The organism is Streptomyces sp. NPDC104202 (genome assembly GCF_055584185.1).
In genome coordinates this window covers 1-57,014 of sequence record NZ_JBVJMN010000050.1, presented here as the reverse complement: position 1 = coordinate 57,014, position 57,014 = coordinate 1, and the positions used below count along the sequence as shown (strand labels likewise).

Genomic DNA, 57,014 nt, shown 5'->3' with positions numbered 1-57,014 from the left:
ATTCCGCTCGACGTGCGTGCACGATCCCCGTGGTGCTCCTTCTCCCAAGGGGGCCAGGCGGCCATGCCGTCGGGCCGTGGATGGCCCGCGTTCCTGGCCTCCTCGACGTAGCGCGGCGGAAGGAAGGGGGCGTGCACGTCCACGAGGGCTGAGGGTGGTCCACGGCGGGTCCTCTCCCCTGGAGCCGTTCAGGCGTGGTCCGGGCCGGGACCACTTCGGTGCCGCCGCACCAGATGCGGCCGATGCGGCGCGTGGCGCGCACGGGCCAGCGGGTCGCCGTCGACCAGGAGCAAGTCGGCCCGCAGCCCTGGTACGACGGCCCCTCGGTCCTTGAGGCCGAAGTGGCGGGCGCCGGCAGCGTGGTGGCCGAGTTCAGTGCCTCGGCGGTGGTCAGCCCGGCGTCGACGAGCAGTTCGAGCACATCGGCCGGCCCGGAGGCCGAGGGGCTTCCGGGCCGGCCGGGGGCCGTCAGGAGGTGGTCAGCTGCTGGATTGCCACCGTGCCGCAGGTGTACTGGACGACATCGGCGCCGTTCGCCGTGGAGGCGCCGCTGACGTCCAGGCACTTGCCGCTGTGGCGGGCCAGCAGGGTGAGGAAGCCGTCGGCCGATCTGTGCACCGACCACTGCTGGTTACGGCCGCCGTTGCAGCCGTACTGGAAGACGATCGCGCCGTCGGCGGTGGACTCGTTGGTGACGTCCAGGCACTTGCCGCTGTGGCGGGCGACCACGTTGACGTATCCACCCCCCGCAGGACGCATGGACCACTGCTGATTGGTCGCACCACCGCAGGTGTACTGGACGATCTGGGCGCCGTCCGCGGTGGAGGCGCCGGTCACGTCCAGGCACTTGCCGCTGTGCCGCATGCGCAGGGGCGTCCAGGCGTCCGCGGCGACGGAGCGGAAGGTCCAGGACTGGTTGGACCCGGTCGTCGGACGGTAGACGCCCACGGGCGCGCCGTCGCTCTCGGACTGGCCGCTGACGTCCAGGAGCTTGCCGCTCGCGCTGTTGACGACCGTGTAGTGCCCCTCTCCCGTGGTGGACAGCATCCAGCTCTGCTCGGCGGAGGTGCCCGAGGCGACCAGGGCGAGGGCGTCGCCCTGGGCCGCGAGCGCCTTGCCGTTGGCGACGTTCGTGATGCGGTAGGTCGCGGTGTTGCCCCAGTCGGCCGCGGCGAGCTTGGTGAACCGCCACTGCTGCGCCGCCGTGCCGGGGCTGGAGGTGCGCTGGACCAGCGTGCTCTGGCCGTTGCTCGTCGCGACGGCCAGGGCCCTGCCGCTGTTGTCGTTGAGCAGCTGACGCGCGGCGCCGGTGGGAGCCGTCGTGTCGGAGACGTTCACGCCCGTCGCGCCGGACAGGACGAAGGTGGTGACGGAGCCCGCGCCCACGGTCGCGGTGAGCGTCTTGCCGGCAGGGGTGAGGTCGTTCTCGCGCTGCAGGTTCTTGGTGCCGTCGGTGGTGTAGCGCTGGACGGCCCCCGTGCCCACGTTCTGGAATCCGGCGAGGTTCAGGGTGAGCCGCTGGGGCGCGCCGGTGGGATTGGTGTGGACCACGACCGCACCCTGGCCGGCCGGTCGAAGGGCGGCGAAGGTGTCGGCGTTGTCGGTGTTGATGACGCGGGCGCCCGGACGGACGAACCGGGTGTAGTTCGCCATCGCCCAGTACTTCTTGTTCTTGCGCAGCGGCTCGGTGGCCGCGTCCGCGGGGGTGAAGTCGGTCTGGATGAGGCCCCAGTTGGAGTTCTCGTGCACCGGAGTCATGTTCTCGTAGTCCTCGACCGCCTGCCACAGGACCCAGGCGCGGGGCTCCAGTTCGCGGAAGTCCTCGTTGAGGTGCTGGGTGAGGTCGAGGGCGGGGCTCATGTCGGTGAAGCTCTGTCCGACGCTTCCGCCGAGGTCCACCTCGGACATCCACAGCGGGGTGGCCGCCCCCTTGGCGATGTCACGGGCGCCGGTACGGCCGTTGGTGCCGTAGGTGTGGGTGTTGAGCCTGCCGATCGCGGCCTTGACCGCGGGGTCGTAGGTGTCCCAGTTGTCGCGGAAGACGTCGGGGTTGGTCTCGTCCATGGCCGCGAGGGGCGTGGTGATGCCGTCGGCGTTCAGCCGGGCCCGCATGGTGGTGAGCATGCGGGCCTGGGAGGCGGGGTCCCAGTGCGAGCCCTCCTGCCTTCCGCCGGCGTGCCAGTAGTCGGTGCCCGGTTCGTTGATCGGGGAAAGGGAGTCGAAGGTGACGCCGGTGGCGCCCTGCACCCGCTGGAGGGCCCCGGAGAGGTACGCGGCGAACCGGTCGTACTGGTCGGAGCGGAGGTTGTCCTGCCAGCCGTTGGTCGCGCCCGAGACCAGGCCGCTGTTGGTCATGAAGTACGGGGCGGAATTGGAGAAGGCCTCGAAGGTGGTGGCGCCGCGCGTCTTGGCGGCGGTGAGCCACCAGCGCTGGTTGGCGTCGGCGTTCGGGTTCCAGTGGGTGGGGTTGTTCGGGTCCCACCAGTCGGGAGCCTCCGGGCCGGGCCGGTTCCACCAACCGGGGACGGCCGCGCCGGGCCGCATGTAGGGGGTGGTCTCGGGGCTGTCGCCGCCCCCGATGTTGTAGCGGGCGATGGTGAAGCCGAGGCCGTCGGCTCCGTAGAGGGCGTCCGCGAGCGCGTTGCGCTGGGCGTCGGGCCAGCCGCCGGTCACGTTGGCGAACCAGGCGAGGGCGGTGCCCCAGCCCTGGAACGACTGCTGCTGGTAGCTGGGGTCGGGACGAACGGTCACCGCCTGCTCGGTGCTCTCGGCCGCCGCGGGGGTGGGGGGCGTGAGACAGGTCGCGAGGAGCGCGGTCACGGCAGCGGCGCCCAGGAGCGCGCCGCTCTTGTGTACGCGGTTCGGGGGTCGTTCACGGGTGGAGGGCATCGTGGATCTCCCTGAGTTGACGTTGATCGCCGAGGGGGCCGCACGGCCGGGTGATACGGGCGGGCGGTCATGGGTGGGGCAGACCCCGACGGGGGCGGGGCCTGCCCCGCGCGGTACGGGCGGCGGTCAGACAGCCGTGCGGAGCCACTTCTGATGGGCGGCGTCGGTGTTGCAGCTCCACTGGATGAGCGGCGTGCCATCGCTCGTGGACGTGTGGGTCACGTCCAGGCACTTGCCGCTCTGGACGGCGGCCAGCTGCACTGTGCTGCCGGCGCCGATCACGTTCCACTGCTGGGCGGCCGTGCCGTCACAGGCGTACTGGACGATCGCGGCGCCGTCGGCGGTCGACCCGCCCTGCGCGGCCAGGCACTTGCCGCTGTACCGGGCCACGATCTGCACGCGGCCGTTGCCGGCGGGCTTGAGCCAGAACTCCTGGTTGACGCTGCGGGTGCCGCAGGTCCACTGGATGAGGGCGGCGCCGTCCGCGGTGGAGCGGTCGGCCACGTCCGCGCACTTGCCGCTGTGCGAGGCGGTCAGCGTCTCCCACGTTCCGAGACCCTGCACCGTCCCGGCAGCCGTGTCGATGGCGAGCCGCGGGTAGTAGTCCATGGTCATGGTGGTCTTGGTGGGGAACTTCAGCGGGAGCCAGACGTACCGGGAGTCCTGCACCATGCCGCCCATGGAGTTGCCCCAGCGGTCGCCCATGTAGAGGTAGCTCGTCCCACTGGTGCCCTGCACCGGCAGGACGTACGCGGTCTGCGAACCGTAGGTGTTCCAGTCACCGACGTCCTTCAGGCCGCTCCAGGTGCCGGTGATGCTGGTGGCGGTGGCGTACTTCTGCTGGTTGGGTGCCCAGCCGGTGGCCCAGGAGGTGAGCAGGAAGTAGACGCCGTTGCGCTTGAACATCGCGGGGGCCTCCCGCGACTGGCCCGCCCACAGCTTCTGCACCTGGGTGGCGACGTTGGTGTAGTCGGCGGTGAGGCGGTAGACGTGCAGGTCCGCGTTCTCGTTGGCCGCGGAGATCATGTAACCCGTACCGTCGGTGTCCACGAACGTGGTGATGTCCCGCGACATGTGACCCAGCGGACGGAAGCTGCCCCGCCAGGTGTAGTTCCCGTCCACGGTCGAGGAGACCGCCACCGCGGCCCGTGCCTCGGAGTAGTCCGTGGCGCTCCCTTCCTTGTGCATCCACATCACGAACTGCCCGGTCGAGGCGTTGTACATGACCTTCGGCCGCTCGATGTTCGCGCCCTGCAGCTCCGGATCCGTCGCCTGGCTCAGCACGTGGTTGCGGAACTCCCACGTCTTCAGATCGGTGGAACGGTAAGCCGACACGAACCGGAAGCTGTTGTCGGCGTTGCGGTCCTCACCGAACCAGTAGTAGTAAGCGCCCACCTTCACGACCCCACCACCGTGGGCGTGGACGGGATCGCCCGCCGGATCGGTGAACTGGGTGGCGTTGTCGACGGTCACCGACGCGGCATGAGCCGTGCCCATGGCACCGAAGAAGGACAGGAGAACGGCGCAGAGTGCGGTGAGCACGGTGGCCGTCCCCGAGGATGTGCGTCGCATGATCGCGTACCTCGTGGTTTGAGGGGAGGGAAAATGTCTGGTGTGGCGGATGGGGCATCCGTAGGCGTACCTGCGGTGCGGAGCGCCTACGGATGCGGGGAGCGCGCCGGCGAGATCGCGTGCCGGGCGGAAGGCGGCCGCCGGGTGAGATCCGACACCGCCGACGGAAGGTGACCGCTGCGTTACAGCGAGGTGTCACCTTGCCGTGTTCACGTTAACTTGAGTGCTCGGGACGAGAGTTTGGGGAGGGCGGCGAGGACTGTCAAGGATTCGGACAAGACTCGACGAAGTTGACCGATCGAGTATGTTTACGCCAACATTGCGAGAAGCGGCCTCCCGTGTGGGTGGCCTTCGACGTCTCTCGGCGGGGGTTCGCGGACATGGCCACGAACAGAGAACCCCATCGCACGGTCGGTACCCACGCCGGCCGCTCGGCGGGGACCGCCGCGAGGAACCCGCGCGCCGCAGACTCGGCGGCCTCCCCCGGGTGACCACGGAATACACGGTGGGCAGGCCATCGGGCGACTGTTCGCAGTTGGGTTCGGTCCATGCGTCCGGTGCGGACCGGACGAGCACGGCACCGGCGCCCCCGGGGTTCAGAAGTCGACACCGACGCGAGACGAGACCTGCCAGCCCTCTCACGAGGGGTCGGAAGGGCATGCGCCGCGTCGTCTCCGACCTCGCCGGTCAAGGGGGTGGCGAAGACATCGGCGCCGGCACCCTCCTCCACCGTCAACAACCCGCCGAACGCCAGCGAAGCGGGGCGGATCAGTCGGTGCCGAAGGACGGCGAGGATGGCCCCCAAGGTCACGTCCTTCACTCCGAGGCCGGCGGTGAGCCCCTTCGGGAAGCGAACGGGAAGCTCGGGGAGTGATCCGGAGTCCGGATGGCGGCCCTCGCCGCTCCCGGCCGCGCCATGACCCCCGGCCGGCCCCGACGCCCCTGCGTCAGGGCCTCGAGGCGCTCGGCGCGTGCCGCCCCCGCAGCTCGCCCTGGATCGAAAGCCGTACGCATGGACCTCGACGCAAGGCGGTGACATCCACCCTCGCGGTGGGCGTGAGCGCGCCTCGACCGCGTCCGGGCGTCGAAACCCGAGGTCTGCGCGCTCTTCTCCCGCCCGCGACCTTGTCGCCCTCGGCCTGTCCGACCCTCCTGTCGGCCCTTTTCCGTAGCGCCCGGTCGAGACGACTCCCCCGGCGCCCCGCCTTCCTCCCCGGGCCGACCCTTCCCCGGGCGTGCGGTCTCAGCACCCCTGTCCGCGCGCGCCCGGAGGCGCCGTGCTGCTCCGTTCGACGAGGGTGGTCGCCACGAGCCGTACCCCCGTCACCGTCTCGCCCGCCAGTTCCTGCAGGACGGCGTCGACACACAGGGCTCCGACCTGCGCGAAGTCCTGGTGGACCGTGGTCAGGGGCGGAATGAAGGAGGCCGCCTCGGGGATGTCGTCGAAGCCGACGACGCTGACGTCCTCGGGGACGCGCACGCCGCGTTCGTGGAAGGCACGCAGCACACCGAGCGCCATCTGGTCGTTGGCCACGAAGACCGCCGTGCAGGAATCCTCGTCGGCGATCCTCAGCCCCGCTTCGTAACCCGACTCCGGAGTCCAGTCACCGTGCAGGACGGGAGGCACCACGCGCCCTTCCTCGCGCAGCGCCGCTTCCCACGCCTCGGCACGACGGCCCGCGGCAAAGGACTCCTCGGGCCCCGCGACGTGCCAGACCGTGGAGTGCCCGAGGCCGAGCAGGTGCCGCACCGCGGAGCGGGCGCCCTGCCGCTGGTCCGTGTCGACCACCGGGAAGCGCCCCGTGGCGTCCGAGTCCACCACGACCGCCTTGACGTGGGGCGGCAGAGTGAGGGCGGCGGCATCCAGGAGGTGCACCTCCATGATCAACACGACCGCGTCGACGGCCAGTTCGTCGAGGCGGGTGAAGGCCCCCTTGACGTTCTCCTGCGTGGGCGCGTCGAGCGGGATGAGGGTGACCGCATAGCCGGCGCGGGACGCCGAGCTCGCGACGGCGTCCAGGGTCCGGACGTTGCCCGTAGTGGCGAGCCCTCTGATGATGACCCCTATGGCTCGGAAGTCACCCCGCTTGAGGGCACGAGCCGCGCTGTTGGGGCGATACCCCAGCTCCTTCATCGCGTCGAGGACCCTCTTGCGTGTCGCCTCGACGACGGCCGCGTCCCCATTGGATACACGGGACACCGTCTGCGAGGAGACCCCTGCCCGCTGGGCGACGTCCGCCATGGAGACACGGCGCGGCCTGCCCCTCGCTCCCCGTCGGCCGTCGTTCGCGGCCACCGACCGACCGGTCGCGTTCTGCTCGGTCACCCGATTCCCTCCCCTTCACTGCCAGTTCGTGCTTGACGCCCCCCAGCGGGAATGTCACCATCAGCTTACCGATGATTGCGTAAACATTTCGTATCGACCAGCCCCTTTCACAGGGTCGATTCTCGGCCTCAGGCCCTTTTACCTCGCTCCCCGTCTCCCGACCGGTCGGTCACCGACGCTAGGACCAAGCCATGACGCTCCTGTCGACGTCAGCACGGGCGGTGCCACCGCCCCGCCGCGGATCCCGTTTCCGCCTCCAGAAGGAGGCCTGGGTGGGATGGGGTTTCGCAGGCCCGTTCGTAGGGGTCTTCGGTCTCGTGTTCCTCGCGCCGATCGGATACGCCCTCTACCTGAGCCTGTTCCAGGACCGGCTCGTCGGCGGGACCGTGTTCGTCGGCCTCGACAACTACGGAGAGGCGCTCACCGACCCCCGGTTCTGGGACGGACTGCTGCGCGTCGGGCTCTTTCTGCTGGTCCAGGTACCGGTCATGCTCGGCATCGCCCTCCTGGCCGCCCTGGCCATCGACAGCGGCCGGCTCTACGGCAAGACCTTCTTCCGGGTCGCGATCTTCCTGCCGTACGCCGTCCCCGCCGTCGTCGCCGGGTTGATCTGGGGCTTCATGTACGGCACGCAGTTCGGCTTGGTCGGGAACGTCAACGACGCCTTCGGGACCTCACTGCCCGATCCGCTCTCACCGTCCCTGGTCCTGGCCTCCATAGGCAACATCGTGACCTGGGAGTTCGTCGGCTACAACATGCTGATCTTCTACTCCGCGCTCAAGGTCGTGCCCCGCTCGCTCTACGAAGCCGCGGCCATCGACGGCGCGGGAGAGTGGCGGGTGGTGCGCTCGGTCAAGCTCCCGGCCATCCGCAGCGCGCTGGTCATCGCCACGATCTTCTCGATCATCGGCAGCTTCCAGCTCTTCAACGAGCCCAGCATCCTGCAGAAGCTCGCCCCCAACGCCATCACCAGCGACTTCACCCCCAACCTCTACACCTACTCGCTGTCCTTCTCGGGCCAGCAGCACAACTACGCGGCGACCGTGGCGATCGTGATGGGCGTCATCACCGCGATCATCGCCTACGCGGTCCAGCTGCGCGGCATGCGGAAGGGCTGAGCCGATGACCACCTCCCTGACCATGACGGCGGACACCGAAGCCGCCGAGCCCGGCCGGCCCACCGCGGCCGCCTCCCGGCCCGCCGCGCCCCAGCGCCGCAGGCGGCGCCCGCACACCCCGCTGAACCCCCGCCCCAGCATCCCGATGACGCTCGTCACCGGTCTGGTCCTCGTCTACACCCTGCTGCCGCTCGCCTGGCTATTGATCAACGCGACCAAGGACCAGAAGGGCCTACTGGACTCCTTCGGCCTGTGGTTCGCCGATGACACCCACTTCTGGGACAACATCGGCCGCACCCTGACCTACGACGACGGCGTCTTCGTCCGCTGGCTGCTCAATACCCTCCTGTACGTCGCCGCCGGCGCGGGCGGCGCCACGACCCTGGCCGTCCTAGGCGGCTACGCCCTGGCCAAGTACGAGTTCCCCGGCCGCAAGGCCGTCTTCGCGGTCGTCATCGGCGCCGTGGCCGTGCCCGGCACCGCGCTCGCCGTCCCCACCTTCCTGATGTTCAGCTCCATGGGACTGACCAACACCCCCTGGGCCGTCATCATCCCCTCCCTGATCTCCCCCTTCGGCCTCTACCTCATGTGGGTCTTCGCCGCCGAGGCCGTGCCCACCGAACTCCTGGAGGCCGCCCGCATCGACGGCTCGGGCGAGCTGCGCACCTTCTTCACCATCGCCCTGCCCCTGCTCACCCCGGGCATCGTCACCGTCCTGCTGTTCTCCATGGTCGCGACCTGGAACAACTACTTCCTGCCGCTGATCATGATCAAGGACCCCGACTGGTACCCGCTGACCCTCGGGCTCAACGCCTGGAACGCCCAGGCCCAGACCGCCGGCGGCGAGGCCGTCTTCGACCTCATCATCACCGGCTCCCTGCTCACGATCGTCCCGATCGTGGTCGTCTTCCTCCTCCTCCAGCGGTACTGGCAGTCCGGCCTGGCCGCCGGCAGCGTCAAGGAATGACCGGCCGCCCAAAGCGCCGGACGTCGAGCGCCCCTTCCTGCCCCATCCCTCTCCCGGAAGTTCCTCCCACCCGCACCACCGACCAGGAGCACCTCGCATGCGCATCCACACCACCCGCAGACTGCTCGGCGCGATCGCCGCTGTCGCCGCGCTCACGCTGACCGCCACGGCCTGCGGCTCCGACGCCTCGGACACGGGAGCCGGCGACAGCGGTCCGAAGGACGTCAACGCCGCGCTGGAGAAGGGCGGCAAGATCACCGTGTGGGCCTGGGAGCCCACGCTCAAGAAGGTGGCGGAGGACTTCGAGAAGAAGTACCCCAAGGTCGACGTCGAGCTCGTCAACGCCGGCACCGGTGACAAGCAGTACACCGCCCTGCAGAACGCGATAGCCGCCGGCTCCGGCGCCCCCGACGTCGCCCAGGTCGAGTACTACGCCCTCGGCCAGTTCACCATCGGCAGGTCCGTCGAGGACCTCTCCCCCTACGGTGCCCAGAAGTACGGCACCAGCTTCACCGGCGGCCCCTGGAACGCGGTCACCGAGGACAAGGCGATCTACGCGCTGCCGATGGACTCCGGCCCGATGGCGCTCTTCTACAACAAGAAGGTCTTCGACAAGCACGGCATCCAGGTGCCGACCACCTGGGACGAGTACGTGGAGGCCGCCCGTGCCCTGCACAAGGCCGACCCCAAGGTCTTCGTCACCAACGACACCGGTGACGCCGGCGCCACCACCAGCATGATCTGGCAGGCCGGCGGCCGCCCCTACCGGAGCGACGGCACCGACGTCACCATCGACTTCGGCGACGAGGGCACCCAGAAGTACGCCGCCACCTGGCAGAAGCTCCTCGACGAGAAGCTCGTCGCGCCCGTCAGCTCCTGGAGCGACGCCTGGTACAAGGGCCTGGCCGACGGCTCCATCGCCACCCTCTCCATCGGCGCCTGGATGCCCGCCAACTTCACCTCGGGCGTCGCCTCCGCCTCCGGCGACTGGCGCGTCGCCCCGCTCCCCCAGTGGACGAAGGACGACAAGGTCACCGCCGAGAACGGCGGCAGCTCACTCGCCGTCCCGAAGGCCGCCAGGAACAAGGAACTCGCCTACGCCTTCACGGAGTACGCCACCACCGGAGCCGGGGCGAGCAGCCGGGTCGCCGAGGGGGCCTTCCCGGCGACTCGGGCGGACCTGGAGTCGAAGGCATTCCTCGACACCGAGTTCCCGTACTTCGGCGGCCAGCGGGCCAACCAGATCTTCGCCGAGTCCGCCCGCAACGTCGGCGCCGACTGGTCCTACCTTCCCTTCCAGGTCTACGCGAACTCGATCTTCAACGACACCGTCGGCAAGGCCTACGTCTCCCCGACGAAGCTCTCCGACGGCCTGACGGCCTGGCAGGACGCCAGTGTCAAGTACGGCAAGGACCAGGGCTTCACCGTCAACAAGTGATCCACGCCGGGCGGGGGCGGGGCCACACCGCGGCTCCGCCCCCGCACACCGGCGGAAAGGGCTTGCCACGCACTCTGTGTTTGCGCAAACATACTGGAGTGGCGTCCCGGCCCCGCACGACTCTTCACCTACAGGAGCACACAGCGCATGCCCGATCTCCAGATAGACAAGGCCGGATTCCTCCTCGACGGCCGGCCCTTCCGCTTCCTGTCCGGCGGGCTGCACTACTTCCGGGTCCACCCCGACCAGTGGCAGGACCGGCTCCGCAAGGCCCGGCTCATGGGCCTCAACACCGTCGAGACCTACGTCCCCTGGAACCTGCACCAGCCGCGTCCCGACCGCTTCGTGATGGAGGGCGGACTCGACCTCCCCCGCTTCCTCGACCTCGCCGCCGCCGAGGGACTGCACGTCCTGCTGCGGCCCGGCCCGTACATCTGCGCGGAGTGGGAGGGCGGCGGTCTGCCCTCGTGGCTGCTCACCGAGCCGGACATCCAGCTGCGCTCCCGCGACCCCCGGTTCCTGGCGGCGGTGGACGACTTCTTCGACCGCCTGCTCACCCCCCTCCGGCCGTACCTCGCCTCACGGGGCGGTCCGGTCCTGGCCGTGCAGGTGGAGAACGAGTACGGGGCCTACGGTGACGACACCGCCTATCTGGAGCACATCGCCGACAGGCTGCGCGCCTGCGGGATCGACGTCCCCCTCTTCACCTGCGACCAGCCGGTCGACCTGGAACGAGGCGCCCTGCCCGGCGTCCTCGCCACCGCCAACTTCGGCAGCCGCTCGGCCGAACAGCTGACCGCCTTGCGCGCGCAGCGCCCCGAAGGGCCGCTGATGACGACGGAGTTCTGGATCGGCTGGTTCGACCGGTGGGGCGCGCGCCACGTGGTCCGCGACCCCGAGCACGCCGCCCGCGAGCTCGACGAGCTCCTGGCCACCGGCGCCTCGGTCAACTTCTACATGTTCCACGGCGGCACCAACTTCGGCTTCACCAACGGCGCCAACGACAAGCACACCTACCGGCCCACGGTGACGTCGTACGACTACGACGCCCCGCTCGACGAGGCTGGTGACCCGACGGAGAAGTACAGCGCCTTCCGCGAGATCATCGCCAAGTACGCGCCCGTACCGGACGGCCCCGTCCCCTCTCCCGGAGCCAAACTGGCCGTCCCGGCGGTCGCGTTGACGGAGAGCGCCGAGCTGTTGCCGAGCGCGGCAGGGCTGGCTCCGCGGATCGACTCTCGACGGCCGCTGACCATGGAAGAGCTGGAGCAGGACTTCGGCTTCGTCCTGTACGAGACCGCCCTGCTCCTGCGCGGTCCTGCGCTGCTGGAGATCGAGCACGTCCGCGACCGCGCGCAGGTCTTCATCGATGGAGAGCCGGTGGGCGTCCTGGAGCGCGAGAACCACGAGCACGCCCTGGCCTTCACGGTTCCCCGGGCCGGCAGCGTGCTCTCGATCCTGGTGGAGAACCAGGGCAGGGTGAACTACGGACAGGGCATCCACGACCGCAAGGGCCTGCTCGGCAAGGTCCTCCTCGACGGCGTCGAGCCCACGGCCTGGGCCAACCGGTCGCTTCCGCTCACCGCACTGGAGGACGTGCCCTTCACGACCACCACGACGACTCCCGTGGGCCCGACCTTCCATCGGGGCACCTTCGAGATCACCGAGGTGGCCGACACCTTCCTGCACCTCGACGGCTGGACCAAGGGCAATGCCTGGGTCAACGGCTTCCCGCTCGGCCGTTACTGGTCCCGCGGCCCTCAGAAGTCGCTGTACGTCCCGGCGCCGGTCCTGCGCTCCGGTACGAACGAGATCGTCGTCCTGGAACTCCACGCCGGCCCCCGGAGCCGTACCGTCGACTTCCGCGACACGCCCGACCTCGGCCCCACCGAGGAGTAGGGACGCCCGGCGAGGCCGGGGCTCGGGCGCGTCCCCCGTGCGCCCGAAGTCCGGCTCCGGCCTACCTCTCCTCCCCCAGCCCTCCCACCCCGTGGGAGGGCTCTTCGTCGTCTAAGCGGTCCGCCGGGCGCGTGTACGTCGAGCCCGGAGCCCCGTGGGGGCCGTGCCGATCGGAATGCGTCGTGCCACGTTTCTCGTGAAGGACGCCGACGGCACACCACGCCCCCGTCACGGGCGCGTATGCGCCGGGTGGTGGACCGAGCGCGGCGGCCACATGCGGTCCACGGCTCCCGGTGGACCACGAGGGCGGCCTCCAGGCGACGGCCAGGGGACCGCGGCGCCTACCGGGTACGCCACCGCGTGTGAGGGGACGACCGCCGAGGACGACGACGGGTCTCTCGCGACGCGCTCTCCTCTCGACGCGAGTGTCGGCCACGTCCGGGGGAGCTTCGGTCCCACCCTCGCCGGGCGGTGCGCCGCCTTGGGGGTCACGTTCACGGAGGGCCCGGCCGGCCGCGATCCGCTTCCCACCGACAGCGCCTCCGGCATCCGTTCCCGACGGTCGCCGGCACGCCGAAAGGCCCGCTCCCTCAGGGAAGCGGGCCTCGTCCGTGGGTACGTCAGTGCGGAAGACCGACGGCGCGTTCGCCGTTGCGGCGCTGCTGGATCACCACGGCGGCAACGAGCAGGGCACCCTGTGCGACGTTCTGCCAGAACGTGTTGATGCCCTGGACCGTGAGGCCGTTCTCCAGGGCGCCCAGCAGGGCGACGGCGAGCAGGGTGCCGCCGACGCCTCCCTTGCCGCCCTTGAGCGCGCAGCCTCCGAGCGCGGCGGCGGTGATGGCCTTGAGTTCCAGGCCCTCGCTGCCGGAGACGGGCTGGCCGGAGCCGGTACGGGCGGTGAGCAGGATGCCGGCGACGGCGGCGACCACGCCGATGAGCGCGTAGACCGCGACGAGGTACTTGTTGATGTTGATCCCGGCGAGGCGGGCGGCGGTGTCGTTGCCGCCGATCGCGTAGAGGTTGCGGCCGATGTCGGTGTACTTGAGCATCACGTGCACGGCGATCGCGACGACGATCAGGATCCAGATCATCACCGGCAGGCCGGCGATCTTTCCGCGCCCGAGGAACACGAAGACCGGGTCGTTCAGGACGTATCCCTGCGCACGGCCGTCGGAGACGAGCTGGGCGATGCCCTTGTACGCGGCGAGCCCGGCGAGGGTGGCGATGGTGGGGTTGACCCTTCCGTAGACGATAGCGACGCCGTTCACGATGCCGACGAGCACTCCGACGACGAGTGCGGCACCCATGCCGAGGTAGGGGTTGGACCCGGCCGAGGTGAAGGCCATCGCGCTGACCACGGAGGCCAGGCCCGCCTGCGAGCCGACCGAGATGTCGAGCCCGCCGCAGATGATGACGACGGTCTGGACGATGGCGAGCAGTCCGGTGATCGTCACGGCTTCGCCGATGACCTGGATGTTGGACCAGCTCAGGTAGTTCTCGTTGAGGGTGCCGAACAGCCCGAGGACCACGACGAGCGCGCCGATGAGGCTGAGGTTCTGTCCGCCGAGGGCGGCCAGCGGTGAACGCTTGCGCGCCGCTTCCGGGGCCTTCTCGGTCTCGACCGGGGGCGTGGTGGCGGTGGTCATCGGGGGCCTCCATGGGTGGAGTCGGTACGGGGCCGGTCGGCGGCCGGGGCGGGGGTGGCGTCCAGGGGGGCGAGGTCCTCGGCCATGGCGAGGTTGAGGATCGATTCCTCGGTCGCCTCGGCCCGGTCGAGTTCGCCGGTGATGCGGCCGTTCTGCATCACCACGACGCGGTCGGCGAGTCCGAGCACCTCGGGGAGTTCGGAGGAAATCACGAGCAGGGCGACGCCGTCCCGTGCCAGGTCGGCGATGATCCGGTAGATCTCCGCCTTGGCACCGATGTCGATGCCGCGGGTGGGCTCGTCGAGGATCAGGACCTTCGGCCGGCGCAGCAACCACCGGGCGAGGACGACCTTCTGCTGGTTGCCACCGGACAGCTTGCGCACCTCGTGCTCGATGGACGGGGTGCGCACCCTGAGCCGGTCGGAGAAGTCCTGGGCGACGGCCTTCTCCTGGCCGCTGCGGACGAAGCGCAGCCGGCGCAGCCGCTCCAGGCTGACCAGGGAGGTGTTGTCACGGATGGACCGTTGGAGGAAGAGGGCCTGGGCCTTGCGTTCCTCCGGGGCCAGGCCGATACCCGCCCTGATGGCGTCCTTGGGGCTGCGCAGCCGCAGGGGACGGCCGTTGAGGGTGATCCGTCCGGAGCGCAGGGGTCGATCGCCGGCGAGGGCGAGGCCCAGTTCCGAACGTCCGGCACCCATGAGGCCGGCGAGGGCGACGACTTCTCCGGCCCTGACGCGGAGGCTGATGTCGGTGACGTCGTCGGTGGTGACGCCGTCCAGTTCCAGGACGACCTCGTCCCGAGCGACGTCCTGCCGTACGAACAACGAGGAGAGGTCACGGCCGACCATCATCCGTACGACTTCGCCCTCGGTGGTGTGCGCGGCGTCGAGGACGCCGGCGGAGGCGCCGTCACGGAGCACCGCGATCCGGTCGGCGAGCCGGAAGATCTCCTTCATGCGGTGGGAGACGTAGATGATCGCGATGCCCTGGGCGCGCAGCCGGCCGATCAGGGCGAACAGGGCCTCGACCTCGTTCTCCGCGAGCGAGGAGGTCGGCTCGTCGAAGGCGATGACCCTGGCCTCGCCGGTGAGGGCGCGCAGGATCTCCACCAACTGCCTCTGTGCTGGTGTCAGTTCGGAGCCGAGCCGGTCGGGGTCGATGACCTTCTCGAAGCCGAGCCGTGCCAGGTCCGCGATGATCCTGCGGCGCAGCTCGGCGCGGTCGAGGCGTCGGCCGGCCTTGCGGGGAAGGGATCCGGCGTAGACGTTCTCCGCCACGGAGACATGGGGGATGATCTCCGGCTCCTGCGGGATGATGCGGATCCCGGCCTTGCGCGCGTCCTGCGGTGAGGCGAACGAGACCGCCGTGCCGTCGAGGAGGACGCGTCCTTCGGTGGGCTGGTGGTCGCCGGTGAGGATCTTCAGCAGCGTGGACTTGCCCGCGCCGTTCTCACCCATGAGGGCGGTGACCTGCCCCGGCGGGAAGGTCAGGGTGACGCCGCCAAGGGCCTGGACGGCACCGAAGCGCTTGACGATGTTGTCGACGGCGACACCGGCGCCTGGGGTCGTCGGCGTGGGGGGGCGGGTGCCGGGTGTGGTCATGCTGGCCTCACGGACTGGAGGGACGGGGGGGAGCCCGACGGAGTGCCGGGGGGCGGGAGAAGCCGGTGCGGCGAGCGGGACGGGCCGCCGCACCGGCGCCGAGGGGCTGCGGTTCAGCCGCAGGTGACTCCGGCGGACTTCCAGGTGGAGGCGTCGACCATCGTGGTCGGGGCGAAGGCCTCTTTGGGGAATGCCTTGCCGTTCTTGAGCTTGTCGTACATCGTCTGCACGGCCAGTGCGCCGACGTCCTTGCCGTTGATGAAGAGCGCGGCCTTCATGCCGGACGGCTTGCCGGAGCTCCAGTTCTTGCAGGCCAGGTAGGCGCCGAGGCCCACGCCGATGACGTCGTCGGCCGTGAAGCCGGCGTTCTCCAGTGCGGTCACCCCGCCCTGGACGTTCTCGTCGTTGCAGCCCCAGACCACCCAGTGCTTGACGCTCGGGTTGGCGGTGATCGTGGCTGCGATCTTGTCCTGTGCGCCGGTGGGGCTGTTGTCCGTGGGGACGTCGATGTTCTGCACCTTGGCGCCGGAATCGGCGGCGAAGGCTTCCTTGGACGCCTTGACGCGGTCGGTGCAGACGGTCACGTCCTGCTTCCAGGCGGAGATGGTGCGGGTGTCCGCCGGGTTCCAGCCGGCCTTCTTGAACTCCACGGCGGCGCGCTTGCCGACCTCGCCGCCCATCTGGGCACCGCTGAAACCGATCCGGGGCACCAGGGCGTCGGCGCCACAGGAGGACGGGTCCGGTCCGGTCGTGCAGATCTGGTCGTCGGAGGTGAGCAGGGCGACCTTGGCCTCCTTGGCGATCTGGGCGACCTGGGGCCCGACGGCCGGGTCGGGGACGACGACGATCAGGCCGTTGCTCTTCTGCGAAATCGCCGACTGGGCCTCGCTGATGGTCTTGTTGGCATCGGTGCCGAGGTTGACGACCTTCAGGTCGATGCCGAGCTCGTCCGCCTTGGCCTTGGCACCGGCCGCCTCTCCGACGAAGTACTCCTGGTCGCCCTGCTTCTGGAGGTAGGTCAGGGATATCTTGCCGTCGACCTTGGCTACCTCCCCGCCCTCCGAGCCGGCTGCCTGCTGGCCGCTGGAGCAGGAGGTCAGTGCGAGGACGGAGGCCAGGCCCAGGACGGCCGTGACCATCGGCCGCCGGTTGTGTTCGGTGAACATGTCATTCCCCTTGCTCGAACGGGCCGCACACGGCCGACCGGTGAGGCGCTGAATCAGGTGGTTCGCGGAGGGTCGTGGTGAAGGGAGGGAACGACTGTTCCGATCCCGTCCAACGACGGTGCGAGAGCGGGTGACTGGGCACTTCCGGGATGCCGAGGTCGCCGCAGTCAGTCGTGAATCAACTCGATGCACCACAGAAAATCGCCGTTTCCATCAAAAGTCAACAGGGCATCCAGGAGGTTTCCGATCGATACGTCGCCGTTACCTAGGCACGCCATAGAGCTCTGACCACGGCAATCGCTTACTTCACGGGCATTCGTCAACCAGCTGTCAAGATGTTGAAATATGTTGGACTTGCTCCAGAAGGAGACGACTCGAAGGACTCCCAGGCAGGCTTCGACGCACCGCCCGCCCGAAGCCGCCCAGGGCGCTCGCCCGTCGGGCGGGGCCCTGGCTTCCCCGGAGGTTGTCCGCATCGACGTACGTCATGAAGAAGCGTCGGCCTCACGCAGTTCATGACTCTGCTCGGAGAGGTCGACCACCGGCACGGGCACCTTCGCGCGGCGCCGGATCAGCCGAAGCATCGTCAGATCGACGGCCATGGCGTCGCGCTCGCAGGTCATGACTTCGCCGTCCGGCGGTGGAGCGATCTTCGGAACGACCCGCGCGCCGATGGCGACAAGGGCGCAACCCGCCGCACACCGGGCGAGAGGGCGCCGCAGCTACGCGCAGCGGCGGGCGCGGACGCCCGGTTCCAGACGGGCGCGAGCTCACCGCCACGACGGATGGCGACGCTTCGAAGGCCTCAAGGGGCTATTTACAAAGGTTTCGGCCAATGGTTACGTTAACAACGAGCAAGGAGACTTCATATGCGCCACTTGAGGGCCCGTCCCTGCAGCCCAGATCCCGGCAGACTCTGCGAGGGCCCGGTATGGGATCCCGCCGTGCACGAGCTGTTGTGGGCCGACATCACCGCCGGTCTCATCCACCGCGGCAGCTTGGTCCCGTTCGCGGACGGCAGCGGTCTGCCCGACATACTGCCTCGCATCACACTCACCCCCGGCGGCCCGGTCGGTGCCGTCGTGCCAAGCCGCAGCGGGGCGCTGATCGCCGCGGTGTCCACGTCCGTCATGCGGATCGGCGACAGCGGCCGATGCGAGGAGATCGCCTCCCTGTCCCTCCCTTCGGACGGCATACGGAGACGGTTCAACGACGCCGCGTGTGACCCCCGCGGGCGCCTTGTCGCCGGCACCATGGCGTACGACGCGACCGAGGGAGCAGGCTCCCTCTACCAACTCGGCCCGGACGGCCTGCGGGTACTACTCGATTCCGTGACCATCTCCAACGGTCTCGGCTGGAGCCCCGACGGCTCCCTGATGTACTACGCCGACAGTCCGACCGGCCGGGTCGACGTGTTCGACTACGACCTCGCCACCGGCACTCCCAGCGGTCGCCGCCCCTTCGCCTCCGTTGAAGGCGGCTCCCCGGACGGCCTGACCGTCGACAGCGAGGGCAACGTGTGGGTCGCGGTCTGGGGAGGGGGCCAGGTTCGTGCCTTCGCGCCCGACGGCACCTGCCACACCGTCGTGCACGTCAGCACCTCGCACGTGTCCAGTGTCGTCTTCGCGGGCCCCGCGCTCGACACCCTCGTGATCACGACGGCGACCGAAGAACTGACCCAGCAGCAGCGCAACGAAGAACGCCACGCCGGACGGCTGTTCGTCTGCCGTCCGGGCATCGCCGGGCTTCCGACCGTGCCGTTCGACGACCTCGTCCCCCAGGAGACGACATGACCACCCTCGCAGCCGCGCTCGCAGCCATGCCCGTCGTGGCGATCCTGCGCTCCGGCTCCGCCGACCGGTTCCCCGAAGTCGCCGACACCCTGCGCCAGGGCGGCATTCGCGCGATCGAGTTCACACTCACCACCCCCGGGGTCCTCGCCGCCCTGCGCGAATACACCCAGGACCTGCCCGACGGCCTCACGCTCGGCGCCGGCACGGTCACCACCCCGCGCGAGGCCGAGGCGGCGGTGGCCGCGGGCGCCGAGTACCTCATCACCCCGGCCACCCAGCCAGAAGTGATCGCCGAGGCTCGCCGGCTGGGAGTCCCGGTGCTGCCCGGCGCTCTCACCCCGACGGAGATCCTGACGGCCTGGCATGCGGGAGCCTCCATGGTGAAACTGTTTCCCGCCGCCGTCGGAGGCCCGGAGTACCTCCGTGCCGTCCGTGCGCCGCTTCCCGGCATACCACTCATGCCCACCGGAGGCATCGACCTCGACGACGCTCCCGACTACCTCCGGGCAGGTGCCACCGCGCTCGGCATGGGCAGCCCTCTCGTCGGCGACGCCTGCGAGAGCGGCGATCTCTCCGCACTCGCCGACCGTACGGCCCGGCTCGTCGATCTCGTGACGGGAGCACGCGGATGACCGCCCTGGTGACCCTGGGCGAGTCGATGGCCGTGGTCGCGGCGAACACCCCCGGCCCCCTCGTGCCCGGGAAACCCGCCGACCTGTCCTTCGCCGGAGCCGAGGCGACCGTCGCCATCGGGGTCAGTCGCCTCGGCCACTCCGCCTCGTGGATCGGCCGGGTCGGCGCGGACGCCGCCGGCACGATGATCGTCCGCGGGCTGCGGGCGGAAGGTGTCGACGTGAGCCGCGTCCACGTCGAACCGGAGCTCCCCACCGGACTGATGCTCCGCGAACGGCGGACAGCCGACCACACCCGATCCGCCTACTACCGCCGCGGCCTCGCCGGTTCCCGCCTCGCGCCCCGGGACGTCGACGAGCAGCTCGTCTCCTCGGCACGGTTGCTGCACATCACCGGCATCACCCCCGCTCTCGGGCCGACCGCCCGGAACGCCGTGCGCCGCGCCGTCGACATCGCCCGTCAGGCCGGAGTCATCGTCTCCCTCGACGTCAACTACCGCGCGCTGCTGTGGTCCAGGGACGAAGCGGCCGACGAACTGGACTTCCTCGTCCGGCAGGCCGACCTCGTCTTCGCCGGGCCCGAGGAGGCGCGACTCCTCGTCGACGAGGCCCCCCCGGAGAACACGGCGCGGGCGCTGACGGCGCTCGGTCCGCAGCAGGCCGTCGTCAAGCTCGGCGCCGAGGGCGCCCTGGCGGCGATCGACGGAGTGATCCTGGCCCAGCCACCCGTGCCGGTCACGGTCGTCGACCCGATCGGCGCGGGCGACGCCTTCGTCGCCGGTTATCTGGCGGCGTACCTCGACGGCGCGTCACCGGCCGAGAGACTCCTCACCGCGGCGACCTGCGGCTCATTCGCCGTGTCCGTCCAGGGCGACTGGGAGGGGCTCCCCCGCCGGGAGGAGCTGTCCCTGCTCACTGGCGACGACGTCATCCGCTGATCCCTCCCCCGGAGAGCGAGCGGGCATCGCCCGCTCCCGGTCTCGATCTGAAACGACAGGAATCATCCTCATGCAACGCTTCACCGGAAAGACCGCGGTGGTCACGGGCGCCGCCGGCGGCATCGGCGCGGCCACCGCGCTGAGGCTGGCCTCCGAAGGCGCCACCGTCATCCTCGCCGACATCGCCGACGCGGCCGGGCAGGCCGTCGTCGAGCGCATCGTGGACGGTGGCGCGCGCGGCGCCTACGTCCACTGCGACGTCTCCTCCCCGGAGGACTGGGAGCGGCTCCGCGACCGGACGCACGAGATCGCGGGCCCGGCCGACGTCGTGCACAACAACGCCTTCATCCATCTCCCCGGCGCGGCCCACGAACTGACCGGAGACGCCTGGGACCGGGAGATGTCGGTCAACCTCAAGGCCCTCTACCTCGCCGCCCGCACCTTTCTGGACGACCTGCGGTCCACGAAGGGATGCTTCGTCGCGACGTCCAGCGTGCACGCCAACTTCGGCCTGCCGGGCAACCCCGCCTACGCGGCCGCGAAGGGCGGCATCTGCGCACTGATCCGCCAGCTGGCCGTCGAATACGGGCCCGACGTCCGCTTCAACTCCGTCCTGCCCGGCCCCATCCTCACCCACGTCTGGGACGGGGTGAGCGCGGAGGACCAGCGGATGTCCGCCCGCGCCACCGCACTCGACAGGCTCGGGGCAGCGGACGAAGTGGCCTCGGCGGTCGCCTTCCTGGCGTCCGCCGACGCCTCGTACATCACCGGCACCGACCTGCTCGTCGACGGCGGCTGGTCCGTCAAGAAGGAGTCGAAGTGAAGATCGCGTCCCTGCGCACGTACCTGATCGCACCGCGCTGGTGCTTCCTGCGCGTCGACACCGACGAGGGTGTCACCGGCTGGGGCGAGCCGGTGATCGAAGGACGGGCGCACACGGTCGCCGCCGCCGTCGACGAGCTGAGCGACTACCTCGTCGGCCAGGACCCGATGCGCATCGAGGACCACTGGCAGGTCCTCACCAAGGGCGGCTTCTACCGAGGCGGCCCCATCCTCTCCAGCGCCGTCGCCGGAATCGACCAGGCGCTGTGGGACATCAAGGGCAAGGCGCTCGGCGTCCCGGTGTGGCAGCTGCTGGGTGGCAACGTCCGCGACCGCGCCCGCGTGTACAGCTGGATCGGCGGCGACCGCCCTGACGAGGTCGTCGAGCAGGCCCTGGCCCGCAAGGCCGAGGGTTTCACCGCGATCAAGATGAACGCCTCGCCCCAGCTGGAGTTCATCGACACGCCCAAGGCCGTGCAGGGCATCGTCGAACGCGTCGCCTCCATCCGCGAGGCCGTCGGCGACGAGTTCGACATCGCCGTGGACTTCCACGGCCGCCTCACCGTCCCCATGGCCCGCCGGGTCCTGCCGCTCCTTGAGCCGTACCTGCCGTTCTTCGTCGAGGAACCGCTCGTACCGGAACTGAGCGAGCACATCGGCGACATCGTCCGCTCCACCAGCATCCCCATCGCGACCGGCGAACGCCTCTATTCCCGCTGGGACTTCAAGAAGGTCCTCGGCTCGGGCATCGCCGTCGCCCAGCCCGACCTCTCGCATGCCGGCGGCATCTCGGAGGTCCGCAGGATCGCCGCGATGGCCGAGGCGTACGACGTCTCCCTCGCCCCGCACTGCCCGCTGGGCCCGATCGCGCTCGCCTCCTGCCTCCAGGTCGGCTTCGCCTCCCCCAACCTGCTGATCCAGGAGCAGAGCCTCGGCATCCACTACAACACCGGCTCCGACCTGCTCGACTACCTCGTCGACCCCACGGTCTTCCGGTACGAGGACGGACACGTGGGCCTGCTCACGGAGCCCGGCCTCGGCATCCAAGTCGACGAGCATGCCGTCGAGCGGGCCGCCGAGGCGGGCCATCGCTGGCGCAACCCGATCTGGCGTCGACGGGACGGGGCCTTGGCCGAATGGTGACGGCCCGCGACGTGGCGGTCGAGGAGGGCGGGCAGGTCGCGGCCGGGGGTGAGGGCGGCGACGTGGTCAGGGTGGACGTCAGGGTAGGCGGTGTCGCCGCCGAGGGAGGTGAGCAGTCCCGCACGGACGAGGTGGCCGACTCCGGCCGGGGTGACGCGGGGGCGGTAGCGGCGAGGCTCCCCCAGTGCTTCGGCGAGGCGGTCCGCCGCCCACGTGGCTCCGGCCGGTCCGCGCAGCGAGCGGCGGACCGTCTCCGCGTCGACGGCCTCCACGACCGCCCTGGACCAGCGGTGGGGGCGACCACGCCATGACCTGGAGCCGGCGGGCCGTGCTTCTTCACGCCGCCGTGGTGTGTTCGGACAGGGCGGGGCGGAAGCGGAAGAGCTTCACAGCTCCCGTGCAGTCCATGACACGCAAGATCGTTTTCTGGGGGTTTCCTATGGTGCATTCGACCTTGGCTGCGCTTCTGATGCGTTCGGCAAGCTTCGTGGTGGGCTGGGCCGTGCAGGAGGCCGGGCTGAAGATTGCCGGGTACGGGCAGTGTGCGGTGTTCGACAAACATGGATGCTGATGTCGTTCAGCGTGAGGCGGGGGAAGGAAGAGGCACGGACGATGCTGTTCTCGGTTACGGATCAGGCCTGGTGGTGGATCGCGGCTGGGGCGACCGCGGCGGCCGTGATCACGTTCGTGGTGCTGCCGCCCGAGCCCGACGAGGTGCCAAAAGCGGTCCGAGCCGCCGTCGAGCGCAACAGGAGGATCGGCAGGTGGGGTGCCTGCCTCGGGGTCCCCGTCCTCTATGCCATGGCCGGTCTGACTGCGCTGATCCGGCCGGAGCCGGCGCCGGTCATTCTGTTCCTGTACAGCGTTGCGGCCGGATCCATGCCGATTGCCCTGCTCCCGATCCGGCGTCGGTTGTATCGACACTACTTCGCCCAGCTGCAGAGGCCCGGGAGCAAGATCACCTTGGACCGCCTCTCGGCCACCTGGCTCTACAGCGTTCTCGGCATGGCGATCCTCGCAGCGACTGCGGCGGTGATGTCTGCGACGTATGAGCCCAGAGGTCTTTGAGGCAGTGCCCTACCCGGTGAGCCGGCGATAGTTGATGAGGCTGGTCGCGATGCATCATCCGCCCCTCCCTGGCCGCCGACCCCCTGGGGGGAGTGGCCAGGGGCGCCGGCTACGAACGCAACGAACGCGGTAGCCATTGACTGGCCTGCTCCAGACCCGTCTCGGTTGCCGCAGCAACGATGAGCAACTCGGCAGTGGTCGGTGGGCTGACGCCGGCGGCATGCGTCACCACCCCCTCGCTGTGCCTGCCCAGGAACACGGTCCCGGCCTGCACTGGGTCCGGGACACCTATAAGCCCCCCACAGCTCAGGCTACGCACCGACCAGGTCCTCACCGCTGCTGTACACGTCCACGTCCAGCACTCGCCGCCCCTTCGTCGAGCGCGTCCCGGCATGGACGGCAGCGGACAGGAGCTCGTCCCGACTTGCACATACGCGCTGAGGCGGATCCAAGCGCGCAGGCACCAGCCGGGCTGCTCAGTCATATATCTCCGTCCGGAGCTCAGGCGTCGAACAGCAAGGATTCATCGTTCCCGTCGCCCAGGGCATTCTCGGGCCGCCCGCTGGTGCCTTCCGGTGCGATACCCGGCCAGGCCCGAGACCTCAGCACAGGATGGCTTACCGCTGCCGCGCAAGGATGTACCGCTCACCCGAATCCGGCTCGCCGATCCAGGTGAAGACCGTCGGGTGTTCCTCCGTACCGCCGATGTTCCAGGCGACGGACAGGCTCTCGCAGTCCGCGATGCTGAGCTTCACCGGCCGACCGACACCGTCGTTGTCGGTCAGCTGCCATTTCCCGGTGCAGCGGGAGGCACCGGACTGTTCTCCCGTGGCCTCGTACTCGTTGACGCCGTTCGCCGTCACCGTGCCGTCCGCCTCGAAGCGGAGGCTTCCGCCGTCGCCGTCCGTCCAGATGCCGACCATGTCGGCTTCAGTGAGCCGAGGCGGTTCGTAGATCTTGAGGATCCCCGAGCTGTACGCCGCGACCCCGACCGCCAGCGTCACCGCGAACAGCCCCAGACCGCTCAGCGCCACGCCCCCGAGGACCCGCCATCGGGCCCCGGGCTTTCCGGGGTTCCCCGCTGCCCGGGCGCACAGGGTCGCGGGTGCCAGCCCGGCGATGAGGCCGAGGGCAAGGACGGGATAAACGAACAGGTCGCCAGGGCCGCCGAAGCCGGCCAGGAGCATGCAGCAGCCGATGAGCAGCACCAAGGCGACGGCAATAGCCGCCAGAGTGGCCAGCGTGAGCTGCCAGCTGTCGCGCCGCCTTGTACGGCGGGCCACCGCACGCCCGAGGAGGACAAGGGGAAGCACCGCCATCGCCGAACCGGCCACCCCTGCGATCATCGAAATGACTGCCAGCAGCACGAGCGCGAATATGGTGCCGGACAGCCATCCCAGGCCGCCTTCGCCTCCGTGGGACTCGGACTGCAAGCTGTACAGGACGGCGACCAGCGCGGCGATCACGGTCTCAGCCCCGATTGCCACAGCCCCGACGGTGAACACCGCAGCGTTCCCACCGTCCGGCAGCCGCACGGGCATGAACCCCTGCGGCGGCCCACCCGGATTCCCAGGAGCCCCCGGCGGTGTCAGCCCCCATCTCGGCGGCGTGCTCTGAGTCATGCGTCCCCCCTATGCTCAGGCACATCATGCACCTGACGAGCTCGTGCACGGTAAGCGGTGAGGCGTCGAGATTCCCAGCGAGCCTTGGTGTTCACCTCTGCCGTGCGGGCATCAGGTCTGCCGTCTGCTGGTGGGAGAGCAGGCCGGCGACGGCCTGGACCATGTCGCTCAGGTGCTCGCGGCGCCCGAGGTGGCGGGCCGGGGCCCGCCGGTTCTTCAGGTCGGCGATGCCGTGCTCGACCCGGATGCGTCGGGAGCAGTGCGCCTTGCGTCGGCGTTCGTGCATCTCCTCGTACCAGTCCGGGGCGTTCTTCTTGAACTTGCGGTGCGGTGGAGTCACGACGCGTCCGCCGGTCTGTGCTCCGAGTCCTTGGTAGCCGGCGTCGGCGAGGATCTCGACCGCTGGCCCGTCGGCCACGCGCTTGACCAGCCTTCATTCGCGGGCGTAGGTGACGTCCGCGCAGCTTCCGGGCTGGGGCGGGCTGCAGAACAGCAGCTGTCCATTGCCGTCGGTGAGGAGCATGGCCTTCACGGCGTTCTGCTTGTTCTTGCCGGAGATGAAGCGGTCGCGGTCCTTGCGTCTCGCAGCGGGCCGGCGAACCCGGGGTTCGGTGCCGTCGATGATGCCTATCTGCCCGCTGGCGCCGAGGTGGTCGATGACCTCGGCCGGTGTTCGCAGCCGGACGCCGGGGCTGATCGTGCACCCCCGCTCGGCAAGCAGGGGCCGTATCTCGCCGATGGCCCGGGTGATGGTGGAACGGCCTACGTCGAACCAGCAGGCCAGCACGTCGTGAGTGACTCCTAGACGGGGATGGATGAGCGTGGCCAAGAGCCGGTCGACGAACACGAGCCGGTGCTTCGCACCGGCGCCCCCCGCCCGCTTCCGCGGACGAGAGGCCAGCTTGGCCGGGCGAAGCTCATGCCACAACGGGCCTGTCTCGGAGGTGAGTTCAGCGATCACGCCGCCGACATCCCCGTGATCCGGCGATTGCCGACGATCACTGCACGAGTGACAGTCCCCACCATCCGACCATGGTCGACCATCCAAGGCCCTACGTCTCACCGCTTACCGTGCACGAGTTCGTCAGCTCAGGTGGTGATCAGTTCGGCGATCTCGTGGGCGAGCTCGGGCCCGAGTGAGCCCCAGCCATCCTTGTAGCCGTACACACTGCCCAGGGTGCGGGCGTCGTAGTCGCCGTTCAGGATGTCTATGTCGGTGGGGGTGATGAGCGAGGGGTGGGGGACACCGACGGCGCCCGAGACCCTCAGCAACTCCCTTCGCAGGGTGCGCAGGTACATCGCTGCCCGGATGGCCTTCGAGGGCACGTCGATGCCGCGCGTCAGCCATGGGTTCTGGGTGGCGATGCCGGTGGGGCACTTGTCGGTGTGGCACTTCTGGGCCTGGATGCAGCCGATGGACAGCATCGCCTCACGACCCACGTTGATCATGTCGACGCCGAGGGCGAACGCGACGACGGCGTTCTCGGGCAGGCCGAGCTTGCCGGAGCCGATGAAGGTGATGTCGTCGGTCAGGCCCCGCTCGGCGAACACGCCGTAGACGCGGGAGAATCCCACGCGGAACGGCAGGGACACCGAGTCGGCGAAGATCAGGGGCGCCGCCCCGGTGCCGCCCTCGCCACCGTCGACGGTCACGAAGTCGACGCCTCGCTCACCCCGCTCCATCAGCGTGGCGAGTTCCTCCCAGAAATCCATCTCCCCGATGGCGCTCTTGATCCCGACCGGCAATCCGGTCTCCGTGGCCAACAGTTCCACGAAGTCGAGCATCGAGTCCACGTCGTGGAACGCGGTGTGCCGCGACGGCGAAGCGCAGTCCTTGCCCGCGGGAATGCCGCGGATCCGGGCAATCTCGTCGGTCACCTTCGCGCCCGGCAGCATGCCCCCGAGTCCCGGCTTCGCGCCCTGCGAGAGCTTGATCTCGATCGCCTTGACGGGCGCGCCCGCGACCATGGACTTGAGCCTGTCGAGGTTGAACGTCCCATCCTCGTTGCGGCAGCCGAAGTACGACGTACCGATCTGGAGGACAAGGTCCCCGCCGTTGAGGTGGTAGGGCGACAGGCTGCCCTCGCCGGTGTTCTGCATCGTCCCGGCCAGCGCCGCGCCCTTGTTGAGCGCCGTGACGGCCGCGCCGGACAGCGAGCCGAAGCTCATCGCCGAGATGTTGACGACGCTCGCCGGGCGGAACGCCTTCGCGCGGCCGCGCGGTCCGCCGAGCACCTTGGCCGAGGGCAGCGCCGCCTGCGGGTCGCTCAGATCGGGCAGCGCACCGGCGAACGTACGCTGCTTCACGTATGCATGACCCTGCACGTGCTCGACGTCGTTGTCGGTGCCGAACCCGAAGTAGTTGTTCTCCCCCTTCGCCGACGCGTAGATCCAGCTGCGCTGGTCACGGCTGAAGGGACGCTCCTCGTCGTTGGACGTCACGATGTACTGACGTAGTTCGGGGCCGATCGTCTCCAGCGCATACCTGGCGTGTCCCACCAGCGGGAAGTTCCTCAGCAGCGCGTGCTTCTTCTGCACGAGGTCACGGGCGGCCAACAGCGCCAACCCCGTGGCGGCTGCCGCACCTATGCGCCGAGCACGTATCACCATCGTTCCTCTCCTCGACTGGTCGAACCTCACTTTGATCATCTACCCCGCGCCGCGGAAATGCCACGCGCTGCCGGAGACCCAAGGGCACCGCCCCTGCGGGAGGGCCGTCGTGCGGCCCGTACGGGGGGGCGGGCCGTGCGGCGGGCGGGTCAGAGCGCTGAGTCGAGGTGGCCGAGGTGCTCGATGAGGTTCATGTTCTCGGCGTAGTCCACCGGGCAGTTGATGATCGACACGCCCGGGTCCGCCAGCGCCTCACGGAGCGTCGGCAGCAGGTCGCCGGCGGACTCGATGTGGTAGCCCTTCGCGCCGAAGCTGCGGGCGTACTGGACGATGTCCGGGTTGCCGAAGGTGGTGTTGGAGTTTTCCCCGACCTCCAGGTCCATCTTCCACTTGATGAGCCCGTAGCCGTTGTCCTCCCAGATCAGCACGGTCAGGGGAATGTTCTCGCGGACCGCCGTCTCGATCTCCTGGGAGTGCATGAGGAACGAGCCGTCGCCGACCGCCGCCAGCACCTTCGTCTGCGGCCTGGCGAGCTGAACCGCGAGCGCGCCGGGCAGCGAGAAGCCCATGGTGGACAGGCCGTTGGAGATGAGGCAGGTGTTCGGCGCGTACGTCGGGTAGAGCCGGGCCATCCACATCTTCAGCGCGCCGGTGTCGACCAGCACGATGTCGTCGCGCCCGAGCGCGGCGCGGGTGTCGGCGACGACGCGCTGCGGGGCGAGCGGGTAGCGCTCGTCCGTGGCGCCCTGCTCGAGTTCCTTGGCCAGCAGCGCGCGGGTGGCCACGGTGTCCTCGTCGTCGATGGTCCAGCGCAGGCCGTCGAGTGCGGTGGCCAGGGCATCGAGGGAGGCGGAAATGTCGCCGATGATGCCGACGTCGACCGTGTAACTGTCGTCCACCTCCGCCGGGACGCGGTGGATGTGGATGATCTTCTTGTCACCGTCCGGGTTGATCCGGGACGGGTCGAACTCCTGCAGCTCGTAGCCGACGGCGATGACGACGTCGGCCTCCTCGAACCCGAAGTTGGTGTAGTCGCGCCGCATGAAGCCGAACGTGCCGGTCGCGCACGGATGGTCGTCGGGCAGGACGCCCTTGCCGTGGAAGGTGGTCGCCGTCGACACGTCGAGTGCGGTGGCGAACGCCGTCAGCGACGCTGCGGCGCCGCCGCGCGCCGCGCCGTGCCCGGCGAGGATCACCGGCCGACGGGCCTCCCGCAGCAGCTCCACCGCTCGCTCGATCTGCTTCGGAGACGGCGCCTCGGGCTGCACGACGTTCCTGCGCAGCGGGCGCAGGTCTGACCCGTCCGTCGCCGCGTCGACGTCCTCGGGCACGGCGAGATAGACGGCGCCGGGCCGCTCGGACTCCGCGGTCTTGAACGCGCGCCGCACCATCTCGGGGATGGCCTGGGTGGCCGGTACCCCCGCCGACCACTTGGTGACCGGGGCGAACATGCTCACCAGGTCCACGAACTGGTGGGACTCCTTGTAGTTGCGCTCCTTGCCGACCTGCGCGGTGATGGCGACGACGGGCGTGCTGTTCGTCATGGCGTCGGCGACGCCCAGCATCAGATTGATCGCGCCGGGCCCCAGCGTCGCGGACATCACACCCGCCGAACCGGTGAGCCGGCCATGCATCTCCGCCATGAAGGACGCGGCCTGCTCGTGCCGGGTGAGGACGTAGCGGATCTTCTCCGAGCGGGCGAGGGCGTTGGTGAAACGGATGTTCTCCTCGCCGGGCACGCCGAACACCACCTCGACGCCCTCGTTCTCCAGGCAGCGAACCAGGAGTTCGGCCGCTCCGTCGGGGGTCTGCTTCCGGCGCTCGGCGTCGCTCACGCTGATCGTGTCCTCTCCTGAGATGGGGCCGCGCCGATGGGCGGGCCGGTCAGCTGTCTACCCCGGCCGGCCGACCGCACTCACCAGGTGACCCCGGACCAGAAGAAAGCCGACCGCGTCCTCGCGAGCGTGGTGGTCATGTGACTCCTGCGGTGGGTGTGCTCGGGCCTGGAGCAGGGCGGCCATCTCCGCCGCGGCGGCCTCCAGCGTCCGGCTGGTCTCCTCCACCGCTGCGAGGTCCGCTTCGGCGGCTCCAGGTCCCGGTCGCCCTCTGGCCGACGTCGAGGACGCCTGAAAGGCCGAAAGCGATGCCGGGGAGGGCCGCAATACAGTCGGCGGTTCCGGGGCGAGTGCGGTCGGCGCGACGAGCGCGGTCCGGGCGATCGGCTCCTTCGGCCGCGGCCTGAGCGACGGAGCAGCTGGCAGGGCCCGGGAGTCCGGCGGTGATGCCCCAGATGTCGTTCAACCGGCCGAGCGGCCCCTTGCCGATCCGGGGCCATCGTGTGTGGGCCGGCCTGAGTGCTTTCGACAGGCGGGCGTCCCTGATCCGCCCGCTTCATGGCTCACACGTTTTTGATGCCCTACGTCTGCGTGTCGTGCGCCGTGGCCAGCTCGGCGTTGAGTGCCCGCAGGAAGTCCGCGATCGTCCCGAGTTGCTCCGGGGTGAATCGGTCGCGCGCGGCCTCGGTGGCTCGCGCGAGGGGACTGAAGTACTCGCGGGCGAGTGCCCGGGCTTCAGGGTTGTAGACGAGGTGCACGACTCTGCGGTCCGCGGTGTCCCGGACGCGGCTGACGTGTCCCGAGCGCTGGAGCCGGTCGAGGCAGGCGGTGATCGCTCCGGAGGTGAGGCCGAGCTCTTCCCGCAGATGCGTGGGGGTCACGGGGCCGTCTGCGGATGTCGAGGGGTCCATGATCAGCGCGAGGGCGTGGATGTCCGTGGTGTGCAGTCCCTGCTGATGGGCGAAGTCCAGGGTGGCCCGGTTCAGCTCGCGGTTCAGCGCGCGCAGCAGGACGGCATAGGCGAACAGGTCGCTGCCCTGGTCGGGGGTGTCCGGTGATCGTGACTGCATACTCCGATTCTAGTATCACTCAATCATTGAGATAGTTTATGTTTGAGTTACCTTTCCTCACTCGTCCCGATAGGGAGTCGATGAACAGCGCGCGTCGACCAGTCCGTTGGCTGGTCCCCCTCGTCCTCGTGTTGGTCTGGCTGGGTCTGGGCGGAGCCTTCGGCTCCTACGCAGGCAAGCTCGGCGAGGTCTCCACCAATGACCAGGCTGCGTTCCTGCCCCAGAACGCCGAGTCCACGAAGGTGATCGAGCGGCAGAATGCCTTCAACCAGCAGGAGACCCTGCCCACCATCGTCGTCTGGACGGCCTCCGGCGGCGGCGACATCTCACAGGCCCAGCGGGAGGCGGCCACCGCCGCGCTGCAGTCACTGAACGACGTACAGGGCGTCGAAGGGGCCGCCTCCCCCGCCTTCCCGTCGCAGGACGGCAAGGCCCTCCAGGGCGTCGTGCCCCTGTCTCCTGACCTCGGTGAGAACCTCGGCGGAACACTGGACAAGATCCAGGCCGCGGCAGACCGGGTGCCGGACGCACGAGCCCAGCTCGCCGGCCCCGCGGCTACTCAGGGAGACCTGGGAGAGGCATTCGCCGGGATCGACGGGATCCTGCTCGGTGTGGCACTTGCCGCCGTGCTCCTCATCCTGCTGCTGGTCTACCGCAGCCTTCTGCTGCCCTTCCTCATCATCATCAGCTCCGTCTTCGCCCTCGGTGTCGCCGGCGCAATCGTCTACGTCCTCGCCGACAACGACATCGTCCGCGTCGACGGCCAGGTCCAGGGCATCCTGTCCATCCTGGTGATCGGCGCGGCCACCGACTACGCCCTGCTGCTCACCGCGCGCTTCCGCGAGGAACTGGCCACCACCAGCGATCGCGCCGCGGCCGCCTGGGCCGCAACCCGCGGGTCGTTCGGAGCGATCACCGCCAGCGCCGCCACCGTGGCGCTCGGCCTGCTCGCCCTGCTCCTGAGCGACCTGACCAACAACAGGGCACTCGGACCGGTCGGTGCCATCGGGGTGGTCTGCGCCGTCCTCACCACCCTCACGTTCCTTCCCGCCGTCCTGGCGCTGATGGGCAAGGCAGCCTTCTGGCCGGCCAAGCCGAAGTCGGCCGACGCGGAGACCGGCGGCCACGGAATCTGGCGCAGGGTCGCCCGCTGGGTCGACACCCGCCCCCGGCAGCTGTGGGTCGTCACCACCGGCCTTCTGCTCGTGGGCGCGGCTTTCTTCCCTGCTCTGCAGTCCAAGGGCGTGCCCCTGGACGAACTGTTCGTCAACGACGCCCCGTCCGTCGCCGCCCAGCAGACCCTGGGCAAGCACTTCCCCGGGGGCTCCGGCCAGCCCGCGGTCATCATCGCCGACGCCGACGAGCAGACCGCCGTCCGGAATGCCGCGGCGCGGACGCCGGGAGTGGCCGACGCCCGCGTGTTCACCAGCACTCCTGGCGGAAAGCCGCTGGTCGTCGACGGCCTGGTCCGCATCGACGCGACCTTGGAAGACGCCCCGGACAGCGATGCGGCCAAACAGACCGTCCAGAACATCCGCGACCAGGTCCACGCCGCGGACGCGAGCAGCATCGTGGGCGGTTACACGGCACAGCAGTACGACACACAGCGCACCGCGGAGCACGACAAGAACCTGATCATCCCGGTCGTCCTCGCGATCATCCTGGTGATCCTCGTCGTTCTCCTCCGCTCGCTGCTCCTGCCCGTCCTGCTGGTCGCCACCGTGGGACTGAACTACCTCGCGACCCTCGGCATCGCCGGGCTGGTCTTCGAGCACGGTTTCGGGTTCTCGGGCACGGACGCCTCCGTACCCCTGTACGGATTCGTCTTCCTCGTGGCACTCGGAGTGGACTACAACATCTTCCTCATGTCCCGCGTTCGCGAGGAGACACTGCGGCTGGGGACCCGACAGGGCATGCTGCGCGGACTCATCGCCACCGGCGGAGTGATCACGTCGGCGGGCGTCGTCCTCGCGGCCACCTTCGCGGCGCTCCTCGTCATCCCCCTCGCCTTCCTGGCCCAGATCGCCTTCATCGTCGCCTTCGGCGTACTGCTCGACACCATCGTCGTGCGCTCGCTGCTGGTGCCCGCTCTCGTCAGGGACATCGGCCCGACGGTCTGGTGGCCCAGCCGACTGAGCCGAGAGGCCGAGGGCGACCACGCACGTCCGACGACTGTCGACCTGAAGGAGAACAGCCCCGCAGGGAGCTGACGCACACACCGGCAGGTGCCGTCGCGGCAGCCACGGCCGCCACGGCACCTGCCGGCTGCATCCCTGCAGGGACACTTCACAGCTACGTCGGCGGAATACGGTTCAAGAAATGATCAATGTCCTGGTGGTCAGCGACGAGTCGCTGCAGTTCCTCGCCGCCCGCGCTCTGACCGCCGACGACTCCGATGTGACTGTCATCGGGGAAGCCGTCGACGGGGGGCAGGCCATGAGGATGAGCAGTGCCCTGCGACCCGATGTGATTCTCCTGGACAGCAGACTCTCGAAGGGCAACAACCTTCACACCATCGCCAGGCTTGCCGATCCGGTGTCCATGCCATCCCACCCCGGAGTATCGCGCGGGGGCGTACTCCTCATGAATCTCACAGAGCTGGACCCCTATGCTCTGGCGGCCCTGCGCGCGGGCGCACGAGGGCTCGTGTTCGCGAGTGAACCCACCGCTGACCTGCTCGGCGCGATCAAGATGGTGGCAGCCGGTGGTGCAGTTCTTCCGCCGCAGTACACGAGCCTGCTCATGAAAACCGTTCGTGAACATCACGTCCGTCCTCTGCCCCCGGCGGACGGCAGATGGAGCGAGCTGACGGCACGCGAGCGGCAAGTGCTCACCGGTATCGCGTCAGGATGGTCGAACGCAGACATCGCGGTGTGGTTGAGCGTATCGCTCCCTACGGTCAAATCCCACGTGACCAGGATCTTTCGAAAAATTGGTATCCGCACACGAGTTGAGGCGGTTTCCTTGGCTTACGAATCGGGCCTCCTCACACCTTCCTGATGCGAGGAGCCGCGGCAATTCCGCCAGCCGTCTCGGCCTCCCCTTCGGCCTCGGGATCGATCCCCGGCCTGGCGAACTCTCAGGTAGGCCGGAGGCTGCGGTGCCGGTGTTACGAGGCGATGACAACGACCGGACGAGGTTGCCGGCTCATCCCGGGGGTGGGGACGTGACGGTGTGTTCTCGCAACTTTGCCTCCGAGCCGCCGGTGCGGCTCTTGCAGCCCGCAGCCGAGGCGGTACCTCGGCCACGCGACCTGCGCCCGACCCATCACCTCCTGGGCCGCGTCATGGCGATGTCCGGCCCGTTCGGCCGGTCACGCCCTTCGTCAACGACAGCGGCGAGCGCTCGCAGCGCCCTCCTGGTGTGACTCTTGACGGTTCCCAGGGGCAGACGCAGACGGCGCGCGATCTCGGGCTGGGTGAGTCCCAGGTAGTAGGCAAGGAAGAGGATCTCGCGGCGCTCGGGCGATAGAGCTGACAGGTGGCCGGTCAGGAGCATCCGCTCCACGGCACGCGCGCCGGCGTCGGGGCCTTCCGGGGCGGGTCGATTGCCGAGGCGGCGGCAGCTGTCATGGCGGCGTATCAGCGCGCCGGACGCGTCGGCGGCTTTGTGGCTGGTGATGCCGTACAACCACGGGCCGATGTCTCCGCGACGCGGGCAGTATCTGCCGGAGTGGGACCAGACGTCCGCGAAGACCCGCTGAGCGACGTCCTCGGCGTCCTCGGAATCGATGCAGCGGCGCCGGGCCCAGCGCAACACGACGGGGTACCAGTCGGTGAAGAGAGAATCGAAGCCTTCTCGGACGACATCGCCGTGCGGCAGAGCATCGTCGTTCAGGGTCAGGCAGTGGGCGCAAGAGCGCGCGAGGGGGCTGGTGGGCGACACCGGTTGTCTCCGGAAGGATCCAGGGGAAATGACGGGGTCTCGATGCCGACGGCCGAATCGGGTCCCTCGGGACGAGGCCGCAGCGTAGGAATGCCCACGACCCCAGCCGAACACACGAGGCGGTCAGCCGCCATCCCGCCGGGGCTGACCGCGAGACGCGCACCGGCCCTCCATGGGGTGAGTCGGCTTGGAGCGGGAGGTCACGGACTTCTCCGGTGGACGCACCCTGCGGTCCCGGCGCCCTTGCACCGCTTTGGCAATAGCGGCGGTGTCGAGGAAGGGCCGGAGCAGCTCTGTTCCCATCCGATCCGTCGCCGAGAGCGGCGCCGAACACACTCGACACTGTTCGGCAGAAACCGCTGTTCGGGTGGTCTCCCCCGGGACCGCGCATCCACACGGAACCGGTCGGTGAAACCCGACCGTCACGTCTCCTCGAAAGAACCAGGACTCCCCATGGCCACGACTGTCGAATTCCTTCCCGGTCACTGCACGCCGACGGCGGGCGCGTACGTCTGCGACTGCGCGGGAGGGCACACCTGGCTGATCGATCTCGCCGGGCACCTCTTCCCTCCGTTTCCGCCGAACTGCACCGCCCGGACATGGCGCATGACGGAGACCTCGAGGTCTGTCGAGCCGGCGCCGGAACAGTCGGAGGCCTGACCGGACGACACCCTGCGGTGCCCCTGCTTTCGGGAGATTCCCGCGGGCACCGCAAGGGGTTCAGCCGCCGCGGATGGGACACCTTCAAGCACGGAGACTCCGCCGCACGCGACGGGTCCGGAACCGCGCCGGCGGTTCCGGACCCGTTTCGTACGCGCCCGACGGCTGCGATCAGGCAGCGGCGGGATCGGGGCGGCGCAGCTGTGCCTGGCCGAAGAGGAGGGCGTAGTCGTCGGGGAGCTGGTGGAGGATGCGGGTGAGGAGGTCGGGACCCGTAAGTCGGGTGACGACGGAGAGTACGGCGCCGGTGTCCCAGCGGGCGACAGCCGGGCTCACCCCGGTGCGGGCTGCCAGGTTCTTGACGAACCCCCAGCCGGTGAGGGGGTCGCTCTGGGGGATCTGGGAGCTCAGGGTGAGGGCGGCTTCGACGGGCAGGGCCTGGGCGAGGCCGACGCGTTCGTCGCCGGTGAGCTGGCGGCCGAGGGTGGACAGGACCTGGTGGACGGCTTCGGCGGCGCGTTCGCGGGTGGGGTAGGCACCCTCGTAGCGCACGCGTTCCAGCATCTGGTCGAACGTCATGGCCGGCTGGGAGGCGTTCGCTCGAGGCTGGTCGTACACGGCTGTGATCGCCTTTCTGTGCGGAAGGTCCGGCCATGGGCCGGGGTCGGTCAGGTGGGATGGCCGGTCAGGCGGACCGGGGGTGGCCGAAGAGGACGTCGTAGCCGGGCGGGAGCTGGAGGAGGACCTCGCCGATGAGGTCATCGCCCGCGGCAGCGGCCGCGGTGGACAGGACCGCGCCGATGTCCCACAGGGCGGTCTCCTCGGTCGCTCCCTCGATCCACGCCGCTGCCGCCCGGACGAATCGCTGAGGCGAGAGCGGTTCGGCGGCCTGCAAGGGGTTGAGGAGGATCAGGGCATATGTCTCGGGGAGGCGGGCGGCGAGCCCGGACCGAACCGCGCCGACCACGTGGGCGCCGAGGAGCGCCAGGACGACGCGGGCGACGCGGTCGGCTTCCTCAACGGATTCGTACTCACCGCGTTCCTGCACGCAGGCCAGGAACGACTCCCTGCGCATCGGCATCGACATCACCTCAGGGATGGGGAGAGGCGGGTCAAGGGGAGCGGAGGGCGGGTGGCCGGAGGGGGATCGACTCCCCCGCCCTCCGCCGGCTGCGGGCGCGCTTCAGGCGGAGATCTGCCTGGGGCCGGCCTCTGCCGTGGTTCCGATGCTGATCTTGCGCGGCTTGGCGCGCTCGGCGATCGGGATCCGCAGGGTCAGGACACCCGCGTCGTAGTCCGCCTCGATGCGTTCGGTGTCCAGGGTGTCGGCCAGCATGATCTGGCGGGAGAAGACACCCAGGGGACGCTCGGAGAGTTCCATCTTCACGGAATCGGCCTTCGGCAGCGGACGCCGCTCCGCCTTCACGGTCAACATGTTCCGCTCGACGTCGATGTCGATCGCCTCGGTGTTCACCCCGGGCAGATCGAAGGCGATCACGTAGACGTCGCCCTCGCGGTAGGCGTCCATCGGCATGACCGAAGGCTTCGACCAGGTCCCCGACGTACCCGACAGCTGCTGGACGATCCGGTCCATCTCGCGGAACGGGTCGGTGCGCATCAACATCGCGAAACACCTCCAGTTGGTTCAGGCAGAAACTGCCAATGCGCTTCAACGTGCTCCCGTTGTAGCATGTCATCGAAACGATGACAAGCAGACCGTCATCGGAAGGATGACAAAGCGACGGAGTGTGCCGTGACCCCAGCAGAGACACCCCCTGTGCCCTTCCACGCCGCCGCAGCAGCCCTGGAGGCCATCAATCGCTCACTGGAAGAGGCGCAACATTCCCCGTCGGCAGCGCCTCCCGGCTCCGCCGCCGGTCCACTCCCGGCCCTGGCCGCCCTGATGCTGCTGCGCGAGGTCCGCGAACAGCTCGCCGGGTGGGAGAGCGGACTGATCGAAACCGCCCGCGGGCAGGGCGCCAGCTGGGCCGACCTCGCGGAACCCCTCGGCGTCGCCAGCCGGCAGGCCGCCGAACGCCGCTACCTGCGCCTGCGTCCCGGCAGCGCCGGAAGCACAGGCGAGGAACGCGTCCAGGCCACCCGCGACACCCGCGCCGCCGACCGCACCGTGACCGCCTGGGCCCGCGACAACGCAGCCGACCTACGCCGCCTCGCCGGACAGATCACCGCCCTCACCGACCTCCCCGCAGGCGCCGATCACGCCGTCGGCGAGCTGAACCTGGCCCTCGGCGACGACGACGCCGCCCGACTGGTGCAACCCCTGGCCGCCACCCGAGCGCACCTCCGCCCCCAGGACGCCCACCTCGCCGAACGCATCGACCACCTGACCCGGCACACCGAACAACTCCGCCAGACCACCCGTGACCAGCGGAGCTCGTAACACACCCGCCTGGCTTTCCCCGGCCTCCGAACCTGCCGCAACACCACCAGACAAGGCGAGCACGTTCAGCCCAAGAAACCCCGCTCACCGAGCCCGCCACGGCCGCCCGACCTCCCGATCGCGCACCCACCCAGCGGCCGGCCTGCAGGCGGCGGATCGACCAGTGCACCCAGGAGCCGGCGACGGGATGTGCTGACCATCTGGCGCCCGTGGCGGTGCCAGCTTTGCTTTAGCAGGGGCGGCCCACCCTTCGCGGCACTCGCGGCTGCATGATCGACAACGGGTCCCAGGGTCGACCACCACCGCCACTGAGCTTCGTCGGCACGCGGCGCCCGCGCACGCCCCTCGCGAGCTGGGCCGGCACCATCCGTCCTCGCGAAAGCAGCGCCGTCCGCGCCGGTCACATGCCGCCCTCGGCCTTGCCGAGCGTGTACCGACACCGAATTTGACCGTGTACCTACACAACCGCCAAGATCGACAACGCTCTTGACCGGCTCACCGGACCCCGCCCGCAGGCACGTCGCCCGGGACGCCGTCGGCAAAGCTGGAATCTCTTGAGGCGGCTGGAATCTCTTGAGGCGCAGGGGAAGCGCAATTGCACACAGCCATCTGCGCGTTCGTACTCCGCGAAGAATGGCGCGCTGGTCGCAGAGCGGAGCATGTTTCTGCCTGAACAGGTGGAACCGCTGACGGTGTGCGAGCAGGGCAGCACGCGCAGCTTGGCCACTTTCGCCTTCAACAAGGACTTCAGCCTGGTGGCCGGGATCACGGAAGCCGGCGCCTCCGGACGGGCCGCGGCCTACGACGTGAACACCGGCCGGGAAGTCTCCCCGCCCGACCCGGACACGTTCGCCGGGCGGGCGGAGAAGGAGACATGCGAACCGGCGCTCTGGCGCGACGCGACCAAGCTGATCTGCGATCTGGAGCAGATCACCTTCACGCCCGACTACGCGAGCGTGGTGAAGAGGGAGGATCTGGTCCCCGCCAACGACCGGTCCAACATGACTCCCATCGCCTCCTCGTACGGCAAGCGCTACGCCTTCCTGTCCAGCGGCGAGGGCGGCAAGCTGACGCTCTACCAGGGCGACCTGTCCTCTCCGGGCACACAACCCGTCAAGATCGCCGATCTCGAACCGCCCATGGACGGATCCGACGAACACCTGGAAACACTCATACGCTGGAACTGACCCTGCACAGAATCGAGGGATCAGAGCCGTACCCACCTCAGTCAGCTCGCCCAGGGCCCGATCGCCCGCCACCGGCTGGATCCGTACTCTCTTCGGCACCACCGCGCTGGCCGGGTCAGCGAGGCAGGGGGCTGTCCGTGGGCGGCCCGAAACTCGACGGCACCTCGAACGTGCAGCTTCGGGCCACCGCCTACAGGCACGGACATCACCCAGGCCCGCGAGTAAGGCGCGTGCAACCCGTCAAGCCGGTGGGGCTGTTCGCGATGGGGGGCGTCGCGGGTCTTGACGGGTGAGATCTGACGTCGTGCCATGAGAAGGACGCATCGCGAAGGGGGACGGCACGGTGACCGCGGAGGAACACGACGGACCCGGTGACAAGCGCGAGAGCCCTCACGAGGTTCCGCCGCCCAGGGCTTCAAAAACCCCGATTGGCGGGGACAATTCGTTCGTTCATGTGGCGTGGATCGTCCTGGCTCTCCTCGCCTTCGGCATGATCCTGAGTGCGGCAGCCGGCGACTGCTCTGCCAACTGCGTCAGCTACCCCTGATACCGGTGCCTCGGGCGCGTTGCTCATGGTGCGTTCACGCGATGACGATGGTCATTCGTCAGTGCGCCTGGAGCGGCCGGTGTTCCTAACCCTCGCGGTTCGCTGCGGTGCGTCTCGGGTCGAGAGACGGGGCGGCCCTCCGGACAATCGGGCATCGCAGGTCTCTCTCCCCCCCGACCGGCGAGCGGGATCGAGCGCGCGCTGATGGCAGTTCAGAATGCAGAAGCAGGAAGCCGTGCTAAGGCAGCATCCCGGAGATCAGCCCGCGTAGGTGCCTCGCACGATGCTGTCTCCGGAGTGGTCGGGTTTGCCGTTGTACGGCTGGACGGACACGTCCACGACGGAGTACTCCCGCAGGTCGATGTTGTCGGGAACCGGAAGGGTGGCGCGGCCGTCGGGTCCCAGGACACCCATCGAGACCAGTTTGGTGTGGCTGTCGTCCATGAGCCAGACCTCGTAGTAGCCCGAACTCCTGGGCAGCCCTCTGACGGTGATCTGCAGGGATCGCCGGCCGCTCTGGTCCTGCAGGCTGGCGTAGCCGGCCGAGCCTCCTCGCAGGGAGTCGAGACGCTTGCCGGTCGCCACGGTCTGCTCGGCAGAGGTGTCGCTGTGCGTCGCCCACCAGGTGATCGCGCTGCCGGCGGCGGCGCCGAGGAGGGCGGTGCAAGCGGCGAGGGCGACGGCGAAGCGACCGACCCGCCGCGTGGACCTTCCCGGCACTCCCGCGATCGAGGAGGGAGACCGGGGGCGGACACGGGGGGTGTCCTCGCCCGGGAGCTGCAGTTCGGTGGCGATGGAGTCCCACAGGCCGGCCGGCGGCGTGAGCAGCTGATCGTCCGCCGTCTCGGGGGCCATCGTGGTGATGAGCCGACGCAGCGCGTCGTAGTCGTTGCGGCAGGCATCGCATTCGTGCAGATGGAGGGAGGCTGACGGCTCGGTGTCCTCTCCGAGTGCCATCATCGTCAGGGTTTCTTCATCGGTGTGCTTCACCGTCCACCTCCAACCGCTTCTTCAGACGCATCAGACCACGCCGTGTGTGTGTTTTGACCGTTCCGAGCGGCAGTCCGATGCGCTCGGCGATCTGTGACTGGGACAGGTCCTCGTAGAAGGCCATCGTGAGCACGAGCTTCTGTTGCTCGGTCAGGGTTTCCATCTCCCGGGTGAGGGTGACGTAATCCACGACCGACTCGGCTGCGGGAGCGTCTTGCTGAGCGATGTTCGTGCCGGCGCTGACGGCCTGGACGTCCCTCTGGTGGCGTGATCTGCGGCTGAGCGCGTCGGCCACCTTTTTGTGGGTGATGCCCAGAAGCCAGGTCTTGAGAGAGGCCCGCCCGGGATCGAAGGTCTTGCGACTGTTCCAGGCTCCGACGAACACCTGCTGGGTGACGTCCTTGGCCTCTTCGTCATCGGCGAGTTTGCGCGACGCGATGGTGTAGATCAGGGCGCCCCAGCGTCGGTAGGACTCTTTGAGGCAGGATTCGTCGCCGTCGGCGAACCCCTCGCCCAGTTGGCCGTCCGACGCCGTGTTCACGGCTGCCACACTAGCGGCAAGGACCTGCGCACCGCCCCACCTGCCCGTCACTTCGTCACCTCCACCGCTGTGACCACCAGGTTGTTCTGGTAGCCGCCACGGTCCGGCACGTAGGGGCCGGCGCAGGTGACGAGGGTCAACACCGCGGGTCCTTCCCTGTCGAACACGGCGGATCCCGCGAGATCGTTCTTGCCGACCGTCCGACGCGTGGTGATCGCGTAGTCGACGGACGTGCCGTCCTCCCGTCGCACCTCCACCCGGTCACCTGGCCTCACCCGGTTGAGGCCGAACAGGACGCCGAGGCCGCGTCCCTTGGCATCGACGTGTCCGACGATGATCGCCGACCCCCTGGGCGCCCCCGGGGCCGGCGAGAAGCGGTACCAGCCGACGCGGCCGGGATCGCCGGGGATCTGCATCCGCCCGTCCGCGGCCACCCCCACCGGATCCACCGGGGCGCGGACGCCGAGTCCGGGAATGGACAGCTCTCGAGGCGGCGCGGGAGCCGGGGAAGCGGAGTCCGACGAGGGCTCTCCGGGTTGCGGCCGCCCGGTGGTCGGCGCTGTGGGCCGCGCAGGCTCCGCAGGTGCTGCGGTGGTCGGGGCGGCTCCGAAATCAGAGGCGCCGCCGGACTCGTCGGCCTGTGCCGTGGCGAGAAGGTAGGCCGCCACCGTCAGGATGATGCCGAGCAGGGCCGCGGCCACCGCGAGTGTGCGGCGTTGAGTGGGGGCCATGCCCATGACCGGCCTTTCCGCTGCGTGGGGCTGTCTGGTGCGATCACCGGGTGAGCAGGGTGATCGCACCGGACAGGGAGTCGATTTCGGGACGAGCTGGCGTGGTTCAGATGGCGTCGGTCCGGCGGCGCAGCAGGTAGCCCGAGGCGCCCAGGGCCAGGAGGGCGCCGGCGGAAAGGGCGCCCAGGGTGAGGCCCTGGTTGTGTGCGACGGCAGCGGCCAGGCCGGTCTCGCCGGCGGGTACCGAGTGGGGGGCGCTGTGCATCCCGGTGATGGTCTGGGTCTTGAGCGCGAGGTTCTTGTCGGCGGCGCTGCCCCAGGCGTAGACGATGGTGTTGCTGCCTTCGGCAAGGTCCAGGTCGGCCGGGCCGATCGCGACGGTGTCGGTGCCGGCGAGGACCACGTCGGCCGACACGGTACCGGCCGCGACCTCGCCCTTCGCCTCATTGGGGTTCTCCAGGCCCTGGAAGACCGCGGTTCCTCCGGCGCGGACGTCCACGGCGGGGGCTGCGGCCACGTGGCGGACGGTGAGCCTGGCCTTGCCGGCGGGGACCTTGGAGGTGTCGTTGACGAACGCGTCGAGCGCGGGCTTTCCGTCGGCGGTCAGGTGCGCCACCAGCGTGGCGTTGGCTCCGGCGGGCACCTCGACCGTCTTCTCGATGGCCGGTGTGCCCTTGGGCCCTTCACCGTCCTTGAAGACCTTGATGTCGTAGGAGCCGGCGTCGAGCTTCAGCGGCTCGGTGAGCGTGCCCGGGGCGAAGTCGGGGAGCAGTTCCTTGTCACCCGCGTACACGTCCACGGTCAGCCCGGGAACGGCGTGCAGCACCGACACCGTCGCCTGCCCCTCGGCGGCCTGCGGCTGAGCGAACGCGGGAGCGACGGCGGTGGCGGACAGCGCGACGGCCACGGCGGCCGTGAGAACCGCACCAGCAGAACGAGCGTTCATGGCGATCATCCCCATCATCCGGTCGAGAAGATCTCGAACCCTGTGTGTGGTGAGGCATTCCGCCGGGTCGCACCGATCGGTTTCACCCGATGCTTCAAATTTCTACGTCCGCTGTCAGTTCGGCTGTGCGGGGCTCGGCTCCGCGGCGCTGATGGGTGCAGGGGCGTGCCTGAGCAGGCCCCGGGCTCGGCGAGGAAGGGCTCCGACGGGGCCGGGAGCGATGAGGCTTGGGCTCTGATCGCCTGAGGCGTCGAGGAGGGGGAGGCAATGATGGTGGCCACGGAGTGGTTCGTGCTCATCGAGCAGTCCGAGTCGGTCGGCGGGGACTTCGACTACCGGGTGGCCAGGACGATCGCGGCGGGCGAGGATGCCGGCGTCGCAGGGGAGCTTGCTCTGGAGGTGGCCCGGACACACGGCCGCTACGGCTTCGCGCGTGATCACACGCGTGAGATCTACCGCGCGCCGGGCGGCGCTCTGCGCGTTCTCTTCCGAGACGGTCACGGTCACAGCTCCGCCGACTTCCGGGTCTCCGTGGCGCAACTCGTGGAGGTGGCTGCTCCGGAGGCCGACGACGGTCCGAAGTCGGGCCGGCGGGGCCGCAGGTTCGGCCGGTCGCGACGATGACTCTTCGGGGTCCGTGTGCCCGAGATAGGAGGGGGCGGGCGGAGCGGTCCTCGGCCTGACGAGCCCGCTCCGGCGCAGCCGGGTCACCCGGCGCGCCTATCCGGAGCTGCCGCCCCCGTCGAGCTCGGCGTGAGCGTGTCGAGGGCGCTCGGCGACGAATGTGTGGGTGATGCCCGCCTGCCATCCGGGCTGGGGCAGGCAGCGTACGCGGGTGAAGCCCGCGCGTCGCAGCCGGTCGGTGAAGGCGTGCGCCGAGTCGAACTCCAGCACGCTGCGGTAGAGGTGCCGGTAGAGGTCGGCGTCCCCGTGGAGTCGTGCCCAGGGACGCACGAAGCCGTTGACGACGGTCTTCCAGACGAGCCGGTCGGACGGCCGGCCGGCGAGGCAGTATTCGTGGACGGAGAGCCTGCCGCCGGGCCGGAGAAGTCGGTGCACGGCGGTGAGCACGGCCGTGGGGTCGGCCACGTTGCGCAGCAGGTAGGCCGCGAAGACGGCGTCGTACGGGCCTCTCGCGTCGACCTCTGACATGTCCTCGACCGGGGCATGGACGAAGGACACCGTCGCCGGCCAGGGCTTGGCCTGGGCACGCGCGAGCATGCCGGCGGAGGCGTCGACCCCGATGACGGTGGCCAAGGGTGCGGCACGCAGAAGGGCCTTCGTGGACGTGCCCGTGCCGCATCCCAGGTCGAGAACCGTCAGTCCGGCTCCCCGGGCGGGAAGACCGAGACGGCGGGCGGACCGGCGCAGGTGCGCGGCATAACCCGGGCTGGCGGACGTCATGAGGTCGTAGGACGACGACGCGTGGTCGAACGCGGCGGCGAGTTCCCTGTCACGCAGCATGTCCATGGCCTTCCCTCGCTCGGTCGCCCAGCCTGCCGCACCTACACGGCCGAGGCCAACGGACGCGCCGTGCCGTGCCGGCGGGGGCCGTGGCGGAACGAGACAGGTCCATGTGGCCCAAGGTCTGCTGCGCCGCTGCATCTGCGGGGCACTGAGATACCGAACTCCCCACGTACCGCACTGCCCGGCACACGGCAGCAAGGGAATCCACATGCAGACGCTCCATCCCTCCACGATCGACCGGGACGTCACCGCGGTCCTGGATCTCGTCCTTGACGACCTGCTCAGAGAACGTGTCCAGGAGGCTCAGGCCATCGAGGGGCCCTTCGCCTCGGACATCGCGCGACGGGTGGCCGCCTTCACGACGGGTGGCCACCGCCGCAGGTCCCGGTTGCTGTGGTGGGCCATGCGTGCGGTCGGCGGCGAGGGCGACGAGGCGGCCGACGCGACGATCCGCGCGGCGGCGGCCATCGAGCTCGTCCAGACGTGCGCGCTGATCCACGACGACGTCATGGACGGTTCCCTCACCCGCCGAGGTGAACCCGCCGTCCATGTCGCGCTCGACCGCCAGTACCGGACGGAGGGGCGTGCCGGCTCTGGAACGGGATTCGGCAGGTCGGCCGCGGTGCTCGCCGGGGATCTGGCCCTGGCCTGGGCGGACGACGTGTTCATGGAGGCGCTGCTGAGGACCCCGCACTCGGCCGGGCTGGGCGCACAGTGGCGGGCGATGCGGACCGAGATGGTCGCGGGGCAGTACCTGGACGTGCGCGCACAGGTGACCGGGGCGCGCTCTCGCGGGCTCGCCCTGCGGACAGCTGTCCTGAAGACGGCCTGCTACTCGGCGGTGCATCCCCTCCTGCTGGGGGCTCGGCTGGCGGGAGCCGGGGAGGGGGCGGTCAAGGAGCTGCGGCGGGCGGGTATGTGCGCCGGGATCGCGTTCCAGCTGGAGAACGACCTGCAGGGAGTCTTCGGCGATCCGGCCCGCACCGGCAAACCCGCCGGCGAGGACCTGCGCGAAGGGAAGGCGACCTACCTCCTGGCCGTGGGAAGGACGCTGTGCGTCCGCAGGGGCGACACCGCGGGGCTGCGGCTGCTGGAGACCGTCGTCGGCTCCCCTTACGCCACGGACGACGATCGATGCCGTGTACGGGACCTGCTCGACGCGCTGGGGGCGCTCGGGCACGTCACCGCGCGTGTGGACGCCCTGTGCGCCCGGGCCGTCGAGGCCCTGCGGCGGGCGGCCCTGGTCCCCGGGCCGGCTGAACATCTGGAGCGGATCCTCCTCGAGGCATGCGGCCGTACACCGGCGGGTCTCACCTCGCGCGCGCGTACCGGTGCGCGGGACACCGGCCTGCACGAGCGGGTGCAGCGGTCCTCCGCTCCGGTGACGGAGGGGGTGCGATGAAGGGCGTGCCGGGGAGGACGGATCACGTGGTCGTGGTGGGCGCGGGATTCGCCGGTCTGTCGGCAGCGCTCCATCTGCTCGGCGCCGGACGGAAGGTGACGGTCGTCGAGCGGGACACCGCGCCCGGCGGACGGGCCGGGCGCCTTGACCTGGACGGTTTCCGGGTGGACACGGGGCCGACCGTTCTCACGATGCCTGCTCTCCTCGACGAGGCGTTCGCGGCTGTGGGGGACTCGCTGCGCGAGCGGGTCGAGCTCGTCCCGCTCCACCCGGCGTACCGGGCGCTGTTCCGGGACGGGAGTGGTGTCGACGTCCATACGGAGGCTTCCGCGATGGCGGCCGAGGTGGAACGGTTCGCAGGGGCACGCGAGGCCGACGGCTATCTCAGGCTGCGCTCCTGGCTGGGCCGGCTCTACGCGGTGCAGGAACAGCGTTTCATCGGAGCGAACTTCGACTCTCCGGCGCAGCTGCTCCATCCCGACCTGGCCCGGCTCGCGGCACTGGGCGGGCTGGGACGTCTGGACCGCGCGATCGGGTCCTTCCTGGAGGACGAACGCCTTCAGCGGGTGTTCTCCTTTCAGGCCCTCTACGCGGGTGTGCCGCCGTCGCGGGCGATGGCGGCCTACGCGGTGATCGCGTACATGGACACCGTGGCGGGCGTCTACTTCCCCCGCGGCGGGATGCACGCCGTGCCCGTGGCGATGGCCGAAGCCGCCCGGCGGGCCGGGGCCGACCTCCGGTACGCGGAGCGCGTCGAGGCACTGGAACGGTCCGGGGCACGGGTGACCGGTGTCCTGACGGAGCACGGGCGGATCGCGTGCGACGCGGTGGTGCTGACCACGGAGCTCCCCCATGCCTACCGGCTCCTGGGCCGCGCGCCGCGGCGGGTGCTACGGACCCGCCACTCCCCCAGCGCCGTGATCCTCCACGCGGGAACGGACCGTACCTGGCCCGTACTCGCCCATCACACACTGTTCTTCGGCGCGGCCTGGTCGCGCACGTTCGAGGAGATCACCCGTACGGGGAAGCTGATGACCGACCCCTCGCTGCTCGTCACCCGGCCCACGGCCACGGACCCCTCGCTGGCTCCGCCCGGCCGGCACCTCCATTACGTCCTGGCTCCGTGTCCGAACACCGACATCGGGCCGAGCCCGCTGCATTGGGGCGAGCTCGGCACGGCGTACCGGGATTCGCTGGTCGGTGAGCTCGAGCGGCGGGGACTGGAAGGCTTCGGCGACGCGATCGACGCCGAATGCCTGGTGACCCCTGCCGACTGGACCGCCATGGGTCACAGCGCGGGCACCCCCTTCTCGGTCGCCCACACGTTCGCCCAGACAGGGCCGTTCCGCCCGCGCAACCTGGTGCGGGGCACGGAGAACGTGGTCCTCGCGGGCTGCGGCACCACGCCCGGGGTCGGCGTGCCGCCTGTGCTCATCTCGGGAAAGCTGGCCGCCCGTCGCATCACGGGACCTCCCCCGGCCGCACGGCGTCGCCCGGTGCCTGCTGTCACGCGCGGCAGGCTGGGGGCGTCGTGACATCTCGCGAACTGGACGCCATCGGGGTGCACGACCCCGTGCTGCGGGCCGCTTACGCCGAGTGCCGTCGGTTGAACGCGCGTCATGGACGCACGTACTTCCTCGCCACGCGGCTGCTGCCGCTGGATCGCAGGAGCGCGGTCCACGCGCTGTACGGATTCGCCCGCCGCGCGGACGACATCGTCGACGAGAACGCCGCCGCCACCGCGGAGCAGCGCGCGGCCGCGCTGGACGTCCTTGAGGTCGAGTGGCGCCAGGCGCTGCGCGGACGGGCGGTGACGGACCCCACCGTGATCGCGGCGGCCCACACGCGGGAGCGCCTCGGCATCCCCGCGCGGTACTTCGACGACTTCCTCGCCTCCATGCGCAGCGACCTGTTCGTCAGGGAGTACGCGACCTACGCCGATCTGCGCGCGTACATGCACGGGTCGGCCGCGGTGATCGGGCTGCAGATGGTGCCGGTGCTCGGGACCGTCGTTCCGCGGGAACAGGCGGAGCCGTACGCGGCCGCGCTGGGGGTCGCCTTCCAGCTGACGAACTTCCTCCGCGACGTCGGAGAGGATCTGGACCGGGGCCGGGTCTACCTGCCGGCCGACCTGCTGGCGGCGTCCGGGGTGGACGGCGAACTGCTGCGGTGGAGCAGACGGACCGGGTGCCACGACCGTCGGATCACCGACGCGCTGCGCGCCGCGGCGGCCCTCACACGGGGTGTGTACCGGAAGGCGGAGCCGGGGATCGCTCTGTTGGAGCCCGGGTCCTCCCCGTGTGTGCGCACGGCTTTCGTCCTGTACCGGGACATCCTCACGGTGATCGAGAAGGAGGGATATCCGGTGGTGCACCGACGCGCCGTCGTCGGCACGCGCAGACGGGCGTCGATCGCGCTGCCCGGCCTCGCCAGGGCCTGGGTGGCGCGTGCCGGACGGCGAAGCGCCGCCCCGTCGGTCGGAGGCGGCCCCGAGGCCCGCGGCGCGCGGGCGCGGACTCGCCCGGGCCGGGACGAGAGCACGAACGTGCGGGAGAGGACGTGAGGTGACGGAACGGCACGGGCGACGCGAGCCTGGTCGACTGCCCCTGAGCTTTCGGCGCGAGGCGGTGTCCTGGGAGAGCCAGCGCGCCACGTGGCGGCAGGCCCGTCCGGCGGCGATCGCCGCCGCTCTGAAGCGGGCGGGGTCCCGGCCCTCGGGCAACTGGTACGTCGTGGGGGCGAGCGGGGACATCCGGGCGGATCGCCCCACGGGGAGGAACGTGGCAGGCGTCGAGGTGGTGCTCTGGCGCGACGCCCGGGGAGAGGTGCGCGCGGGCTCCGGGGTCTGTCCGCACCTCGGGGCCGCTCTGAAGGACGGTGTGGTCCGATGCGGGACCCTGATCTGCCGCTGGCACGGTCTGGCGCTGGACGGCTCGTCCTTCGCCGGCTGGGAGCCATGGCCGGTGTACGACGACGGCGTCCTCGTCTGGGTGCGGCTGGACGGCGTGGGGGGCGAGGAACCGACGTCGCGACCGGTGATGCCGCCCCGACCGGCGGACGGGGCGGCAATCGCCGCCGTCTACACCGGTTTCGGCCGCTGCGAGCCGGAGGACGTCGTCGCCAACCGGCTCGATCCCTGGCACGGCGCGTGGCTCCACCCCTACTCCTTCGTCGACCTGGAGGTGCTCTCCGCCCCGTCGGACGACGACGAGGGAGCCGAGGACGCACTGGTCGTGCGGGTGTCGTTCAAGGTGGTGGGCCGCGCCGTGGTGCCGGTGACCGCTGCCTTCACCGCGCCGGAACCCCGTACCGTCACCATGCGGATCACGGAGGGCGAGGGTGCCGGCTCCGTGGTCGAGACGCACGCCACGCCGTTGACGCCCGCCGGAGCCGGGCGCCCTCGCACCGCGGTGGTCGAGGCCGTCCTGGCGGCGTCCGACCGTCCGCACTTCGCGGCGGTCAGGGCCATGGCGCCCCTGCTGCGGCCGGTGATGCGGTCCGCGGCGGGGCGCCTGTGGCGCGACGATCTGGCGTACGCGGAGCGCCGGTGGCGGCTTCGGAGCTCCGGCCGGTTCCCCGGTCGGTAGCTCGCGGTCGGCGCCGGTGCCTCATGGCGTGGATGCCGGAGCCGCGCGTGCGAGGAGCCGCAGCGCGGCCGACCGCCCTGCGGTGGGAACGGTCCACAGCGTCTGGCCGCGCAGGCCCCACCGGCGGAGGTGGGCGTTGGCCGCGAGGAACCCCGTGGTCGCCGCCCGTTCCATGAGGGCCACGGGATACTCGGTGCGGACCAGGTCGCCGGCGACCGTGACCGTCGGGTCGCAGGTGTGGACGGTGGGACGGTTCCGGTGGGCGCCGACTTCGAAGAGCGGGCAGTCCGAACGGACCTCGTGCCGCTCGTCGATGATGACCGCGGCGCGGGTCTCCGGCCAGGCGCGGCGCAGCTGGGCCACCAGCTCGCGGGACAGCGTGTGGGGATCGGTCGACCGGTCGAGCGCGTAGGCGTGCAGTTCGACGACGGAACCGCCGGTGCGGGCGGCCCAGCGAGCGGCTTCCCCCTCCCAGCGGTCGAGCACGCTGATGTTGTCGAGGGGGCCGTATCCGCTGGTGCCGAGGAAGCCGGGGCGTTCCGGGCGCACGGGCCTGTCCAGCCACAATCGGGACACGAGGAAGGGCGGCGCGGTACGAAGCGCGCTCACCCCGGCGCGCCAGGACTCGTCGCACAGGGCCGGGGACGCCGCGGCGAGCGCTTGGAGCCCAGCGGTGTCGGCGGCGAGCACGAGGGCGTCGGCGTGCCGGGAACCGTGGGTGGAGGAGACCGTGTGGCCGCCGCCGGGGGCCGGGACGATCTCCCTGACAGCAGTGTCGGTCAGGATGCGGACGCCGTGTCCGCGGAGATAGGCCGCGAGAGGGTTCCACAGTGCCTGGGGGTAGGGCTCGTTCGGCACGTCGAAGAGCAGGCCCTCGGAGGAGCCCAGGAAATAGATGTGGAACATCAGTACGAGCTCCGCGGCGGACAGGTCCCCGGGGTCGGCGAAGAAGCTGCGGGAGAAGACCTCGAAAGCGAGGTGTTGCGCGGCGGGCGGGAAGCGGATGTCGTCAAGGAAGTCAGTTGCGCTGACGGCGTCGTACCGCCGGTAGACGTCGGCGACGCGGACGTCGAGCAGGGGAAGCGCGGCCGGCGCGTTCATCCGCCTGAGGTCGCGCCAGCCGAAGCTCGGGCTGAGAGCGACGAAGCCGAGGGCGCTCCAGGGAGGGGTGCGGGGCACGCGCGCGAAGCTGTCGTGGAGGCCGGAGCCGTGCTGTAGCGGGTAGTCGGGCAGGCCGGTCAGGAGTTGCAGGGAGGGGTCGATACGACGCAGCAGTCCGCGCAGGTTGTAGTACTGCCGGAAGAAGGCGTGGAATCCGCGGCTCATCGTCACGTCCGAACCGTCGTTCAGCCGGTCCGGCCAGCCGGCCAGGCGGCCGCCCAGAGCTGGCTGTCGCTCGTAGAGGGTGACGTCGACTCCGCGCTCGGCGAGGATCGTGGCCGCCGCGATCCCGGCGATGCCGCCGCCGACGACGGCGCACGAGGGCCGTGGGCCGGGCCCCGTCCGGAGGAGGCCCGGCGGGGCGGGCACGACGACCGCTCGGCGGTCGCGGCCGCGTGAGGCACGGACGTGGCGGGAGGATCGCATCGCGTGGGCTCGCTCTCGTGACGAGGGTCGCCGGTTCAGTGTCGGCGGGGGAGGAAGGGCAGCTCCGCGGTCGTACGGAGCATGGGACCAACGGGAGTGTGCAGGCCGATGCGAAGCTCCTCTGACAGGCGTGTCCCGCCGTCGAGGAATCGCAGGAGCCGGTCGACGGGGACCTCGTCGAACAGGCGGGCGAAGAAGTCGGGCCCGGAGATCCTTCCGGTGTCGATGCCGCGGAGGAGAATCGCGTCCATCGTGAGGGCGCGCCGGGGGTAGGCGGCGGGCGGGAGGGGTTCGCGGCCCGCGTGCACGAGGGCGGCCACGGCGCGCGTCTGCCGCTGGATGGCGGCGAAGGCGTATCCGGTGGAGGGCCGCACCGCTCCCCCGGCGCCCCCGAGGCGGAAGGTGCTCAGCCCCGCCCGCCGCGGGAAACGGGCGTCCGTCATCGGGATGCGCCCCTGTTCCACCGCACGCACCTCGAAGGCGCCCAGACCGAGGACGGATCCGGTGTAGTGGCGCAGGGCTGCGTCGTACTCCTCGTCGGACAGTGCCTCCCGGCCGAACTCCGTGTATTCGACGAGGGCTTCGTGCCGGGAGAGCGGCAGCACGTAGCCGAAGGAGAGACCACGCGGGGGTTGCGGCGTTCGGAAGTCCATGATGTCGACGGCCTCCGGCAGGAAGGCGGGCCGTTCGGTTCGCAGGAACCAGCCCTTGAAGTGCTGGAGGAGACGAACGCGGGCGTCCGGCTCCGCGCTCGGAGGGCGGGTGTCGAAGACCCAGCGGGCGTGGACGCGGAGTGCGCCCCCGTCAGCGGACCGGCACGTGACCGTGACGCCGTCGGGCCGGTCGTCGACGTCGCCGGCGGTGGCCTCGAGCCTGCGCAGCCCGCGCAGGAGCGGGCGCAGTCCCCGGGAGAAGGACTCCGAGGTCAGCATCTTGTAGCGCAGCTCTCCCAGGTCGCGGTGGAAGGAGCGCCCGCCGGCCTCGTGCAGTCTCACCCGGCCCCATGAGGACGTCAGCCAGGCGTCGTACGGGCCGGGGCCGTTCTCCCAGTAGCACCAGGTTCGTGGGGGCGGGCTGAGAGGGCCCGGAGGTGCGTCGATCAGGACGACCTCCGGGACAGCCGCGCCGGACGGCGGAACGAGCAGACGCCAGGCCAGTGACAGGCCGGCTGCTCCGCCACCGAGGACGGCCACGTCACACCGCAGCATCACGGCTCCTTTCGGTCGTGCGGACATCAACCCCGGTCCTTCCCCTCGCATCGGCGGCCCGCTCTGGCATCCCCCTGCCCCTGACCCCACGATGGCCACCGCGACCGCGGTGGACAACGGCGCCGCCCGCCGCGACAGATCCCGTCCCGGCTCGAGGTTCCGTACGGCATCGCCTCCATCCTGACGGATCGTCCGGACGTGGCGGGGATCGAAGCCCGCGCGCCGGATCGTGTCACGGACCCGCACTGTCCGTCCGTGTGACACGCAACGACAGGACCTGGACGCCCGGTCACCTCGATCCGGCAACTGCATCGACCGAACCGGCCCCACCCGCACTCCTTCGAGCAGCTCAACCTCGAAAGCGCCCCTGACTCCCCCGCGGCGAGGCCGTCGAGCATCGGCCTTCCGGAGCGGCTACGGAAGAAGGGCCGGCCCGCCACCGGCGCGCAGCAGGTGACGGCGTGCCGCTCCGGCCGCGGTGGCGCAGTTTGACCCAGCCCAGGACGGCCGCCAGCGCGACCGCGGCAGCGGCGAGGGCCGGGCCGCCGAGGGCGAGGGCGTGCTGGAGGGACGCGGTGGCCGCGAATCCGGTCCCCGCTTCGAGGCCGGCCCACAGCGGAGCGGCGGCGAGGCTGTAGGGGGCGATGCGGTGATAGGGCACGCGGGTGGCGCCGGCGAGGTGGGGAACGAGGGTGCGGATCAGCGGCAGGAAGCGGGAGATCAGGACGGCCTGGCCGCCGCGACGGGCCATCAGCGCTTCGGTGCGCCGCCATGCGGCGTCGGGCAGGCGGCGGCCCAGGCGGCCGGTGCGCAGGCGGGGGCCGAGCGCGCGGCCCGTGCGGTGGCCGAGGAAGTCACCCGCGACCACCGCGCAGGCGGCCGTCGCGACCAGCAGCGGGAGGCTGAGCTGACCGGTGCGGGCCAGCGCGCCCGCCGTGAGGAGCAGGGTCAAGGTGGGGACGAAGGCGCCGATGAGCAGGACCGACTCGGCCAGGACCGCCAGGACCACGATCACGTACGCTCCCGCCGGCGGAACGTGGCCGAGGACGGTGGTCAGCGTGTTCACCGGTCGGCTTTCCAGACGGTGTGCCGGGCGCCGGGATTCCCGGGTGCCGGAAGGGTGAGCTGCCAGACCCTGGCGGGGGGAAGGTTCGCCCAGACCGTCCAGCATCCCGTGGCGTACCGGCGCTGGTAACCGCGGAGCACCTCTTCCACCGCCCGGTGGCGGCGCGCCTGCGCCCGGGACGCGAGCAGCGAGCGGGCCGGCCGGGTGCCGAGGTAGGAGAAGTAGGTCAGGGTGCCGCCGGGGTGCAGCAGCTCCAGGTAGCGGTCCATGATCGTCTCGACCTGGAGGGGGGGCCTGTCGGCCACGCTCCCAGCGAGCGGCCACGACTTCGCCCTCCCAGGGAACCCATCTCCCCCCGCGGGCAGCGGAGTCGGCAACCGTACGAGCAGAGAGGACCGTCCATGGTCTCGGCACCCGCCGTCTCCGGCAGGCGCAGTTCCCGTCACAGGGACATACGAGCGGTGATCACCACGCTCATCGCCCTGCTCCTCCTCGGACTGTTGTCCGCCCCGGCCCACGCGGCCGTTCCGGACTGGCCCCTGCTGCAGAAGGGGGCGACCGGGGACGACGTGGCCGGCCTGCAGTTCCTCCTGCGCCAGCAGGGGAGAAGCGTCACGGCCAACGCGGAGTTCGACGCACAGACCAGAAGCGCCGTGATCTCCTACCAGCAGAGCCAGGGACTCGCCGCCGACGGCATCGTCGGGCCGGTCACCTGGGGCAGGCTGGTGGTCACCGTCGCCCCCGGCTCGACCCAGGCGGACGCCGTTCGCGCCCTGCAGTTCCAACTCCGCAAGCACGGATACGACATCGCGGCCGACGGCGCCTTCGGGGAGCGGACGAGCGCCGCCGTCCAGGACTACAAGGCCCGACACCAGCTCACCGGTGGAACGACCGTGGGCCCCACCACCTGGCAGCACCTGCTCGGCTCGCCGCCCAGCTCCGGCCCCGTGGGCACCTACGCCTTCGTCATCCCCCGTACCGCCGTCTTCGACGGTCGGGAAAGCCTCCTGTGGCCCCATCATGACTACCCGGCCAGTGACATCGCGGTCGAGACGGGAACCCCCGCGTACGCCGTCACCTCCGGCACCGCACGCCTCAACGGCGGACTCGACGACTCCTGCGGCCTGGGCGTGGCGATCGACGGCGATGACGGCGTCAGTTACCAGTACTGCCACCTCGACAGCCGCAGCGTGAACGACGGAACCCGCGTGACCACCGGTCAGCTGATCGCCCACACCGGCACCACAGGCAACTCCACCGGCCCCCACCTCCACTTCGGCATCTTCCGGCAGGGCACGTCCGTCTGCCCCCAGCAACTGCTGATCGCCCTGTACGACGGTCTCACCCCGCCGTCTCCGTGGACCCTCCCGTCCTCCGGCTGCACCTCCTGACCACGCGCGAACGCCGGGCAGCGATCACTCCGCTCACTCCACACCCTCGACGTGGCGGGCGCCTACCGACCTCGCCGGGCACGCGCACGGCATGTCCGCACAGGACGTTCCCCGAAGGAAAGATCCCGTGAGCATGGAAACCTCATCGCTCCGCCGAGCCAGAGCAGAGATCGACCTCGGCGCGCTGCGGCACAACGTCCGGGCACTGCGCGCCCGCATCGCCGCCCATGTCCAGCTGATGGCGGTGGTCAAAGCCGACGGCTACGGTCACGGCGCCGTCCGCTGCGCACAGGCGGCGCTCACCGCGGGCGCCTCCTGGCTGGGCACGGCCACGCCTCACGAGGCACTCGCGCTGCGGGCGGCGGGTATCACCGACGTACCGCTCCTGTGCTGGCTGTGGACCCCCGGCGATCCGTGGGACCAGGGTATCGAGGCCGGACTCGACATGTCGGTGAGCGACATGTGGGCCCTCGAAGAGGTGTGCGCGGCCGCTCGGGCCACGGGGAAGACCGCCCGCATCCAGCTCAAGGCGGACACGGGGCTCGGCCGCAACGGCTGCCGGCCCGCCGATTGGCCCCGGCTCATCGGCGAGGCACTCGCGGCAGAGGGGGACGGCTTGGTCAAGGTCACCGGCCTCTGGTCCCACCTGGCCTGTGCGGACGTACCCGGCCACCCCCTGAACGCCGTGCAGGTGGACGTCTTCCGCTCGCTGATCGAGCAGGCGGAGAAGGCAGGGGTCGAGCCCGAGATCCGGCACATCGCCAACTCGCCGGCGACTCTCACCCTCCCCGAGACCCACTTCGACCTGGTCCGGACGGGCATCGCCATGTACGGGCTCTCGCCGAGCTCCGAGATCGGCACCCCCGCCCGACTCGGCCTGCGGCCGGCGATGTCGCTGCGAGCGAGCGTGGCCCTGGTGAAGGGCCTGCCGGCCGGCCACGGCGTCTCGTACGGACAGCACCACGTCACCGAGGACGAAACGACCGTCGGACTGATCCCCCTGGGGTACGCGGACGGAATCCCCCGGCACGCCTCGGGCCGGGGCCCCGTCCTCGTCGGGGACGGCGTCCGCCGGGTAGCCGGGCAGGTCGCCATGGATCAGTTCATGGTCGACCTCGGCGGCGACGAACCGGAGCCGGGCACGCAAGCCGTCCTGTTCGGGCCGGGAAGCCGGGGCGAACCGACGGCCCAGGACTGGGCGGAGGCGGCCGGCACCATCGTGTACGAAATCGTCACCCGGATCGGGACGCGCGTTCCGCGCGCGTACACGAACGGCGGCGACGAACGCCTCACGCCCTGATCTCCGGGCGAAGCACCCATCCCCCCTCCGCGTCGCCCTCGTCCCCCTTCGCCCAGGGCCCCCGGGGGCGAAGAGCAGTGACGTCCCACGGCCGGGTTCGCCGGGCCCCAGATCCGCCCTTCATACGCGTCATCCGCGCGTGCAGGGTCGTTCCACCCACCTCTCATCCAGGAGACGCAGCATGAGAATCCGGTCCGTCATCACCGCACTGGCGCTCGTCACCGGCGCCCTGTTCGCCCCCGGCGTCGGCGTCCTCACCGGCACGGGCGACGCCTACGCCGTCACCAAGATCAGCCACGCCACCGCCACTTCGATGTTCAGCGCTTCCGGGATCACCTGGTCCTCGTCCGGAAACTGCTCCGACCGGAACAACCCCACCTGTACGTCGTTCGAGCAGCTCAACCTCGCCACCGCCCAGGGCGCCCAGACCCTCAAGAGCGCCAGCGGCTGCTCCCTCAACATCACCGGCGGCACCGAGACCGGCCACGCGAGCGGCACGTACTCCCACTGGAACGGCTACAAGCTCGACTTCGGCAAAGCCAAGTGCCTGGCCACCTACATCCAGGACAACTTCACCTACATCGGCCTTCGCGGAGACGGTGCCCCGCAGTGGCAGTCCGGCGCCGGCAACGTGTACGCCGACGAGGGCAACCACTGGGACGTGACCTTCTACAACTGCGGCGGCTGCTGACAACCTCTTCCGTCCGCTCCGGACACGGTGGGGCAGGTCCTCGGCCTGCCCGGCCGGCGCTGCACGCCCGCTCGCCGTCGGACACGCCGTCCGGCGGCGGGCGGACGGCACCAGGGATGTGACGGGCCCGGCACACCCGCAGCGAGCCCCTCGACCCGAACCACCACGATCACCCACTCCAGCAGGAGGACCGTTGACCAGAAGACCCTCGCGCCGCGCCGCACTGCTTGCGGCGGTCGGCAGCGCACTCGCGCTGCCCCTCATCCACGCCGGAACCGCCCGCGCTTCCGGCACTCCGGCGAAGAGCGACAAGAATCCCTTCGTCACCCATCCCCGTCAAAGCGGCGCGGTGTACGGCTCCGCAGCTGCCCGCAACGCCCATGCCGAACCGTTGAACGCCGCCGTCGAGTGCGCCGTGGGCCGAGGAGGCAGGATCTGATGGCCACGTTCGTCACGCGCGCGCAGTGGGGCGCCCGGGCTCCCCGGGACGTCAGCGGCACCATCACCCCGGAGCAAGGCGGCGTGGTCGTCCACCACGTCGACGCCGTCAAGGTGGCAGAGGCCCACCACGCCGACTGCGCGGCCCAGGTACGCGCCATCCAGAACTTCCACATGGACTCGAACGGCTGGTCCGACATCGCCTACAGCCACCTGGCCTGCGTCCACGGCTCCCTCTTCGAAGGGCGCGGCGAGAACGTGCGCACCGCTGCCCAGGGCACCACCCAGGGCAATGACGACTGGTACGCGGTCTGCGCCCTGACGGGCGGGACCAGCGGCGACTACGACGTGATCACCCCGGCTCTGATCGACGCCATCCGTTACGGAGTCGACCGTCTGCGCGTGTCGGGTGGTGCCGCGCCGGCCATCACCGGTCATCGCGACCACCACTCGACCGGCTGCCCGGGCAACCTGTACTCCCACGTCCTCAGCGGCGCGGTCAACCCGGGGGGCGGACCCCTTCCCTATCCCGGGGTCAGCTTCCGCCAGCCCCCGAGCTTCGTGCACGCGAGCGTGGCGACCTGGCAGTTCCGGATGAACAGCGCGCACGGCTACTCCCTGACCGTGGACGGCCAGTACGGGCAGGGCTCCGACACGGCCTGCCGCAGTTTCCAGTCGCGCAAGGCGCTGACCGTCGACGGTGTCGTCGGGCCGGCCACCTGGGCCGCCGTGTTCGCCTAGGGCCTGTCGTCAAAATCCCCTCGTTGCCCGAAGGGCGGCCCTGCGGCGTCTGGTGCGTGCTCTCGGTGTGCCGGGTGGAAGTGCTCGTAC

Annotated in this window: 50 protein-coding genes and 2 pseudogenes; 25 read left to right on the top strand and 27 right to left on the bottom strand. The window is 70.2% G+C overall.

The genetic code is table 11. From position 1 onward, the window contains the following. Positions 1-214: 214 nt before the first annotated feature. From ACZ60W_RS27475 to ACZ60W_RS27460, 4 genes and pseudogenes are all read right to left on the bottom strand, one after another. A pseudogene (locus tag ACZ60W_RS27475) lies at positions 215-421 on the bottom strand (amidohydrolase family protein); the annotation flags it as partial. A 47-nt stretch (positions 422-468) separates the two neighbouring features. Further along, the gene (locus tag ACZ60W_RS27470) at positions 469-2,889 is read right to left on the bottom strand and encodes an RICIN domain-containing protein (protein WP_469758055.1); all 2,421 of its coding nucleotides are present in this window, start codon (positions 2,887-2,889) and stop codon (positions 469-471) included. Positions 2,890-3,015: 126 nt separating this feature from the next. Continuing rightward, positions 3,016-4,461, bottom strand: coding sequence for an RICIN domain-containing protein (locus ACZ60W_RS27465; RefSeq protein WP_469758054.1), 1,446 nt, complete (start codon positions 4,459-4,461; stop codon positions 3,016-3,018). A gap of 1,243 nt (positions 4,462-5,704) precedes the next feature. After that, complete coding sequence (locus tag ACZ60W_RS27460; RefSeq protein WP_469758067.1) at positions 5,705-6,703, bottom strand: LacI family DNA-binding transcriptional regulator; 999 nt, start codon at positions 6,701-6,703, stop codon at positions 5,705-5,707. A gap of 275 nt (positions 6,704-6,978) precedes the next feature. Here ACZ60W_RS27460 and ACZ60W_RS27455 point away from each other — a divergent pair, with 275 nt between their 5' ends. The 4 genes from ACZ60W_RS27455 (at position 6,979) to ACZ60W_RS27440 (ending at position 12,209) form a co-directional block, all read left to right on the top strand. Then, the gene (locus ACZ60W_RS27455) at positions 6,979-7,905 is read left to right on the top strand and encodes a carbohydrate ABC transporter permease (protein WP_469758053.1); all 927 of its coding nucleotides are present in this window, start codon (positions 6,979-6,981) and stop codon (positions 7,903-7,905) included. A 22-nt stretch (positions 7,906-7,927) separates the two neighbouring features. Beyond that, positions 7,928-8,872 (top strand): carbohydrate ABC transporter permease, encoded by a 945-nt coding sequence (locus ACZ60W_RS27450; protein WP_469758066.1) that lies wholly within the window; start codon positions 7,928-7,930, stop codon positions 8,870-8,872. 97 nt (positions 8,873-8,969) lie between these two features. Further along, a complete protein-coding gene (locus ACZ60W_RS27445) occupies positions 8,970-10,310 on the top strand; it encodes an ABC transporter substrate-binding protein (RefSeq protein WP_469758052.1) in 1,341 nt (446 codons plus the stop codon). A 147-nt stretch (positions 10,311-10,457) separates the two neighbouring features. Continuing rightward, on the top strand, positions 10,458-12,209 hold the full coding sequence (locus ACZ60W_RS27440) for a glycoside hydrolase family 35 protein (RefSeq protein ID WP_469758051.1): 1,752 nt from the start codon (positions 10,458-10,460) through the stop codon (positions 12,207-12,209). Between the two features lie 620 nt (positions 12,210-12,829). Here the strand turns inward: ACZ60W_RS27440 and ACZ60W_RS27435 are convergent. The 4 genes from ACZ60W_RS27435 to ACZ60W_RS27420 all read right to left on the bottom strand — a co-directional run bounded on the left by ACZ60W_RS27435 (position 12,830) and on the right by ACZ60W_RS27420 (position 17,248). Next, positions 12,830-13,858 (bottom strand): ABC transporter permease, encoded by a 1,029-nt coding sequence (locus ACZ60W_RS27435; protein ID WP_469758050.1) that lies wholly within the window; start codon positions 13,856-13,858, stop codon positions 12,830-12,832. Beyond that, the gene (locus ACZ60W_RS27430) at positions 13,855-15,459 is read right to left on the bottom strand and encodes a sugar ABC transporter ATP-binding protein (protein ID WP_469758049.1); all 1,605 of its coding nucleotides are present in this window, start codon (positions 15,457-15,459) and stop codon (positions 13,855-13,857) included. The genes ACZ60W_RS27435 and ACZ60W_RS27430 overlap by 4 nt, the downstream gene beginning before the upstream one ends. Positions 15,460-15,572: 113 nt before the next feature. Further along, complete coding sequence (locus ACZ60W_RS27425; RefSeq protein WP_469758048.1) at positions 15,573-16,625, bottom strand: substrate-binding domain-containing protein; 1,053 nt, start codon at positions 16,623-16,625, stop codon at positions 15,573-15,575. Positions 16,626-17,110: 485 nt separating this feature from the next. Then, entirely contained in the window at positions 17,111-17,248 is a 138-nt protein-coding gene (locus ACZ60W_RS27420; protein ID WP_469758047.1) for a hypothetical protein, read from the bottom strand. A 246-nt stretch (positions 17,249-17,494) separates the two neighbouring features. Between ACZ60W_RS27420 and ACZ60W_RS27415 the strand changes: the two genes are divergently transcribed. The 7 genes from ACZ60W_RS27415 to ACZ60W_RS27385 all read left to right on the top strand — a co-directional run bounded on the left by ACZ60W_RS27415 (position 17,495) and on the right by ACZ60W_RS27385 (position 23,021). Continuing rightward, positions 17,495-18,418 (top strand): SMP-30/gluconolactonase/LRE family protein, encoded by a 924-nt coding sequence (locus ACZ60W_RS27415; RefSeq protein ID WP_469758046.1) that lies wholly within the window; start codon positions 17,495-17,497, stop codon positions 18,416-18,418. Continuing rightward, positions 18,415-19,050 carry a bifunctional 4-hydroxy-2-oxoglutarate aldolase/2-dehydro-3-deoxy-phosphogluconate aldolase gene (locus ACZ60W_RS27410; RefSeq protein WP_469758045.1) on the top strand — a complete coding sequence of 212 codons (636 nt, stop codon included), beginning with the start codon at positions 18,415-18,417 and terminating at the stop codon, positions 19,048-19,050. The genes ACZ60W_RS27415 and ACZ60W_RS27410 overlap by 4 nt, the downstream gene beginning before the upstream one ends. Further along, on the top strand, positions 19,047-19,988 hold the full coding sequence (locus tag ACZ60W_RS27405) for a sugar kinase (protein ID WP_469758044.1): 942 nt from the start codon (positions 19,047-19,049) through the stop codon (positions 19,986-19,988). The genes ACZ60W_RS27410 and ACZ60W_RS27405 overlap by 4 nt, the downstream gene beginning before the upstream one ends. A 70-nt stretch (positions 19,989-20,058) precedes the next feature. Continuing rightward, positions 20,059-20,811 (top strand): SDR family NAD(P)-dependent oxidoreductase, encoded by a 753-nt coding sequence (locus ACZ60W_RS27400; protein ID WP_469758043.1) that lies wholly within the window; start codon positions 20,059-20,061, stop codon positions 20,809-20,811. After that, positions 20,808-21,953 carry a galactonate dehydratase gene (dgoD, locus tag ACZ60W_RS27395; RefSeq protein WP_469758042.1) on the top strand — a complete coding sequence of 382 codons (1,146 nt, stop codon included), beginning with the start codon at positions 20,808-20,810 and terminating at the stop codon, positions 21,951-21,953. The genes ACZ60W_RS27400 and dgoD overlap by 4 nt, the downstream gene beginning before the upstream one ends. A 406-nt stretch (positions 21,954-22,359) precedes the next feature. Continuing rightward, the gene (locus ACZ60W_RS27390; RefSeq protein ID WP_469758041.1) at positions 22,360-22,524 is read left to right on the top strand and encodes a hypothetical protein; all 165 of its coding nucleotides are present in this window, start codon (positions 22,360-22,362) and stop codon (positions 22,522-22,524) included. After that, entirely contained in the window at positions 22,524-23,021 is a 498-nt protein-coding gene (locus tag ACZ60W_RS27385; RefSeq protein WP_469758040.1) for a hypothetical protein, read from the top strand. Before ACZ60W_RS27390 ends, ACZ60W_RS27385 begins: the two co-directional genes overlap by 1 nt. Positions 23,022-23,638: 617 nt before the next feature. On the opposite strand, the gene ACZ60W_RS27380 is transcribed toward ACZ60W_RS27385, so the two are convergent. The 6 genes from ACZ60W_RS27380 to ACZ60W_RS27355 all read right to left on the bottom strand — a co-directional run bounded on the left by ACZ60W_RS27380 (position 23,639) and on the right by ACZ60W_RS27355 (position 30,158). Continuing rightward, the gene (locus ACZ60W_RS27380; RefSeq protein ID WP_469758039.1) at positions 23,639-24,556 is read right to left on the bottom strand and encodes a hypothetical protein; all 918 of its coding nucleotides are present in this window, start codon (positions 24,554-24,556) and stop codon (positions 23,639-23,641) included. A 178-nt stretch (positions 24,557-24,734) separates the two neighbouring features. Next, complete coding sequence (locus ACZ60W_RS27375) at positions 24,735-25,061, bottom strand: transposase (RefSeq protein ID WP_469758038.1); 327 nt, start codon at positions 25,059-25,061, stop codon at positions 24,735-24,737. Positions 25,062-25,076: 15 nt separating this feature from the next. Continuing rightward, positions 25,077-25,604: a helix-turn-helix domain-containing protein gene (locus ACZ60W_RS27370; RefSeq protein WP_469758037.1), complete on the bottom strand. Its 528-nt coding sequence runs from the start codon at positions 25,602-25,604 to the stop codon at positions 25,077-25,079. A gap of 128 nt (positions 25,605-25,732) precedes the next feature. Continuing rightward, entirely contained in the window at positions 25,733-27,247 is a 1,515-nt protein-coding gene (locus ACZ60W_RS27365; protein ID WP_469758065.1) for a glutamate synthase-related protein, read from the bottom strand. Positions 27,248-27,402: 155 nt separating this feature from the next. After that, a complete protein-coding gene (locus ACZ60W_RS27360) occupies positions 27,403-29,088 on the bottom strand; it encodes an acetolactate synthase large subunit (RefSeq protein ID WP_469758036.1) in 1,686 nt (561 codons plus the stop codon). Between the two features lie 581 nt (positions 29,089-29,669). Beyond that, entirely contained in the window at positions 29,670-30,158 is a 489-nt protein-coding gene (locus tag ACZ60W_RS27355; RefSeq protein WP_469758035.1) for a MarR family winged helix-turn-helix transcriptional regulator, read from the bottom strand. Positions 30,159-30,238: 80 nt separating this feature from the next. Between ACZ60W_RS27355 and ACZ60W_RS27350 the strand changes: the two genes are divergently transcribed. Next, entirely contained in the window at positions 30,239-32,368 is a 2,130-nt protein-coding gene (locus ACZ60W_RS27350) for an MMPL family transporter (RefSeq protein WP_469758034.1), read from the top strand. A gap of 109 nt (positions 32,369-32,477) precedes the next feature. Beyond that, a complete protein-coding gene (locus ACZ60W_RS27345) occupies positions 32,478-33,158 on the top strand; it encodes a LuxR C-terminal-related transcriptional regulator (protein WP_469758033.1) in 681 nt (226 codons plus the stop codon). Between the two features lie 267 nt (positions 33,159-33,425). Here the strand turns inward: ACZ60W_RS27345 and ACZ60W_RS27340 are convergent, their stop codons facing one another. From ACZ60W_RS27340 to ACZ60W_RS27325, 4 genes are all read right to left on the bottom strand, one after another. Next, on the bottom strand, positions 33,426-34,043 hold the full coding sequence (locus tag ACZ60W_RS27340; RefSeq protein ID WP_469758032.1) for an RNA polymerase sigma factor: 618 nt from the start codon (positions 34,041-34,043) through the stop codon (positions 33,426-33,428). Between the two features lie 831 nt (positions 34,044-34,874). Beyond that, positions 34,875-35,321, bottom strand: a complete 447-nt coding sequence (locus tag ACZ60W_RS27335; RefSeq protein ID WP_469758031.1) for a DUF2267 domain-containing protein — start codon at positions 35,319-35,321, stop codon at positions 34,875-34,877. Between the two features lie 67 nt (positions 35,322-35,388). Then, complete coding sequence (locus ACZ60W_RS27330) at positions 35,389-35,784, bottom strand: DUF2267 domain-containing protein (RefSeq protein ID WP_469758030.1); 396 nt, start codon at positions 35,782-35,784, stop codon at positions 35,389-35,391. A 102-nt stretch (positions 35,785-35,886) separates the two neighbouring features. Beyond that, positions 35,887-36,327, bottom strand: a complete 441-nt coding sequence (locus ACZ60W_RS27325; RefSeq protein ID WP_469758029.1) for an Hsp20/alpha crystallin family protein — start codon at positions 36,325-36,327, stop codon at positions 35,887-35,889. A gap of 129 nt (positions 36,328-36,456) precedes the next feature. Between ACZ60W_RS27325 and ACZ60W_RS27320 the strand changes: the two genes are divergently transcribed. Next, positions 36,457-37,104 carry an HSP18 transcriptional regulator gene (locus ACZ60W_RS27320; protein ID WP_469758028.1) on the top strand — a complete coding sequence of 216 codons (648 nt, stop codon included), beginning with the start codon at positions 36,457-36,459 and terminating at the stop codon, positions 37,102-37,104. Positions 37,105-37,823: 719 nt separating this feature from the next. Then, entirely contained in the window at positions 37,824-38,291 is a 468-nt protein-coding gene (locus ACZ60W_RS27315) for a hypothetical protein (protein WP_469758027.1), read from the top strand. 805 nt (positions 38,292-39,096) lie between these two features. Here the strand turns inward: ACZ60W_RS27315 and ACZ60W_RS27310 are convergent. From ACZ60W_RS27310 to ACZ60W_RS27295, 4 genes are all read right to left on the bottom strand, one after another. Further along, on the bottom strand, positions 39,097-39,798 hold the full coding sequence (locus tag ACZ60W_RS27310; protein ID WP_469758026.1) for an anti-sigma factor: 702 nt from the start codon (positions 39,796-39,798) through the stop codon (positions 39,097-39,099). Between the two features lie 13 nt (positions 39,799-39,811). Continuing rightward, the gene (locus tag ACZ60W_RS27305) at positions 39,812-40,369 is read right to left on the bottom strand and encodes an RNA polymerase sigma factor (protein WP_469758025.1); all 558 of its coding nucleotides are present in this window, start codon (positions 40,367-40,369) and stop codon (positions 39,812-39,814) included. 47 nt (positions 40,370-40,416) lie between these two features. Then, the gene (locus tag ACZ60W_RS27300; protein ID WP_469758024.1) at positions 40,417-41,100 is read right to left on the bottom strand and encodes a class F sortase; all 684 of its coding nucleotides are present in this window, start codon (positions 41,098-41,100) and stop codon (positions 40,417-40,419) included. A 106-nt stretch (positions 41,101-41,206) separates the two neighbouring features. Continuing rightward, positions 41,207-42,046, bottom strand: coding sequence for a DUF4397 domain-containing protein (locus ACZ60W_RS27295; RefSeq protein ID WP_469758023.1), 840 nt, complete (start codon positions 42,044-42,046; stop codon positions 41,207-41,209). Positions 42,047-42,313: 267 nt separating this feature from the next. Here ACZ60W_RS27295 and ACZ60W_RS27290 point away from each other — a divergent pair, with 267 nt between their 5' ends. Then, positions 42,314-42,670, top strand: coding sequence for a hypothetical protein (locus tag ACZ60W_RS27290; RefSeq protein WP_469758022.1), 357 nt, complete (start codon positions 42,314-42,316; stop codon positions 42,668-42,670). A 96-nt stretch (positions 42,671-42,766) separates the two neighbouring features. Here the strand turns inward: ACZ60W_RS27290 and ACZ60W_RS27285 are convergent, their stop codons facing one another. Continuing rightward, on the bottom strand, positions 42,767-43,516 hold the full coding sequence (locus tag ACZ60W_RS27285) for a class I SAM-dependent methyltransferase (RefSeq protein ID WP_469758021.1): 750 nt from the start codon (positions 43,514-43,516) through the stop codon (positions 42,767-42,769). 205 nt (positions 43,517-43,721) lie between these two features. Between ACZ60W_RS27285 and ACZ60W_RS27280 the strand changes: the two genes are divergently transcribed. Genes ACZ60W_RS27280 through ACZ60W_RS27265 form a run of 4 tightly spaced genes read left to right on the top strand, consistent with a single transcriptional unit; the run spans position 43,722 to position 48,502 of the window. After that, a complete protein-coding gene (locus ACZ60W_RS27280) occupies positions 43,722-44,915 on the top strand; it encodes a polyprenyl synthetase family protein (RefSeq protein ID WP_469758020.1) in 1,194 nt (397 codons plus the stop codon). Further along, positions 44,912-46,450, top strand: coding sequence for a phytoene desaturase family protein (crtI, locus tag ACZ60W_RS27275; RefSeq protein WP_469758019.1), 1,539 nt, complete (start codon positions 44,912-44,914; stop codon positions 46,448-46,450). The genes ACZ60W_RS27280 and crtI overlap by 4 nt, the downstream gene beginning before the upstream one ends. Continuing rightward, a complete protein-coding gene (locus ACZ60W_RS27270) occupies positions 46,447-47,478 on the top strand; it encodes a phytoene/squalene synthase family protein (protein ID WP_469758018.1) in 1,032 nt (343 codons plus the stop codon). Before crtI ends, ACZ60W_RS27270 begins: the two co-directional genes overlap by 4 nt. 1 nt (position 47,479) lies before the next feature. Beyond that, a complete protein-coding gene (locus ACZ60W_RS27265; protein ID WP_469758017.1) occupies positions 47,480-48,502 on the top strand; it encodes a DUF5914 domain-containing protein in 1,023 nt (340 codons plus the stop codon). 21 nt (positions 48,503-48,523) lie between these two features. Here the strand turns inward: ACZ60W_RS27265 and ACZ60W_RS27260 are convergent, their stop codons facing one another. The 4 genes and pseudogenes from ACZ60W_RS27260 to ACZ60W_RS27245 form a co-directional block, all read right to left on the bottom strand. Next, on the bottom strand, positions 48,524-50,089 hold the full coding sequence (locus ACZ60W_RS27260) for an FAD-dependent oxidoreductase (RefSeq protein WP_469758016.1): 1,566 nt from the start codon (positions 50,087-50,089) through the stop codon (positions 48,524-48,526). 35 nt (positions 50,090-50,124) lie between these two features. After that, entirely contained in the window at positions 50,125-51,297 is a 1,173-nt protein-coding gene (locus ACZ60W_RS27255) for a lycopene cyclase family protein (protein WP_469758015.1), read from the bottom strand. 349 nt (positions 51,298-51,646) lie between these two features. Further along, positions 51,647-52,363, bottom strand: coding sequence for a DedA family protein (locus tag ACZ60W_RS27250; protein ID WP_469758014.1), 717 nt, complete (start codon positions 52,361-52,363; stop codon positions 51,647-51,649). Beyond that, a pseudogene (locus ACZ60W_RS27245) lies at positions 52,360-52,653 on the bottom strand (translation initiation factor IF-2); the annotation flags it as partial. The pseudogene ACZ60W_RS27245 and the gene ACZ60W_RS27250, both read right to left, overlap by 4 nt. 171 nt (positions 52,654-52,824) lie before the next feature. Here ACZ60W_RS27245 and ACZ60W_RS27240 point away from each other — a divergent pair. The 5 genes from ACZ60W_RS27240 (at position 52,825) to ACZ60W_RS27220 (ending at position 56,924) form a co-directional block, all read left to right on the top strand. Next, positions 52,825-53,754: a peptidoglycan-binding protein gene (locus tag ACZ60W_RS27240; RefSeq protein ID WP_469758013.1), complete on the top strand. Its 930-nt coding sequence runs from the start codon at positions 52,825-52,827 to the stop codon at positions 53,752-53,754. Between the two features lie 133 nt (positions 53,755-53,887). After that, the gene (alr, locus tag ACZ60W_RS27235; protein ID WP_469758064.1) at positions 53,888-55,054 is read left to right on the top strand and encodes an alanine racemase; all 1,167 of its coding nucleotides are present in this window, start codon (positions 53,888-53,890) and stop codon (positions 55,052-55,054) included. A 181-nt stretch (positions 55,055-55,235) separates the two neighbouring features. Next, complete coding sequence (locus tag ACZ60W_RS27230) at positions 55,236-55,745, top strand: hypothetical protein (RefSeq protein WP_469758012.1); 510 nt, start codon at positions 55,236-55,238, stop codon at positions 55,743-55,745. A gap of 193 nt (positions 55,746-55,938) precedes the next feature. Continuing rightward, positions 55,939-56,184: a hypothetical protein gene (locus tag ACZ60W_RS27225; protein WP_469758011.1), complete on the top strand. Its 246-nt coding sequence runs from the start codon at positions 55,939-55,941 to the stop codon at positions 56,182-56,184. Next, positions 56,184-56,924 (top strand): peptidoglycan recognition protein family protein, encoded by a 741-nt coding sequence (locus tag ACZ60W_RS27220; protein WP_469758010.1) that lies wholly within the window; start codon positions 56,184-56,186, stop codon positions 56,922-56,924. The genes ACZ60W_RS27225 and ACZ60W_RS27220 overlap by 1 nt, the downstream gene beginning before the upstream one ends. The last annotated feature ends 90 nt before the right edge of the window (positions 56,925-57,014 follow it).

What these genes read in the sequence shown, in the direction of transcription:
- ACZ60W_RS27470 (WP_469758055.1), bottom strand. Translation starts at nt 2,889, where the DNA reads ATGCCCTCCACCCGTGAACGACCCCCGAACCGCGTACACAAGAGCGGC.
- ACZ60W_RS27465 (WP_469758054.1), bottom strand. Translation starts at nt 4,461, where the DNA reads ATGCGACGCACATCCTCGGGGACGGCCACCGTGCTCACCGCACTCTGC.
- ACZ60W_RS27460 (WP_469758067.1), bottom strand. Translation starts at nt 6,703, where the DNA reads ATGGCGGACGTCGCCCAGCGGGCAGGGGTCTCCTCGCAGACGGTGTCC.
- ACZ60W_RS27455 (WP_469758053.1), top strand. Translation starts at nt 6,979, where the DNA reads ATGACGCTCCTGTCGACGTCAGCACGGGCGGTGCCACCGCCCCGCCGC.
- ACZ60W_RS27450 (WP_469758066.1), top strand. Translation starts at nt 7,928, where the DNA reads ATGACGGCGGACACCGAAGCCGCCGAGCCCGGCCGGCCCACCGCGGCC.
- ACZ60W_RS27445 (WP_469758052.1), top strand. Translation starts at nt 8,970, where the DNA reads ATGCGCATCCACACCACCCGCAGACTGCTCGGCGCGATCGCCGCTGTC.
- ACZ60W_RS27440 (WP_469758051.1), top strand. Translation starts at nt 10,458, where the DNA reads ATGCCCGATCTCCAGATAGACAAGGCCGGATTCCTCCTCGACGGCCGG.
- ACZ60W_RS27435 (WP_469758050.1), bottom strand. Translation starts at nt 13,858, where the DNA reads ATGACCACCGCCACCACGCCCCCGGTCGAGACCGAGAAGGCCCCGGAA.
- ACZ60W_RS27430 (WP_469758049.1), bottom strand. Translation starts at nt 15,459, where the DNA reads ATGACCACACCCGGCACCCGCCCCCCCACGCCGACGACCCCAGGCGCC.
- ACZ60W_RS27425 (WP_469758048.1), bottom strand. Translation starts at nt 16,625, where the DNA reads ATGTTCACCGAACACAACCGGCGGCCGATGGTCACGGCCGTCCTGGGC.
- ACZ60W_RS27420 (WP_469758047.1), bottom strand. Translation starts at nt 17,248, where the DNA reads ATGACCTGCGAGCGCGACGCCATGGCCGTCGATCTGACGATGCTTCGG.
- ACZ60W_RS27415 (WP_469758046.1), top strand. Translation starts at nt 17,495, where the DNA reads ATGCGCCACTTGAGGGCCCGTCCCTGCAGCCCAGATCCCGGCAGACTC.
- ACZ60W_RS27410 (WP_469758045.1), top strand. Translation starts at nt 18,415, where the DNA reads ATGACCACCCTCGCAGCCGCGCTCGCAGCCATGCCCGTCGTGGCGATC.
- ACZ60W_RS27405 (WP_469758044.1), top strand. Translation starts at nt 19,047, where the DNA reads ATGACCGCCCTGGTGACCCTGGGCGAGTCGATGGCCGTGGTCGCGGCG.
- ACZ60W_RS27400 (WP_469758043.1), top strand. Translation starts at nt 20,059, where the DNA reads ATGCAACGCTTCACCGGAAAGACCGCGGTGGTCACGGGCGCCGCCGGC.
- ACZ60W_RS27390 (WP_469758041.1), top strand. Translation starts at nt 22,360, where the DNA reads ATGACACGCAAGATCGTTTTCTGGGGGTTTCCTATGGTGCATTCGACC.
- ACZ60W_RS27385 (WP_469758040.1), top strand. Translation starts at nt 22,524, where the DNA reads ATGTCGTTCAGCGTGAGGCGGGGGAAGGAAGAGGCACGGACGATGCTG.
- ACZ60W_RS27355 (WP_469758035.1), bottom strand. Translation starts at nt 30,158, where the DNA reads ATGCAGTCACGATCACCGGACACCCCCGACCAGGGCAGCGACCTGTTC.
- ACZ60W_RS27350 (WP_469758034.1), top strand. Translation starts at nt 30,239, where the DNA reads ATGAACAGCGCGCGTCGACCAGTCCGTTGGCTGGTCCCCCTCGTCCTC.
- ACZ60W_RS27345 (WP_469758033.1), top strand. Translation starts at nt 32,478, where the DNA reads ATGATCAATGTCCTGGTGGTCAGCGACGAGTCGCTGCAGTTCCTCGCC.
- ACZ60W_RS27330 (WP_469758030.1), bottom strand. Translation starts at nt 35,784, where the DNA reads ATGCCGATGCGCAGGGAGTCGTTCCTGGCCTGCGTGCAGGAACGCGGT.
- ACZ60W_RS27325 (WP_469758029.1), bottom strand. Translation starts at nt 36,327, where the DNA reads ATGTTGATGCGCACCGACCCGTTCCGCGAGATGGACCGGATCGTCCAG.
- ACZ60W_RS27310 (WP_469758026.1), bottom strand. Translation starts at nt 39,798, where the DNA reads ATGATGGCACTCGGAGAGGACACCGAGCCGTCAGCCTCCCTCCATCTG.
- ACZ60W_RS27300 (WP_469758024.1), bottom strand. Translation starts at nt 41,100, where the DNA reads ATGGCCCCCACTCAACGCCGCACACTCGCGGTGGCCGCGGCCCTGCTC.
- ACZ60W_RS27295 (WP_469758023.1), bottom strand. Translation starts at nt 42,046, where the DNA reads ATGAACGCTCGTTCTGCTGGTGCGGTTCTCACGGCCGCCGTGGCCGTC.
- ACZ60W_RS27290 (WP_469758022.1), top strand. Translation starts at nt 42,314, where the DNA reads ATGATGGTGGCCACGGAGTGGTTCGTGCTCATCGAGCAGTCCGAGTCG.
- ACZ60W_RS27285 (WP_469758021.1), bottom strand. Translation starts at nt 43,516, where the DNA reads ATGGACATGCTGCGTGACAGGGAACTCGCCGCCGCGTTCGACCACGCG.
- ACZ60W_RS27280 (WP_469758020.1), top strand. Translation starts at nt 43,722, where the DNA reads ATGCAGACGCTCCATCCCTCCACGATCGACCGGGACGTCACCGCGGTC.
- crtI (WP_469758019.1), top strand. Translation starts at nt 44,912, where the DNA reads ATGAAGGGCGTGCCGGGGAGGACGGATCACGTGGTCGTGGTGGGCGCG.
- ACZ60W_RS27260 (WP_469758016.1), bottom strand. Translation starts at nt 50,089, where the DNA reads ATGCGATCCTCCCGCCACGTCCGTGCCTCACGCGGCCGCGACCGCCGA.
- ACZ60W_RS27255 (WP_469758015.1), bottom strand. Translation starts at nt 51,297, where the DNA reads ATGCTGCGGTGTGACGTGGCCGTCCTCGGTGGCGGAGCAGCCGGCCTG.
- alr (WP_469758064.1), top strand. Translation starts at nt 53,888, where the DNA reads ATGGAAACCTCATCGCTCCGCCGAGCCAGAGCAGAGATCGACCTCGGC.
- ACZ60W_RS27230 (WP_469758012.1), top strand. Translation starts at nt 55,236, where the DNA reads ATGAGAATCCGGTCCGTCATCACCGCACTGGCGCTCGTCACCGGCGCC.
- ACZ60W_RS27220 (WP_469758010.1), top strand. Translation starts at nt 56,184, where the DNA reads ATGGCCACGTTCGTCACGCGCGCGCAGTGGGGCGCCCGGGCTCCCCGG.